The 57,671-nt window shown below is 32.5% G+C and carries 60 protein-coding genes and 2 tRNA genes (2 of these 62 running past the window's edge); 48 read left to right on the top strand and 14 right to left on the bottom strand.

All coding sequences use genetic code 11. The annotated features are described in order from the left end of the window. The 12 genes from DESAMIL20_RS00635 to DESAMIL20_RS00690 form a co-directional block, all read left to right on the top strand. Window positions 1-721: the 3' portion of a glutaredoxin domain-containing protein gene (locus DESAMIL20_RS00635; RefSeq protein WP_143340209.1), read on the top strand. Its footprint begins 23 nt before the window's first position; 721 of the gene's 744 nt are visible here — the last part of the coding sequence; its start codon lies off the left edge, out of view; it ends in the stop codon at window positions 719-721. Beyond that, window positions 718-1,743 carry a lipopolysaccharide heptosyltransferase II gene (gene waaF / locus DESAMIL20_RS00640; RefSeq protein WP_086032949.1) on the top strand — a complete coding sequence of 342 codons (1,026 nt, stop codon included), beginning with the start codon at window positions 718-720 and terminating at the stop codon, window positions 1,741-1,743. Before DESAMIL20_RS00635 ends, waaF begins: the two co-directional genes overlap by 4 nt. After that, window positions 1,743-2,693 (top strand): glycosyltransferase family 9 protein, encoded by a 951-nt coding sequence (locus tag DESAMIL20_RS00645; protein ID WP_086032950.1) that lies wholly within the window; start codon window positions 1,743-1,745, stop codon window positions 2,691-2,693. Before waaF ends, DESAMIL20_RS00645 begins: the two co-directional genes overlap by 1 nt. Next, complete coding sequence (locus DESAMIL20_RS00650) at window positions 2,686-3,783, top strand: polysaccharide deacetylase family protein (RefSeq protein ID WP_086032951.1); 1,098 nt, start codon at window positions 2,686-2,688, stop codon at window positions 3,781-3,783. Before DESAMIL20_RS00645 ends, DESAMIL20_RS00650 begins: the two co-directional genes overlap by 8 nt. 72 nt (window positions 3,784-3,855) lie before the next feature. Next, window positions 3,856-5,610, top strand: a complete 1,755-nt coding sequence (locus DESAMIL20_RS00655) for an acetate--CoA ligase (RefSeq protein ID WP_086032952.1) — start codon at window positions 3,856-3,858, stop codon at window positions 5,608-5,610. A gap of 74 nt (window positions 5,611-5,684) precedes the next feature. Next, window positions 5,685-6,701: a recombinase RecA gene (gene recA / locus DESAMIL20_RS00660; protein WP_086032953.1), complete on the top strand. Its 1,017-nt coding sequence runs from the start codon at window positions 5,685-5,687 to the stop codon at window positions 6,699-6,701. Beyond that, window positions 6,688-7,758, top strand: a complete 1,071-nt coding sequence (locus DESAMIL20_RS00665; RefSeq protein WP_086032954.1) for a type IV pilus twitching motility protein PilT — start codon at window positions 6,688-6,690, stop codon at window positions 7,756-7,758. The genes recA and DESAMIL20_RS00665 overlap by 14 nt, the downstream gene beginning before the upstream one ends. Next, the gene (locus tag DESAMIL20_RS00670; protein WP_086032955.1) at window positions 7,759-8,172 is read left to right on the top strand and encodes a regulatory protein RecX; all 414 of its coding nucleotides are present in this window, start codon (window positions 7,759-7,761) and stop codon (window positions 8,170-8,172) included. Then, window positions 8,169-10,748, top strand: coding sequence for an alanine--tRNA ligase (alaS, locus tag DESAMIL20_RS00675; RefSeq protein ID WP_086032956.1), 2,580 nt, complete (start codon window positions 8,169-8,171; stop codon window positions 10,746-10,748). Before DESAMIL20_RS00670 ends, alaS begins: the two co-directional genes overlap by 4 nt. Window positions 10,749-10,762: 14 nt before the next feature. Next, window positions 10,763-11,026 carry a hypothetical protein gene (locus DESAMIL20_RS00680; RefSeq protein WP_086032957.1) on the top strand — a complete coding sequence of 88 codons (264 nt, stop codon included), beginning with the start codon at window positions 10,763-10,765 and terminating at the stop codon, window positions 11,024-11,026. Beyond that, a complete protein-coding gene (gene amrB / locus DESAMIL20_RS00685) occupies window positions 11,019-11,810 on the top strand; it encodes an AmmeMemoRadiSam system protein B (protein ID WP_086032958.1) in 792 nt (263 codons plus the stop codon). Before DESAMIL20_RS00680 ends, amrB begins: the two co-directional genes overlap by 8 nt. Further along, a complete protein-coding gene (locus tag DESAMIL20_RS00690) occupies window positions 11,807-13,240 on the top strand; it encodes a ComEC/Rec2 family competence protein (RefSeq protein WP_086032959.1) in 1,434 nt (477 codons plus the stop codon). Before amrB ends, DESAMIL20_RS00690 begins: the two co-directional genes overlap by 4 nt. Here the strand turns inward: DESAMIL20_RS00690 and DESAMIL20_RS00695 are convergent. Further along, window positions 13,200-13,973, bottom strand: a complete 774-nt coding sequence (locus DESAMIL20_RS00695) for a tetratricopeptide repeat protein (RefSeq protein ID WP_143340210.1) — start codon at window positions 13,971-13,973, stop codon at window positions 13,200-13,202. The genes DESAMIL20_RS00690 and DESAMIL20_RS00695 overlap by 41 nt on opposite strands. Before the next feature lie 71 nt (window positions 13,974-14,044). Here DESAMIL20_RS00695 and DESAMIL20_RS00700 point away from each other — a divergent pair, with 71 nt between their 5' ends. From DESAMIL20_RS00700 to ftsY, 6 genes are read left to right on the top strand one after another with little or no spacing between them, the layout of a single operon-like run. After that, the gene (locus DESAMIL20_RS00700) at window positions 14,045-14,899 is read left to right on the top strand and encodes an HDOD domain-containing protein (RefSeq protein ID WP_086032961.1); all 855 of its coding nucleotides are present in this window, start codon (window positions 14,045-14,047) and stop codon (window positions 14,897-14,899) included. A 12-nt stretch (window positions 14,900-14,911) separates the two neighbouring features. Further along, a complete protein-coding gene (locus DESAMIL20_RS00705; protein ID WP_086032962.1) occupies window positions 14,912-15,379 on the top strand; it encodes a BCAM0308 family protein in 468 nt (155 codons plus the stop codon). Further along, complete coding sequence (locus DESAMIL20_RS00710; RefSeq protein WP_086032963.1) at window positions 15,376-16,269, top strand: NAD-dependent epimerase/dehydratase family protein; 894 nt, start codon at window positions 15,376-15,378, stop codon at window positions 16,267-16,269. Before DESAMIL20_RS00705 ends, DESAMIL20_RS00710 begins: the two co-directional genes overlap by 4 nt. Then, window positions 16,256-17,269, top strand: coding sequence for an S-methyl-5-thioribose-1-phosphate isomerase (gene mtnA / locus DESAMIL20_RS00715; RefSeq protein ID WP_239393339.1), 1,014 nt, complete (start codon window positions 16,256-16,258; stop codon window positions 17,267-17,269). The genes DESAMIL20_RS00710 and mtnA overlap by 14 nt, the downstream gene beginning before the upstream one ends. Then, on the top strand, window positions 17,266-18,021 hold the full coding sequence (locus DESAMIL20_RS00720; protein ID WP_086032965.1) for an enoyl-CoA hydratase/isomerase family protein: 756 nt from the start codon (window positions 17,266-17,268) through the stop codon (window positions 18,019-18,021). The genes mtnA and DESAMIL20_RS00720 overlap by 4 nt, the downstream gene beginning before the upstream one ends. Further along, window positions 18,018-18,911, top strand: coding sequence for a signal recognition particle-docking protein FtsY (gene ftsY, locus DESAMIL20_RS00725; protein ID WP_086032966.1), 894 nt, complete (start codon window positions 18,018-18,020; stop codon window positions 18,909-18,911). The genes DESAMIL20_RS00720 and ftsY overlap by 4 nt, the downstream gene beginning before the upstream one ends. Here the strand turns inward: ftsY and murJ are convergent. The 6 genes from murJ to DESAMIL20_RS00755 are packed head-to-tail and all read right to left on the bottom strand — an operon-like array spanning window position 18,891 to window position 25,713. Next, on the bottom strand, window positions 18,891-20,366 hold the full coding sequence (gene murJ / locus DESAMIL20_RS00730; RefSeq protein WP_086032967.1) for a murein biosynthesis integral membrane protein MurJ: 1,476 nt from the start codon (window positions 20,364-20,366) through the stop codon (window positions 18,891-18,893). The genes ftsY and murJ overlap by 21 nt on opposite strands. Then, window positions 20,359-21,033 carry a 16S rRNA (cytidine(1402)-2'-O)-methyltransferase gene (gene rsmI, locus DESAMIL20_RS00735; RefSeq protein ID WP_086032968.1) on the bottom strand — a complete coding sequence of 225 codons (675 nt, stop codon included), beginning with the start codon at window positions 21,031-21,033 and terminating at the stop codon, window positions 20,359-20,361. Before rsmI ends, murJ begins: the two co-directional genes overlap by 8 nt. After that, window positions 21,030-21,677 carry an FAD-dependent thymidylate synthase gene (gene thyX / locus DESAMIL20_RS00740; RefSeq protein ID WP_086032969.1) on the bottom strand — a complete coding sequence of 216 codons (648 nt, stop codon included), beginning with the start codon at window positions 21,675-21,677 and terminating at the stop codon, window positions 21,030-21,032. Before thyX ends, rsmI begins: the two co-directional genes overlap by 4 nt. 3 nt (window positions 21,678-21,680) lie before the next feature. Next, window positions 21,681-21,962 carry a septum formation initiator family protein gene (locus DESAMIL20_RS00745; RefSeq protein WP_086032970.1) on the bottom strand — a complete coding sequence of 94 codons (282 nt, stop codon included), beginning with the start codon at window positions 21,960-21,962 and terminating at the stop codon, window positions 21,681-21,683. Beyond that, entirely contained in the window at window positions 21,940-23,196 is a 1,257-nt protein-coding gene (gene eno / locus DESAMIL20_RS00750) for a phosphopyruvate hydratase (RefSeq protein ID WP_086032971.1), read from the bottom strand. Before eno ends, DESAMIL20_RS00745 begins: the two co-directional genes overlap by 23 nt. A 15-nt stretch (window positions 23,197-23,211) precedes the next feature. Next, window positions 23,212-25,713, bottom strand: coding sequence for a sugar phosphate nucleotidyltransferase (locus DESAMIL20_RS00755; protein WP_086032972.1), 2,502 nt, complete (start codon window positions 25,711-25,713; stop codon window positions 23,212-23,214). Window positions 25,714-25,948: 235 nt separating this feature from the next. On the opposite strand from DESAMIL20_RS00755, the gene rpsB reads away from it, so the two are divergent. The 27 genes from rpsB to radA all read left to right on the top strand — a co-directional run bounded on the left by rpsB (window position 25,949) and on the right by radA (window position 49,702). Beyond that, the gene (rpsB, locus tag DESAMIL20_RS00760) at window positions 25,949-26,734 is read left to right on the top strand and encodes a 30S ribosomal protein S2 (RefSeq protein WP_086032973.1); all 786 of its coding nucleotides are present in this window, start codon (window positions 25,949-25,951) and stop codon (window positions 26,732-26,734) included. Between the two features lie 3 nt (window positions 26,735-26,737). Further along, complete coding sequence (gene tsf, locus DESAMIL20_RS00765; RefSeq protein WP_086032974.1) at window positions 26,738-27,334, top strand: translation elongation factor Ts; 597 nt, start codon at window positions 26,738-26,740, stop codon at window positions 27,332-27,334. A gap of 3 nt (window positions 27,335-27,337) precedes the next feature. Beyond that, window positions 27,338-28,051 carry a UMP kinase gene (gene pyrH, locus DESAMIL20_RS00770; protein ID WP_086032975.1) on the top strand — a complete coding sequence of 238 codons (714 nt, stop codon included), beginning with the start codon at window positions 27,338-27,340 and terminating at the stop codon, window positions 28,049-28,051. Window positions 28,052-28,065: 14 nt separating this feature from the next. Then, the gene (frr, locus tag DESAMIL20_RS00775) at window positions 28,066-28,620 is read left to right on the top strand and encodes a ribosome recycling factor (RefSeq protein WP_086032976.1); all 555 of its coding nucleotides are present in this window, start codon (window positions 28,066-28,068) and stop codon (window positions 28,618-28,620) included. A gap of 4 nt (window positions 28,621-28,624) precedes the next feature. Next, window positions 28,625-29,329: an isoprenyl transferase gene (locus DESAMIL20_RS00780; RefSeq protein ID WP_086032977.1), complete on the top strand. Its 705-nt coding sequence runs from the start codon at window positions 28,625-28,627 to the stop codon at window positions 29,327-29,329. Continuing rightward, window positions 29,322-30,089 (top strand): phosphatidate cytidylyltransferase, encoded by a 768-nt coding sequence (locus DESAMIL20_RS00785; protein ID WP_086032978.1) that lies wholly within the window; start codon window positions 29,322-29,324, stop codon window positions 30,087-30,089. Before DESAMIL20_RS00780 ends, DESAMIL20_RS00785 begins: the two co-directional genes overlap by 8 nt. Then, window positions 30,074-31,222: a 1-deoxy-D-xylulose-5-phosphate reductoisomerase gene (gene dxr / locus DESAMIL20_RS00790; RefSeq protein ID WP_086032979.1), complete on the top strand. Its 1,149-nt coding sequence runs from the start codon at window positions 30,074-30,076 to the stop codon at window positions 31,220-31,222. The genes DESAMIL20_RS00785 and dxr overlap by 16 nt, the downstream gene beginning before the upstream one ends. Then, a complete protein-coding gene (gene rseP / locus DESAMIL20_RS00795; RefSeq protein WP_086032980.1) occupies window positions 31,222-32,304 on the top strand; it encodes an RIP metalloprotease RseP in 1,083 nt (360 codons plus the stop codon). Before dxr ends, rseP begins: the two co-directional genes overlap by 1 nt. Then, window positions 32,301-33,377, top strand: a complete 1,077-nt coding sequence (ispG, locus tag DESAMIL20_RS00800; RefSeq protein ID WP_204218540.1) for a flavodoxin-dependent (E)-4-hydroxy-3-methylbut-2-enyl-diphosphate synthase — start codon at window positions 32,301-32,303, stop codon at window positions 33,375-33,377. The genes rseP and ispG overlap by 4 nt, the downstream gene beginning before the upstream one ends. Beyond that, complete coding sequence (locus tag DESAMIL20_RS00805; RefSeq protein WP_086032981.1) at window positions 33,358-35,052, top strand: tetratricopeptide repeat protein; 1,695 nt, start codon at window positions 33,358-33,360, stop codon at window positions 35,050-35,052. Before ispG ends, DESAMIL20_RS00805 begins: the two co-directional genes overlap by 20 nt. Beyond that, the gene (locus tag DESAMIL20_RS00810) at window positions 35,049-35,681 is read left to right on the top strand and encodes a lytic transglycosylase domain-containing protein (protein ID WP_086032982.1); all 633 of its coding nucleotides are present in this window, start codon (window positions 35,049-35,051) and stop codon (window positions 35,679-35,681) included. Before DESAMIL20_RS00805 ends, DESAMIL20_RS00810 begins: the two co-directional genes overlap by 4 nt. Then, on the top strand, window positions 35,675-36,208 hold the full coding sequence (gene pgsA / locus DESAMIL20_RS00815; protein WP_086032983.1) for a CDP-diacylglycerol--glycerol-3-phosphate 3-phosphatidyltransferase: 534 nt from the start codon (window positions 35,675-35,677) through the stop codon (window positions 36,206-36,208). Before DESAMIL20_RS00810 ends, pgsA begins: the two co-directional genes overlap by 7 nt. After that, window positions 36,201-37,049, top strand: coding sequence for a 4-hydroxybenzoate octaprenyltransferase (locus DESAMIL20_RS00820; RefSeq protein WP_086032984.1), 849 nt, complete (start codon window positions 36,201-36,203; stop codon window positions 37,047-37,049). The genes pgsA and DESAMIL20_RS00820 overlap by 8 nt, the downstream gene beginning before the upstream one ends. Continuing rightward, complete coding sequence (locus DESAMIL20_RS00825; RefSeq protein WP_086032985.1) at window positions 37,042-37,599, top strand: hypothetical protein; 558 nt, start codon at window positions 37,042-37,044, stop codon at window positions 37,597-37,599. Before DESAMIL20_RS00820 ends, DESAMIL20_RS00825 begins: the two co-directional genes overlap by 8 nt. Beyond that, window positions 37,596-38,006 carry a DUF6115 domain-containing protein gene (locus DESAMIL20_RS00830; protein WP_086032986.1) on the top strand — a complete coding sequence of 137 codons (411 nt, stop codon included), beginning with the start codon at window positions 37,596-37,598 and terminating at the stop codon, window positions 38,004-38,006. The genes DESAMIL20_RS00825 and DESAMIL20_RS00830 overlap by 4 nt, the downstream gene beginning before the upstream one ends. Next, entirely contained in the window at window positions 38,003-38,341 is a 339-nt protein-coding gene (locus tag DESAMIL20_RS00835; RefSeq protein ID WP_086032987.1) for a P-II family nitrogen regulator, read from the top strand. Before DESAMIL20_RS00830 ends, DESAMIL20_RS00835 begins: the two co-directional genes overlap by 4 nt. A gap of 79 nt (window positions 38,342-38,420) precedes the next feature. Next, complete coding sequence (locus DESAMIL20_RS00840; protein ID WP_086032988.1) at window positions 38,421-38,759, top strand: hypothetical protein; 339 nt, start codon at window positions 38,421-38,423, stop codon at window positions 38,757-38,759. 45 nt (window positions 38,760-38,804) lie between these two features. After that, the gene (locus DESAMIL20_RS00845) at window positions 38,805-40,169 is read left to right on the top strand and encodes a MurT ligase domain-containing protein (RefSeq protein ID WP_143340211.1); all 1,365 of its coding nucleotides are present in this window, start codon (window positions 38,805-38,807) and stop codon (window positions 40,167-40,169) included. Then, entirely contained in the window at window positions 40,159-40,908 is a 750-nt protein-coding gene (locus DESAMIL20_RS00850; protein WP_086032990.1) for a type 1 glutamine amidotransferase, read from the top strand. Before DESAMIL20_RS00845 ends, DESAMIL20_RS00850 begins: the two co-directional genes overlap by 11 nt. 202 nt (window positions 40,909-41,110) lie before the next feature. Then, entirely contained in the window at window positions 41,111-43,345 is a 2,235-nt protein-coding gene (locus DESAMIL20_RS00855; RefSeq protein WP_086032991.1) for an NADP-dependent isocitrate dehydrogenase, read from the top strand. Between the two features lie 22 nt (window positions 43,346-43,367). Beyond that, window positions 43,368-43,640 carry a 4Fe-4S binding protein gene (locus DESAMIL20_RS00860; protein ID WP_086032992.1) on the top strand — a complete coding sequence of 91 codons (273 nt, stop codon included), beginning with the start codon at window positions 43,368-43,370 and terminating at the stop codon, window positions 43,638-43,640. Window positions 43,641-43,649: 9 nt separating this feature from the next. Next, complete coding sequence (locus tag DESAMIL20_RS00865; RefSeq protein ID WP_086032993.1) at window positions 43,650-44,792, top strand: 2-oxoacid:acceptor oxidoreductase subunit alpha; 1,143 nt, start codon at window positions 43,650-43,652, stop codon at window positions 44,790-44,792. Continuing rightward, window positions 44,789-45,610: a thiamine pyrophosphate-dependent enzyme gene (locus DESAMIL20_RS00870; RefSeq protein ID WP_086032994.1), complete on the top strand. Its 822-nt coding sequence runs from the start codon at window positions 44,789-44,791 to the stop codon at window positions 45,608-45,610. The genes DESAMIL20_RS00865 and DESAMIL20_RS00870 overlap by 4 nt, the downstream gene beginning before the upstream one ends. Before the next feature lie 11 nt (window positions 45,611-45,621). Next, window positions 45,622-46,188 (top strand): 2-oxoacid:acceptor oxidoreductase family protein, encoded by a 567-nt coding sequence (locus DESAMIL20_RS00875; protein WP_086032995.1) that lies wholly within the window; start codon window positions 45,622-45,624, stop codon window positions 46,186-46,188. Between the two features lie 72 nt (window positions 46,189-46,260). Further along, a complete protein-coding gene (gene speE, locus DESAMIL20_RS00880; RefSeq protein WP_086032996.1) occupies window positions 46,261-47,103 on the top strand; it encodes a polyamine aminopropyltransferase in 843 nt (280 codons plus the stop codon). Window positions 47,104-47,132: 29 nt separating this feature from the next. Next, window positions 47,133-48,434, top strand: coding sequence for a UDP-glucose dehydrogenase family protein (locus DESAMIL20_RS00885; protein WP_086032997.1), 1,302 nt, complete (start codon window positions 47,133-47,135; stop codon window positions 48,432-48,434). After that, window positions 48,431-49,702, top strand: a complete 1,272-nt coding sequence (radA, locus tag DESAMIL20_RS00890; protein WP_086032998.1) for a DNA repair protein RadA — start codon at window positions 48,431-48,433, stop codon at window positions 49,700-49,702. Before DESAMIL20_RS00885 ends, radA begins: the two co-directional genes overlap by 4 nt. Here the strand turns inward: radA and DESAMIL20_RS00895 are convergent. From DESAMIL20_RS00895 to DESAMIL20_RS00915, 5 genes are read right to left on the bottom strand one after another with little or no spacing between them, the layout of a single operon-like run. Next, entirely contained in the window at window positions 49,692-50,045 is a 354-nt protein-coding gene (locus DESAMIL20_RS00895) for a carboxymuconolactone decarboxylase family protein (protein WP_086032999.1), read from the bottom strand. The two genes, radA and DESAMIL20_RS00895, sit on opposite strands and share 11 nt — an antisense overlap. A gap of 9 nt (window positions 50,046-50,054) precedes the next feature. Continuing rightward, window positions 50,055-51,494 carry a menaquinone biosynthesis decarboxylase gene (locus DESAMIL20_RS00900; protein WP_086033000.1) on the bottom strand — a complete coding sequence of 480 codons (1,440 nt, stop codon included), beginning with the start codon at window positions 51,492-51,494 and terminating at the stop codon, window positions 50,055-50,057. 17 nt (window positions 51,495-51,511) lie between these two features. Further along, window positions 51,512-52,459, bottom strand: a complete 948-nt coding sequence (locus tag DESAMIL20_RS00905; RefSeq protein WP_086033001.1) for a bifunctional riboflavin kinase/FAD synthetase — start codon at window positions 52,457-52,459, stop codon at window positions 51,512-51,514. Next, entirely contained in the window at window positions 52,456-53,520 is a 1,065-nt protein-coding gene (gene ychF, locus DESAMIL20_RS00910; RefSeq protein ID WP_086033002.1) for a redox-regulated ATPase YchF, read from the bottom strand. Before ychF ends, DESAMIL20_RS00905 begins: the two co-directional genes overlap by 4 nt. A 3-nt stretch (window positions 53,521-53,523) precedes the next feature. Beyond that, entirely contained in the window at window positions 53,524-55,071 is a 1,548-nt protein-coding gene (locus DESAMIL20_RS00915) for a DUF445 family protein (RefSeq protein WP_086033003.1), read from the bottom strand. Between the two features lie 90 nt (window positions 55,072-55,161). Here DESAMIL20_RS00915 and DESAMIL20_RS00920 point away from each other — a divergent pair. Beyond that, window positions 55,162-55,237: transfer RNA gene (locus tag DESAMIL20_RS00920), tRNA-Gly, on the top strand. Window positions 55,238-55,244: 7 nt separating this feature from the next. On the opposite strand, the gene DESAMIL20_RS00925 is transcribed toward DESAMIL20_RS00920, so the two are convergent. Beyond that, window positions 55,245-55,958 carry an enoyl-CoA hydratase/isomerase family protein gene (locus tag DESAMIL20_RS00925; protein ID WP_086033004.1) on the bottom strand — a complete coding sequence of 238 codons (714 nt, stop codon included), beginning with the start codon at window positions 55,956-55,958 and terminating at the stop codon, window positions 55,245-55,247. Then, a complete protein-coding gene (locus DESAMIL20_RS00930) occupies window positions 55,959-56,744 on the bottom strand; it encodes an enoyl-CoA hydratase-related protein (protein ID WP_086033005.1) in 786 nt (261 codons plus the stop codon). A gap of 198 nt (window positions 56,745-56,942) precedes the next feature. Here DESAMIL20_RS00930 and DESAMIL20_RS00935 point away from each other — a divergent pair. Both DESAMIL20_RS00935 and DESAMIL20_RS00940 read left to right on the top strand, forming a co-directional pair. After that, window positions 56,943-57,018: transfer RNA gene (locus DESAMIL20_RS00935), tRNA-Ile, on the top strand. Window positions 57,019-57,027: 9 nt separating this feature from the next. Beyond that, window positions 57,028-57,671, top strand: partial view of a Nif3-like dinuclear metal center hexameric protein gene (locus DESAMIL20_RS00940; protein WP_143340212.1) — the 5' portion only. Its footprint extends 118 nt past the window's final position; the window shows 644 of its 762 coding nt (coding positions 1-644); it begins with the start codon at window positions 57,028-57,030; the stop codon falls past the right edge of the window.

A 57,671-nucleotide genomic window follows, 5' to 3' on the forward strand; every position in this document is an offset into this window, starting at 1 on the left:
ACTGGGTTTTGTACTTTCTTTTATAGAGCTGGTTTTAGCTTTTTTCCATAAAAGTTTATGCGAGGCATACGCGTGCAAGCTTGTTGCAAGTTATGTAAAATATGGCGAGTTTGTATTAATATTAACTGGTGTTATTGTTTTTTTTATTCTGACATTGCTTGAATTGTCGAGATTTAATTTTAAAGATTATTTGATTGATGCGATTTTGATAGCTGCATTGTCAACTGAAGGCTTGCTTTTGTCTTTTCAAATTTTTTCGCTTAAAGTTATTTGTTATTTTTGTTTTTCAATATTTTTGATTTTTTTAATTATTGTGGTTTGGCGATTATTAGAAAAACATTATTCAATGTTTTTTGCAATTTTAGGTTTTTTGAGCGTGTTTTGTATAGGTTTCTTTATTATGCCAAACTTATCGCCTCTAAGGCAAGGTTATGATTTGTTTTACTCGAAAACCTGCCCCCATTGTGAAAAGACTATTTCCTTTTTAAGGAATTCACATATAAATGTTAATTTATACGATGCGCAAGATTATAAAAACTTTTTAAACAATATTGGTATTGATGAAGTGCCTGTACTTTTTGTAAACCTAAAAGATCAAAAAAGGTTTGTTATAGGTGAAGAAAATATTCAAAAATATTTTTCGCAAAGCTCCCAAAATAGCAATTACAATTTCTTTAATAAAAACCAGACATGCATAATAGGGGATAATTGTACAAAATGAAAAAATTTCTGTTTATTCAGACAGCATTTTTAGGTGATGCCATTTTGAGTGTACCAATTATTGATTCTTTAAAAAATAAATATAAAGATGCGAGTATTACAGTTCTTACTACTCCACAAAATAAAGAAGTTTATACGCTAAACTCAAACATAGGTGAAATCATTCTTTATGATAAACATGGTTTGGAAAACAATGTATTTAGCATGATAAAGAAAATTAAGCTTCTAAAAGGTTTTGGCTTTGATTGTGTAATTACAAACCATCCTAGTGCAAGGACTGCGCTTATTAGCTATTTTAGCGCAGCTAAGTTACGCATAGCGCCTTCTAGCGTTTCACTAAGATTTTTATATACAAATACGATAAATGTAGAAGTAGAAAGCTGTCCACATCAGATAGACAAAAACCTTGCATTACTCAAGCTTTTGGATTTTGAAGATAGAGATTTTATTAGAAAGATTAATTTGTTTTTTTTAAAAGAAGATGAAAAACTAATAAATGGTGTATTAGAAGCTTGCTCTGTAAATGATAATAAAAAAATTGTTGTTATAAATCCACTTTCTGCTTGGTCTACAAAAAGATGGCCAAAAGAGTACTATAAAGAGTTGGCTTTAATGCTTGAGCAAAATGGTTATTTGGTGTTATTAATTGGAACTCAAAAAGACATTAATATTGGCGAATACATAAAAAGCAACAAAAAAAACATTGTAAATCTCATGGGTCAAACAAACATCAAAGAATTATTTGCTGTAATTTCAAAAGCAAATTTATTGATATCAAACGATTCTGCGCCTGTTCATATTGCATCTGCATACAATATACCAACAATTGAGATTTATGGTCCCACTTCGCCAGAATTTGGTTTTTATCCGCTCAGTGAAAAAAATGCAATTTTTGAGATAAAAGATTTAGATTGTAGGCCTTGTGGTTCGCATGGCAGCAATTCTTGCAAAAAGTCTCACTTTGAGTGTATGATGCGCATAAGACCACAAGAAGTTTTTAAAACAGCTATTGAGTTTTTATAATGAATTTTTGCATAATTCGCTTAAGCTCTTTAGGCGATATTGTTATAACCACTGCTTTTATTGTTGAACTAAAAAAAATTTACCCTCGAAGTAAGATTTTTTATGTTACAAAAGGGAGTTTTGTTGATTTATTTTATAATATGCCTTTTGTTGATAAAGTGGTAGAGTATAGCCAAGTAAGCAGTATAAAACATATAAAGTTTGATGCAATATACGATTTGCAAGTTAATTGGCGCAGTTTAATTTTAGCGCTAAAGCTCAAGGGCAAAATCTACAAAGCTCCAAAACATAGACTCTATAGATTAAAAGTATTGTATAAATCACGTTTTCCTTTTAGTTTTGTAAAAAATAAAAAACAAAAAGATATCATTGAAGATTATTTAGGTTTAATAGGTAAAAAGGATGGCTTACCAAAACTTATTTGCAAAAAGGAAAAACATGAGGGTTTAACAATCGGAATAGCTCCATTTGCTGCGTGGAAAAACAAAATGTGGGAGACGCAAAACTTTACCAAATTAATGGTACTGTTAGATAAAGAGTTTATTCACCCATCTTTTTTTATTTTTGGCTCAAAGGATGAAAAAGCGCTTGCAAAAGATTTTGATGAACTAACATATAGGATAACCAATTATGTTGGTAATTTAAGACTGAGCCAGCTTGTCGAAAAAATAGGTTCATGTGATATTTTTATTACAAACGATTCGGGTTTGATGCACATTGCAAGTGCCTGTAATGTACCGATAGTGGCAATTTTTGGTCCAACGGTAAAAGAATTTGGTTTTTATCCAAGAACAAAATCTGTTATAATAGAAAAACAGCTTGAATGTAGACCATGCCATTTGCACGGAGGCAATGTTTGCAGGCTAGGTCACTTTAGGTGCATGAGGGATATTAACCCTGAAGATGTATTTTTGGCAGTAAAAAGCTTGTTGGAGGAAAAAGATGGTTAGTGTGCCAGTTTTATTATACCACCACATAAACTACGATAACGATGTATTGTCTATTAGTCCTGAAGTTTTTGAGGCTCAGCTTAAGTATTTAAAGCAAGAAGGCTATACAAGCATTGACGACGAAGAGTTAGCTCAATACATGATGGATGGCAAAAAAGATTGGCAAAAGGCTGTAGTTATAACTTTTGATGATGGCTATTTAGATACATGGGTGTGGGCCTATCCTTTGCTTAAAAAATATGGATTTAAAGCACTGCTTTTTTTGGTCACATGGAATGTTGAAGAAGAAGAGTCATTAGGTTTTAATTTAGATGATGTTTACTCTAGTAATATTCCATTAGAAAAGCTGGCAAAATGCGAAGCGCAATTTGCTCTAGTTGATGGTTTTAGGCATAAACAAGAAAGCAAACTATGCTGGAGTGAGGTGCGCTTTATGGACAAAAGCGGCATAATTAAGGTTTTGCCACATTCTAAAATGCACCAAAAAGTATATGTAAGCGATAAGATAATAGGTTTTAATAGACCAAAAGAAAAGCTTTCTTTTTTTGGCGATGTAGCAGGTGATAAACGCTATGGGACGCTTGATTTTGATAAAAAGTCTGAGTATGCCTACAATCAATTTATTCCAGACAAAGACCTCAATGATATGTTACATAAGCATGTTTTAGATAATGGCTACTTAGAATTTTTTAAAAAAGAAAACTATATGAAAAAATTGACTCAGATTGTGGATAGTTATAAAAAAGAAAATGGCAAAATCGGTGTTTTTGAAACTGACAACGAGAGATACTTAAGAGTTTTGGGAGAGTTAAAGCTTGCAAAGGGTGAGCTTGAAACAGAAATTAGAAGAAAAACCTACTCATTTGCATGGCCTTGGGGCGCATACGACAATATTAGTATTAAAGTAGCTCAAAATGTTGGGTTTAAGTATCTATTTACAACGAAAATTGGTGCAAATGTCATTGGTGGAAATGTTCTTGAAATTAAACGATTTAGAGTTTGGAAATCCGATTTAAATTGGTTCAAAACGCGCTTGCAGATGTACTCAAGCCCTATTGTAGCTAAAATTTACTCTTATTTAAAAAAGTAGTTTTTTATTGACATATTTTACTTTTTATATATACTACCACTAAATATACGCTAATTAACTAGGGGGGTTTTTATGAAAGAAGAGTTATCTGAGTTTTTAAGGTTAAGAGATTTTGTCCTTAGCGGGCCAGACTATCAAACCTGTAAAAAGGAATTTAAGTGGCCTCATTTGGTTAAATTTAACTGGGCTTTAGATTATTTTGATCATATAGCAAAGGATAATAATGATTTGGCTTTAATTTGTGCAGACGAGAATGGATTAGAAAAAAAAGTAACATTTGATGAAATGCGAAGAAGGTCAAATCAGGCTGCGAACTTTTTTAAAGATTTGGGTTTACAAAAAGGCGATAGAGTTATGATAATGATGGAAAACTCTGTGTATTTATATGAAATTTTGCTTGGATTGATGAAAGCTGGTGGCGTCATAATTCCAGCTGCGACGATGTTACCACCAGAAGATGTAGCAGATCGTATAAAATCAGCAAATATTAAATTCCTGTTTGTTAATAGCGAGTACGTAGATAAGGTAATGAAAGCAAAAGAAGCATTGTTTGATTTAGTAGCACGCGTGAATGTTGGAGATTCCCTAGATACTATATTAGGAGAAGAGGAAGAAAAGGTGCCTCTTTGGATTAACTACAAAGAGGTAGATAAGTACAAAGATGAATATGTGCCTACATTTATAACGTACTCTACAGACGAAATGTATTCTTTTTTTACTTCAGGCACCACTGCAAAACCAAAGTTAGTTATGCATCCGCATCAGTATCCAGTTGGCCATCTTACTACGACCTATTGGATTGGATGCAAAAAAGGTGATGTGCATTATAACATCAGTGCGCCTGGTTGGGCAAAACATGCATGGAGTAGCCTTTATGCGCCATGGAATGCACAAGCCACAATTTTTACCTATCGATACAAGCAGTTTAATGCTAAAAAAGTTTTATCAGTAATAGAAAAATACAAAGTTACAACGCTTTGTGCACCTTTGAGCGTGTGGAAGTTGTTTTTAATTGAAGACTTGAGTCAGTACAAGTTTTCATTGACTCAGCTTGTAAGTGCAGGGGAGCCATTAAACCCAGAAATTGTAAAAAAAGTAAAAGAAAAATTAAACCTCGATTTGAGGGAAGGTTATGGTCAAACAGAAAGTCCAGCTATGATAGGAAATTTCATAGGTGAGCCGACCAAGGAAGGTTCGATGGGTAAAGCTGTGCCTGGATATGAGCTTTTGCCTCTAAATGAGTTGCTTGATCCGGCAAAACCTAGAGAAGATGGGCAGTTGGCAGTTAAAATTTATCCTATAAAGCCTCTTGGATTGCTAACAGCACTTGGGGATCACGAAAGAAATGCAATGATTTTCAAAGGTGGTTATTACCTTACAGGTGATGTTGCATCAGTTGATGAGGATGGCTATTTTTATTTTGTTGGCAGAGCCGATGATGTATTTAAAAGCCTTGATTATAGAATTAGCCCGTTTGAAGTAGAAAGTGAGATTATGGTGCACCATGCTGTATTGGAGGTAGGTGTTATTCCAACAGTAGATGAAAAGGATAGAATTATTCCAAAAGCTTTTATAGTGCTAAAACCAGATTACATAGTATCAAAAGAGATGGCTTTGGATATTTTTAGATTTATAAGAGACCATATGGCGCCATATAAAAGACCAAGGGTTATAGAGTTTATGAGTGCTTTCCCTAAAACAATTAGTGCAAAAGTAATAAGAAAGGATCTGAAAGCCTATGATCAAGAGTTGAAAACAAAAGGTACAAGAGGTGAATTTGAGTTTAGAGAAGCTGATTTTGCAGATGAGTTGAATATCAGAAGATAAACTCTATTAGCTTTGATTTTTAGATAAATTGAAAATTGTTTATAAATTTAGTAAAATAAAAAAAGGGAGATTTTATGGATGAAAAAAAACTAGAATCACTAAAAGTTGCCATATCAAGCATTGAAAAACGGTTTGGAAAAGGCTCATTAATGAAATTAGGTGAGCATGAAACTATTAAGATAGATGTTATACCAACCGGCTCGTTATCTATAGATTATGCAATTGGTGTGTGTGGTATTCCAAGAGGCAGGGTTACAGAAATTTACGGCCCAGAGTCAAGCGGTAAAACCACTCTTGCTTTGCACTGTGTTGCCAATGCTCAAAAAGAGGGTGGTATTGCAGCGTTTGTCGACGCAGAGCATGCGCTGGATGTTGAATATGCAAAAAATTTGGGTGTAGATGTAGATAATTTGCTCATTAGTCAGCCAGATTCAGGTGAGCAGGCACTTGAAATTATAGACACGCTTGTTAGAAGTAATGCGGTGGATATTATTGTGCTTGACTCAGTTGCAGCTTTAGTCCCTCAAGCTGAAATAGAAGGAGACATGGGTGATGCTCATATGGGTTTACAGGCTAGGCTAATGAGTCAGGCCTTAAGAAAGCTAACGGGTGCAATTAGCAAGACTAACACTGCTATAATTTTTTTAAATCAAATTAGAAGCAAAATTGGCGTTATGTTTGGCAACCCAGAAACCACAACAGGTGGTAATGCACTGAAATTTTATGCTTCCGTTAGAATTGATATCAGAAAAATCAATAATATAAAACAAGGTCAAGACATTGTGGGTAATCGCACAAAAGTTAAGATTGTTAAAAATAAAGTCGCACCGCCATTTAAAGAAGCTGAAGTAGATATAATATATGGTAAAGGTATAGATTATATTGGTGATGCGCTTGATTTAGCCGTAAACCACGATATTATAGAAAAAAGCGGATCTTGGTTTGCCTACCAGAATCAACGCTTAGGCCAAGGCAGAGATAATGCAAGGGATTTTTTAAAAGATAATCCTGAGTTACTAAAGGCACTTATTGATGAGATCAAAACTAAATTGAATTGTTATACACAAAAGAAAGAAGATGGCACAGATTAAAGAAATCTTAAAAGATGCAATAGAACACAAAGCGTCAGATATTCACTTAAAGGTGGGTACCAAACCGAAGTATAGAATAGCTGGTGGTATCCAGGAAAGCAATTTTGATGTGATTTCTGCAAATGATTTCGAAACTACTTTGGGCACTCTTGATTTAACGAGCTACCAAATGGACAAACTTATAAAAAACAGGCAGATTGATTTAGGTTTTGGTGTAGAAGGTATTGGTAGATTTAGGGTTAATATTTTTTTTCAGCGTAGCGTTTTCGCTGCTGTATTTAGGTTTTTGCCTTATAAAATACCTACACTTGAAGAATTGGGTTTACCAGAAATTGTAAGAGAAATTGCACTAAAACCCAGAGGTTTGGTTTTAATAACCGGTGTAACTGGCAGTGGAAAATCTACTACACTTGCCTCTATGATTGATTTAATCAACGAACAAAAAGCAAAAAATATTATTACTATAGAAGACCCAATCGAGTATATTTTCCATGATAAGAAGAGTATAGTTATTCAAAGACAGGTTGAGTTTGATTGTATTAATTTTGCATGGGGGCTAAGAGGTGCTTTAAGAGAAGATCCAGATGTCATTATGGTTGGAGAAATGCGAGATCAAGAAACCATTAAAATAGCACTTGAAGCAGCAGAAACCGGGCATTTAGTTTTATCAACGCTTCATACGTTAAATGCTGTAGAAACTGTAAATAGAATTGTGTCAACATTTGATTACAAAGACCAAAAACAAATTAGAAGCCAATTGTCAAATATACTTCAAGCTGTTATCTCACAAAGATTAATAAAAAGCATATCAAAAGATAAAGACAGAGTTGTAGCTACAGAGATACTTTTAGGTACCGATTTTGTAAGAGATGCGATTTTAGATCCTCAAAAGAGTTCTGATTTATCAAAAGCATTAATTTTAGGCACACAAGGTATGCGCACATTTGATTATTCGTTAATTGAGCTTTACAATAATGGGTTAATTAGTCTTGAGAGTGCACTTGAGTTTGCAAATAATCCAAACGACTTATCTTTAAAATTTAAAGGCATTTATTAAGTGGATGGGCTAGATTACGCATTTAGTCTAATAGCAAAAAAACGATACACTGCCAAAGAGCTACAGGATAAGCTAGAAAAAAAAGGCTTTAATTTAAAACCAATAATTAACCGATTAAAAGAGCTTAATTATATAAATGACTTAGAATATGCAATGGACTATAAAAATAAAAAGCAAAACGAAGGCTATGGAAAGTACAAAATTTTGTTCCAGCTAAAGAATAAAGGCATAGGTGAAGAGGTATTGAATAGTTTAGAATTTTCAAACGATAAGATAGAAGAGATTTTCTTAAAAAAAATTCAAAAAATAAAAGGCGATAATAAGAAACAAAAAATATATATGTTTTTAGTTAACAGAGGATTTGATAGCAATGACGTAAAAAATTTAATTTATAAATACGAGGATAAGCTATGAACTCAAAAATTGTAAGAGAAACGTTTTTAGAGTATTATGAAAAAAATTACCACAAAAGGGTAAAAAGCTCTTCTTTGGTACCACAAGATGATTCTACATTGCTATTTACTAACGCAGGCATGGTGCAATTTAAAAATGTTTTTTTAGGTAATGAAAAAAGAGAATATAAACGTGCATGTTCTTCGCAAAAATGCGTAAGGGCAGGTGGTAAGCACAATGATTTAGAAAATGTTGGCTACACTGCAAGACACCATACATTTTTTGAGATGCTGGGAAACTTTTCTTTTGGAGATTATTTTAAAAAAGAAGCTATACATTATGCATGGGACTTGGTAACGGATGTGTATGGTTTACCAAAAGAAAAACTATGGATAACAATATTTAAAGAAGATGATGAGGCGTTTGATATATGGCACAAACAAGAAGGGATAGATACTTCTCGCATAATAAGGATGGGTGAGAAAGATAATTTTTGGTCAATGGGCGATACTGGTCCTTGCGGGCCATGTTCTGAAATTCACATAGATCAAGGTAAAGACGTAGGTTGTAAAAGGCCTGAGTGCTCAATTGAATGTGATTGTGATAGATTTTTAGAGATCTGGAATTTAGTTTTTATGCAATTTAATAGATCTACTGATGGTAAATTGACGCCTCTTCCTAAACCAAGTATAGATACAGGTATGGGCCTTGAGAGAGTAAGTGCAATTTTAGAAAGTGTTTACAGTAACTTTGACACAGACCTTTTTGTGCCTATTATAAACGATATATGCAATTATTTTTCTGTGGAATACAAACATAATGAAAGCGCAGATGTTTCGCTTAGAGTAATTGCAGATCATTTGAGAGCTATGGATTTTTTGATATCAGATGGGGTGTTGCCAGATAAAGAAGGTAGGGGCTATGTATTAAGGAAAATAATAAGAAGGGCTATGAGGTATGGAGCAAAATTAGGTACAAAAGATCCGTTTTTATATAAGCTTGTAGATAGTGTTAATAGATCGCTAGGTGATATTTATCCAGAGATTATTCAAAATGAAATTTTTGTTAAAAACACTATAAAGCAAGAAGAGGAACAATTTTTAACGACATTAGAAGAGGGTCTTGCTTTATTTGATAAACTTGTTGATAAAGCAGACAACATTTTAGATGGACAAAAAGCTTTTAAACTTTATGACACATACGGCTTTCCTATTGATTTGACGCTTGATATTGCCAAAGAGCAAAATATTTTTGTTGATCTTGAAGGTTTTAACAAACATTTAGAAATGCAAAGACAACGATCAAAATCCACTCTAAGCATTGGCGTTGATTTAAAAGACACTCTAGGCTTAGCATTGAAAGATTTGAAACAAACTGAATTTGTAGGCTACGATAAATTTGAAGAACAAGGATCGCTGCTATCTATTTTAGATATGGATTTAAAAAATGTCAATGTTGTTAAAGAAGGTGATAGTGCATATTTTGTCTTTGATAAAACACCATTTTATGCGAATAGTGGCGGACAGGTAGCCGACAGCGGGTATATACACTCAGATAATTTAAAAGCTTTTGTTGAAGATGTGTTTAAACATTTAAATAAGTATTTTGTTCACAAAGTTAAAATCCTAGAAGGCGAGTTCAAAAAAGACAACAAATATACACTAAGTATTAATACCGCGCGCAGGAAAGATACGGCACGCCATCATAGCGCAGTACATTTGCTTGATTCTGCGCTCATTAAAAAACTGGGAAACAATATAAAGCAAGCAGGTTCTCTAGTTGAACCAGATAGACTCAGGTTTGATTTTACACACAATTCAAAACTTACAGATGAAGAGATTAGAGATATAGAAATCATGGTAAACGTATGGATACAGGAAGCTTATCCAGTTAAAACTAATATTATGAAAATAAAAGATGCTATTGAGTCTGGTGCCATCGCAATATTCACCGAAAAGTACGATGAGCTTGTGCGCGTAGTTGAGATTGAGGGTGTAAGCAAAGAGCTGTGCGGTGGCACGCATGTGAAAAACACAGGTGAAATAGGCTTTTTTAAAATTATCTCTGAAGAAGCGCTATCTAAAGGTGTAAGAAGAATAGAAGCAAAAGTAGGCATGGCAGCATACGATTATGTTATAAAGCTTGAAAAAACACTAAATTTAGTTTTAAAAGAATTATCAACCAACATCGATGAGTTGCCAAAAAGAATTGTCGATCTAAAGCAACCTGCAAAAGAAACTCTAAAATTGTTTAGGTTTGAATTTAATCAATCAAAGTTAAAAAAAATTGGTGAATGTAATTTTTACATTGATTTTTTGGATGGAGACATTGAAACACTAAAAAAATATGGTGATACAATAAAAAATACTGTTAAAGATGCAGTTGTGGTTTTGTATGGAAAATTTGAAGAAAAGGTTTATATTGTATGTATGATAAGTGGTAATTGTAAAAATTATTTTAAAGCAAATGACATTGTTAAAAAGATTTGTAATAAATTTGGAGCAAAAGGTGGTGGAAAAGAGCTTTATGCTCAAGCAGGAGTAAATTCTGATAAATTCAATGCAAATGCGATTTTTGATGAATCTCTCTATATCTAAAGAAGGAGGTTGATATGTTTAAAGATTTATTTTATGCAGGCGTAGGTTTGGTTTATAATATCAATCAAAAGGTATCAAAAACAATTGAAGATGGTAAAAATATTTTGAAAGAAAAAAATGTAGGTGAATATATAAACTCTGAGGTTACAAAAAAGAAAGAAGATATTGATAAAATTGTTTCTGAATCGTTGAATGAGTTTTTTTCTAAAGTTGGGATTGCTACAAAAGATGATATTGAAAAATTAAAGCAAGAACTTAAAAATTTTAAAAATGAATAGAAAGCCTGTAGCCGCTGGATATTTTTATCCGGCAGACAAAAAAGAACTCAATGAGTATTTAGACAGCGTAGTTAACTATATACCAACAGTAAAACCAAAATGCATTATTGTGCCTCATGCTGGGTATGTTTACAGTGGTTATATAGCAGCAAAAGTCTATAGCATAATTGAGCAATACGATATTTACGTGATTTTAGGACCAAACCATACAGGCTTAGGTGGGTATGTATCTGTATTTGATGGTATATATGAAACACCACTTGGCAAGGTTGAGCCATGTGAGTCAATTATAAACGAGATTACAAGAAATCCTGTAGCAAAAAAAGATTATCTTGCTCACTTAAAAGAACACAGCATTGAAGTACAATTACCATTTATACAGTTTACAAACCAATCAAGCTTTTGTATTGTGCCCATTATTGTTGGAACATTTGATTTAGACTACTTAAACAACCTAGGCAATGCATTAGCTAAAGCTTTAGATGATAAAAATGCTTTAATTATAGTTAGTAGTGATTTTAATCATTATGAAGACCAGGATACTACATTACATAAAGATAATTTGGCTATAGAAAAAATACTTTCGCTTAATCCGGAAGAATTCATTGGCACTATTAATAAAAACGATATTTCAATGTGTGGTGCCAATATAGCTTATGTTGCTTTAATAGCGAGTCTTAAATTAGGTGCTAAAAAAGCAAAATTGATAGAACACAAGACCAGTTTTGATGTTAATGGAGCAAGAGAGCAAACTGTAGGTTATGCAAGCATCATTATTCAATGAAGTCAATAATTTTAAAAGTTTTACATGAATATCCATTTGCTTTTGTACTCAGCGGGATTTTAAGCGTCTATTTTTTTAGCGAAAAAAGTCCATTATTGTTTTTTAGTTTTACAGTTTTTGCATTAGCTATCTTTAGAATAAAACTTGTTTTATTATCTGTAATTCTAGTATTTTTAGTTTTGCTATTATACAAAAGCGAAAAAATTCCACAAAATTTTGAACAAGATAGCGAGTTTAAAGCCCATATAATATCAGTAAAAGAACAAAGTAGATTCTTAGGTGTTATTGCAAAAAGTGATAGCTCAAAAAAAGTTTTTTTGTATGTGCCTAAAAAATACACAATAAATGATAGCGGGTATTATCTATTTTTTGCTAAGTTAAAAAGCATTGATGGTCTAAAAGATGATGGTTTTAGGGATTATTTAAAAAGCAAAAATGTTTATTATTATGGTTTTGCTTATTATGCTAAATGCTTATCAACAGGCACCATATTGGACAACTTTAGAAGAAAAATTATTAGAGAAAACTATTATTTTCTAAAAGACCCACACGATAGGTTAATAGAGGCTGCTGTTTTTGGTGATACTAAACGCATATCACCGATCATAGATTATTTTAAAAAGACGCAGACCGTACATATTTTAAGTGTTTCTGGTGTTCATATGAGTTTTGCTTTTGCTATATTTTACCTTTTGTTTTTTAAATTTTTTTCAAACCTAAAGTTATTTTATAATAAGTATAATCTTAAAATACTAGCTTCACTTGGAGGTATAGTATTTACCCTACTATATTTTAATATTAGCGGCCTTGAAATACCAGCTGTAAGATCTTTTATTATGATGCTTTTGTTTGTTTTTTCAATTATATTTGGGTGGCAGAAAAATGCCTATAATATCCTTTTTTTTGTGGCTTGCGCATTTTTTATTTTTTTTGGCTTTGAAGTTTTTAGTGATATTTCCTTTGTTTTGTCTTTTGTTATGACTTTCTTTGCTATATACTTTGCAAATGTAGTTTCTCGTTTAAGGTTAAAAAAATTTTACGCTTTTCTCTTTTTTAGTATATTTATGAGCATATTTTCAATTCCGCTTTCTTTGCACTACTTCGGGTATATCTCAACCACCAGTTTTGTTTCAAATTTGATACTGGATCCATACTTTGGTTTTTTAATTATGCCTTTATCATTTTTGAGCGTATTTTTTACGTTTTTGCCGTATTATATTAAATGGCCATTTTTTTTGTTATTTGATTTTGCAATAAAAATTTATTTTCAAATATTAATTTTTTTAAGTGATGCAGCAAGAATAATACATACAACTCAAATTGGTAGTATATTTGTAGTAACATTGTATCTTGCTGGCATAGCAGTGTTGGAATTTTTAATCTATAAATTCAATGCTGCATTTTCTTTAAAAGCAGATCTTTCTCGATAGTATAATAATTATCTGTATTTGCAATTTTGGATAGAGAATCTTTTGCTTGATCAAATAATCCTAAATGATAGTAACACAATGCTTTTGTGTAATTAATGTAATCTGATGGACCTAAGTGGCTTTCCATATCCTGAATAACTAGAAGCGCTTTTTGGTAATCTTTTTCATAAAAATAAACTTCTATTAATTTGTGCCAATATAGAGGATTTTTATAATCTGAGTACATTATTGCGCTTTGCAAGTCGTTTATAGCTTTGGGACTCTCATTTAGCTTTATATACAGTATAGCTCTATTATAATAAGCAACGTCTACATTAGAATAAGTCAATGTATTAATTAGTTTATCAAATAATTCTTTAGCTTTTGAGTATTCTTTTTCATCATAGTATATTACGCCCAATTCATTGTATGCATCATAATAATTTTTGTCTAAGCTGGTAGTTTTATCCAAGTATTGTTTTGCAGTATTGTCATCCTTTTTTAGCCTATAGGCAAGTGCATAAATAAAGTAAATATTTGGGTTCGAAGGTTCGATTTGTCTTGCTTTATCAAGATAAGAGAAAGCTTCTGGCAATCTTGAATAATCCTTATTGGTAATAATATTTTTTGCCATTTCGTAGTATATCTGGGCTGTTTTGCTTATATTGCTTTGGTTAGCACCTGTTTGCATACTTTGGCACGATACTATGGAAAAACTCAATAGCAAAATTAGAACAATTACAAATCTTTTCATATTCTGATTGTAAATTATAGTTGAATTGTGTATAATTTGCAAGTATAAGTTTTAGATGCGGAGAGAAAGATTTGATTTTAGAAGAAGAAAAAAAGTTTTTTATACAAGATATGATTGAAGAAGTTCATTTAGAAGCATTCCCTCAAGCTGCAAATCAGATTTTATCACTTTTAAACGATGAAAATGTAAGTATATATAATTTATCAAAAATAGTTTCGCACGATTCATATATTGCAGCAACCCTAATAAGACTAGCTAATTCTCCATTCTATGGTGTAAAAAATAAAGTTACAGACCTTATGCACGCAATATCAATTATCGGTTTAGATAGCGTAAAAAGATTGGTTTTAACAATTAGCGCAAGGTCTATGTTTAAAGACTACGATTTTATTGATAAGTTTTTATGGGAGCACATGATTAGTGTTGCCATTGTTTCTCAAACGATTAGTTTTAAGTTTAATTTGTTTAATGAGAATATCAGCTATGTGGCAGGCTTACTGCACGATATTGGAAAAACGGTTATGCATAAGAGCAAGAAAATAAATTACGAATCAATCATTGAAAAATTAAACTCAAACGATAATTTGTTGAGTATAGGATTAGAAGAGGAATTTTTTGGTTTTAATCATTGCGATGTTGCAAAAGAGTTATTAAATTCATGGAATTTTGATAATTTGGTTGTAGAAGCTATTTATTCACATCATAGTAAAAATTTTTCAGATAGTGACGCAAGAAAACTCTCAGCTGTTATAAATTTTTCCGATTATGCAGTTAATTGGTTATCCATTGGTCGGATAAAGCCTTATCGAGCAATCCCTTTGCAGGATTTAGAATCTTTTAATATTTTAAAAATTCACATTGATGATATGGATAGTTTTTTACAAGAATTATTAAAAAGAATAAATTTTTCAAAAGAAATGTTTTAATGGAGGTTTTCTATGAAAACGAACCTTTATGCGCAAAGGAATGAAAGGCTTTATCTGAAGAACAAAAAATACAAAGAGCCTACTGTTTGCAAGATTTGTGGGCTTGTTTTTATCGATGGTATATGGAAGAAAACTGAAAAACCAAAAGGCGAATACTTTGAAGATGTATGTCCAGCGTGCAGAAGAATTAAAGATAATTACTATGGGGGCATCTTGAATTTAAAAAGCGATATACTTAAATCAAAAAAGGACGAAATAGTAAATTTAATGAAAAATAAAGAAAAAGAAAGCGAAAATATCAATCCACTAAGAAGGATAGGAAAAATTGAAGTAGTAAATGATAGCGAAATGAATGTTTATACTACTTTTGAACACTTAGCCGTAGCTATTGGCAAAGCTATCTTAAGGGCTTTTAAGGGTGACTTAGAGATTAAATACAAAGAAGATGACAAAGTAGCAAGGGTTTACTGGATTAAATGAAAATATTAGTTACAGGTGCAAGCGGTTTTGTTGGTAAAAATTTAATTAGCAGGCTATCTTGTAAGTATCGTCTATATGGTTTCTCTAGAAAAAAGAGAGAAGGTATAAATTATTTTAAAGGTGATATTGCCAATATAGAAGATTTAGAAAAAGCAATAGTTAATGTAGATACAGTAGTGCACCTAGCGGGTCTAATTAGAGGATCAAAAAAAGCTTTTTATACAACGAATGTTTTAGGTGCAAGAAACTTAAGTATCTTAGCAGCAAAGCATAACATTAAAAAGATAATATATGTAAGCTCACTTGCAGCTAAAGGCCCATTGGAGAAAAATGAGCCTGTTTCATATTATGGCTATACAAAAAGACTTGGCGAGTTAGAGTTGTTAAAAAACTCCCATAGGTATGATCTTATAGTTTTAAGACCACCTGTAATTTACGGACCAAATGAACAAGAAGTGTATAAATTGATTAAATTTACTAAGAAGACTGGTATCTTTTTTGCTATTGATGATATTAGATTAAGCTTTGTTTATGTTGATGATTTGATTGATGCTATAGATATAGCACTTCAGCATAAATGGGATGGGCCAAAGATATACACAATATGTGAAAATACGTATTATGATTTTTTTGAAATTGCTAATATTATTGCGTATCATTTGGGTCAAAACATAAAAACCGTAGCATTTCCTAGGATAATTTTAGATGCAGTGTTTTTTGGTTTAAAAGAAAGTGGTATTTTTTTTGATAAAATAAACGAAATTAAGGCCCATTTGTGGGTTTGCAAAAGTAATGAGTTTATGCGCGATTTTGGTTTTAAAGTAAACCATAATTTGTTTAGCGGTATGTATAAAACTATAAGGTGGTATAGAGAAAATGGATGGCTATAGACCATTTATATTTAATGATGATGATGAATTTTTTATTATTGACCAAAGATTTTTGCCGAACATAAAAGAAGTTAAGTTAAACAATCTTGAAGATGTATATAAAGCCATAAAGGATATGGCAGTAAGGGGTGCCCCACTCATTGGCATTGTAGCAGCGTTTGGATATTATCTTGCGGTAAAAAATGCTAAAGACTTCGACGAATTAAACCAAACATCAAATGTTGCTTATGCAAGCCTTATTGCAACAAGGCCAACGGCTATAAACTTAAAATGGGCTCTTGAAAGCCAAAAAGAAGTTATTAAAGAAAACGCATTTTTACCTGTTGAGAAAATAATTAAAAAGGTTAGGGCGAACGCATTTTCAATTTACGAAAGTCAAAAGAGAGCTGACTATCAAATGGCTCAAAACGCCATTGCTTTGTTCGATAAACCTATGCGTATTTTGACACATTGTAATACAGGCAGTTTTGCAACAGGAGGTATTGGTACAGCACTTGGGATTATAAAATATTCAGCAAACAAGAATCTTGTAAAAGAAATTTATGTTGATGAGACAAGGCCATATTTTCAGGGCAGTCGGATTACAGCTTTTGAGCTTTCTGACGAAAAAATTGATTATAAGATTGTAACAGATAGTGCGTGCGGGATTCTAATGCAAAAAAATTTAGTTGACTGCGTAATAGTTGGTGCTGATAGAATTGCAAGAAATGGCGATGTGGCTAATAAAATAGGTACGTACTGCTTAGCTTGCCTTGCAAAAGCTCATAATGTAAAGTTTTTTGTTGCAGCACCAGAATCGACAATTGATAGGAGTTTTAACGACTTAAGCAGCATCGAAATAGAAATTAGAGATGATAGTGAAATACTACATTTTAATGGTATTTCTCTGGCACCAGAGGGAGCAAAAGCGCTTTACTTTGCTTTTGATGTTACACCACATCATCTAATAGACGCTATAATTACAGAAAAAACTGTTTATAAGCCAGAATTCAATCTATGAGTTATACTGTATTTGAAAATATCGAAAATATTGGTATTTTGACGCTGAGTCGCTATCAAAAAAGAAATGCTATTAATTTGGAATTTATGAATGAACTATACCAAATTATCTTAAATATTAAAAACATGGATATTAAAGCATTACTTGTTAAATCCACGGGTAATGTTTTTTGCTCTGGCGGTGATATTGACTATTTTGCTACATTAGATTCTAAAGAAAAAGCTATAAGTATGTCCTATGCCATGCATTGTCTATTAAATGAAATAGAAAATTTAGAAGTGCCTACAATTGCTTGTATAAACGGCAGTGCAGTTGGTGGTGGTGCTGAGTTTATTATGGCCTTTGATATAAGATTTTTAGAAAGCGATAGTTTTATACAGTTTAAAGAAATACAAATGGGTGTGACAACTGGGTGGGGTGGCACATATAGGCTTGTAAATATTGTTGGCAAAAGTAAAGCCTTGGAGCTTTTGCTTAGTGCAAAACCCATATACGCTCAGGAGGCATTAAAAATTGGACTTATTAACAATTATTTTGATAAAGAAGTTATTTTTGAGGAAACTTTTAAATTTTGTAAAACTTTCGCACAAGAAGATTTGAATCTTATTAAACCTATAAAGACACTTGTTAAACACTCTGTTGAAAAAACAAATAACGAAGCTATGGCACAGGAGCGGGATGTTTTTTCGCAGACATGGATGCTTGGTAAGAGACAATCCATAATGGAAAAATTTGTAAAGAGGAAAAAATGAGTATTTTTGATATTTTCAAAAAAATAAAATCGGGTTTTGGCGATGAAAAAGAGACGCCAAAGGATAAACCTATAACGGATAGTTACCTTGAACAGCTTGAAGAATTGCTTATTACTTCGGATTTTGGTGTAAGTGTTACGCAAAGAATTATTGAAGAGATAAACAGCAACATGGGTGGTTCGGTTAAAACAATTAGGGATGCTGAGTTTGTTATAAGGAAAATACTCTTAAGCGTGCTTGAAAGTGTAGAAAAACCGCTTTATATAAAGGGCTCTCCTTTTGTTATTTTGGTTGTTGGGATCAATGGCTCTGGGAAAACTACTACAATAGGAAAACTCGCAAGTCTTTATCAAGAGCGCGGCAAAAGTGTGTTGCTTGTAGCAGCTGATACATTCAGAGCAGCTGCAATTGAGCAACTACAGGAGTGGGCCATAAGAAACTCCTGTGATATTCTTGCACCATCGCCAAAAACAGATCCAGCAGCGGTAGCCTACGACGGTGTTCATAAAGCTATTGCAAAAAATTACGATATAGTTTTGGTTGATACAGCTGGTAGGCTTCATACACAAAAACATTTAATGGAAGAAGTAAAAAAAATAAAACGCGTTATTGGGAAATTAGGTAATTATCCAAATGAAGTGTTGCTTGTACTTGATTCTACAATTGGGCAAAATGCGCTTATTCAAGCAAAAGAATTCAACAATGCCTTAGATGTAAGTGGTGTAGTTTTAACTAAGCTTGATAGCACATCAAAAGGTGGTATTATCTTTGCAATAAGTCAGGATTTAAAAATTCCTATCAGATACATAGGCATGGGTGAAAAAATAGATGATTTGAAGGCATTTGTTGCACGAGACTTTATAGAATCGTTACTTAATCCTATAGCTTAAAAGCTCTTTTTTAATTATATACAAACCAATAGGGGCATAGATTAATGTTGAAAAGGCAAGTCTAAAAATGGCGTCTATTGTATAGGTTTTACTAAAGTCTATATATTTTAGGATTATTGAAATAGTTAATAAAACAAAAAAAAGTACTATGCTTTCTTTTGGCACTTTATATACGATTTTTCCTATTTTCTTTTTAAAATAATAGCTTAGTATAATCAGATTAATAAGCCCCACAAAACTTAAAGCTAAAGCCAGTCCCCAAAAACCAAATATTATTGCAAATAATGGAGAAATGACCAATTTTGACAAAACCGCTAATATAGCTGCTCTAAGCGGTGTTTTAACATCTTTGATTGCGTAAAATGCATTATTGACTATCCTTAACTGTGAAAAAAACAAAAAACCAAGCATAAACATTGTAAGAGCAATATCAGTGTGAGCTGTATCCTGTGGCGTAAATTTACCATGCTGAAAAATGATGGTAATTAAATCTTTACCAAAAAAAATAAAATACAGTGTGATAGGTATTGATAAATTAAATATAATTTTTAGCAAACTGTTTGTGTTTTCGACAAGTTGAGTTTTTTCCAGTTTGCTTAACTGAGGCAGTGTAGCTTGCGAGATAGCAAGCACCACTATAGCAAAAGGTAGCTGAAACAAAATATTAGCATAATATAGGTATGATATACTGCCAACCTTCATAAAGCTTGCTATAAATGTATCTATCATATCGCCAATTTGCAGCACAGATCCACTGACTGCTGTTACAGACATTAGTTTTAAGATTTGTTTTGTTGAATCTTCTATTTTAAATGTATATTTTATGGGTATTTTTCCTAATTTTAAACCGTAATAAGAAAAAACCATTTGAAGTATTCCACCTATCACCACTCCAAAACATAAAGTATAAATATGCGGATGAAAAAAATTATACAAAATAAGCATTGAGGCAATCATACTAATATTCAACAAAGATGGAGAAAATGCACCAACACCAAATTGATTGTAGCTGTTCATAATACCCATAAAGCATATTGCCATGCCAATAAAAAAGATATAACTAAAATTAATTTTTACTAGTAAATCAAGAATTTTAATATGGGCAGAATTAAGTAAACCTGGGGCTGATATCAAAATTAACCCTTTGGAAAAAATGATTCCTAATATTGTGAAAATCAATAGAATGCTACCAAAAACCAATATTAAATTACCTACAGCTATTTTGGCTTTTTCTGGGTCATTTTGATCTATTTTTGATAATATAGGTACAACAGAGGAATTAACGGCACCCTCGCCAAATATTCTTCTAAAATGATTGGGTATTTTAAAAGCTACAAAGAACATATCTGTATAGATGTCTGCACCAAAATATCGCGTAATCAAAAAATCCCTTACAAACCCTAGTATTCTTGATAATATGGTAAAAAAAGCTATTATTTTAATATTTTTAAACATTCTTTTTTTCGATTAGAATTACGTACTCCCCAACAATTTTTTTTTCTTCAAGGGTTTTGATTATATCTTCAATGTGTCCCCTAATAAACTCTTCGTAAATTTTTGTTAACTCTTTAGCTATCACAACATATCTATTGCCTAATGTCTGTTTGATATTTTCAAGAGTTTTTTTTAGTCTATTTGGGGATTCATATATAATTATTGTGGCTTCAAGATCGTACTTTAAAAGCAATTTTGACTGTTTTGATAAAGATTTTGGCAAAAAACCTAAAAATACAAATTTATCTGTGGTAAGACCGCTTGCTTGCAGCGCACATACAAAAGCACTTGGACCTGGTATGGGCTCAACATTAAGCCCACTTTCCACAAAAGCTTTAACAATTCTATATCCTGGATCCTGTATAGTAGGTGTGCCCGCATCAGTAATTAACGCTATTGTTTTGCCTTGTTTTGCAAGATTAAGTGCTATCGGTATTTTTTTTTGGTAATTGTAATCGTTATAGGAAACAACGTTTTTTTTGATGTTGTATGTAGATAGCAATATCTTTGAGTGTTTTGGGTTTTCTGCCAAAACTATGTCTACGGAGTTTAAAATCTCAACGGCCCTGTATGTTATATCTTTTAAATTACCAATAGGAGTGGCAACAACATAAAGGTTTGTGTTCATAAGTTGACAAAGAATTGTCTTATTTGATTAATGTCTTTGCAGGGTTTTGATTCATAGCATCCGCCACGTACGCAAAATGGACCTGCATTTTTAAATATCAAAGGCGCGGTCTGTTTGCAGAGCTTTAGCATTTCAATAGCAATGTCTCGAATTTCTTTTTGAGCTTTCTGACAGGTTCTTAATGTAAAAAAATGGAGCAATTCTCTGGCATTCATAGTAACTATTATATCAGATACAATTGCGCAAGGCAAAGCATAGCGCGCATCTTCTTTTGGTAAACCTAATTTTATTAATTCTTCATATGCTAATTGTGCTTTTTTTATTAGTTCATCAAAAGTCTTTTTGGCTTTCGGATTTTGTTGTATGTTTTCTGGCGTAAAAAAACCAGATGCCTTGGTGTATCGATGTGATTGTTGAGTAAAGCTTGCAATTCTATGTCGCACAAGTTGGTGAGAGGCTACGCGGCTTATACCTTTTATTAAAAAAGTAAAACTTGCATGTTCTAAAATGGACAAATGTCCAGCTTTGATTATTTTGTTTAGCAGTCCTTCTTTGTCATTTGATTTTGACTGATAACAAATTTTTGCTGTTTCAAAACAAATATCGTCAGGGTTTGGTGTATAATTTAATAATTTTACTTCCATGATTCACTTCTTAAATATTATAACTGTTTCGTTATCTTTTTGCATATAGTATTGACTCCTTGCTTTATCTTCAATGGTTGAATTTGTAACATTAACACTTTTTTTTAAGTGATTTATCTCTTTTTTTTCTTTCACTACTTCTTTGTCCATTTTTCCTTTAGTTTGGTGAAGATTATTTAAATTGGAGTAATTGTCATAGAAGCTTTTTATCAAAACCCCTATGACAATAATAAAAATAACTATTAGTAAATTTTCTAAAATTTTACCAAGTCGGGTAAATCGCATTAGATTTCAGCTCTTGCTCAATTTCAAGCAATCTATTGTATTTTGCGATACGCTCCCCTCTGTCGACTGAGCCACTTTTAATAAATCCGGAATTTGTGGCAACAGCTAAATCAGCTATAAAAGTATCTTTTGTCTCGCCAGATCTGTGAGAAATTACATAATTATAACCATTTTCTTGTGCCAGATTAATAACATTGAGCGTTTCAGTTAGTGTACCAATTTGGTTTAGCTTTATTAGTATTGCATTGGCTATGCCTTTTTCGATACCTTCTGAAAAGATTTTTTCGTTTGTGACAAATACATCGTCTCCAACAATCATTATATGTTCGCCAAGTTCTTCTGTTATTTTCGACCATCCTTCCAAATCATCTTCTGCTATTGGATCTTCAATGGAAAAAATTGGGTATTTTTCTATGAATTCGCCCAGCAAATCAATTAATTCAGTATTTGATATTTTATTATTTGAAACATAATAATAACCGTCTTTGTAAAATTCACTTGCTGCTAAATCCAATGCAATATCAATGTCTTCACCTGGAGTGTATCCTGCTTTTTCAATTGCATCTACTAAGTATTGCAATGGTTCTTCGTTTGATTTTAAGTTTGGCGCAAAACCGCCTTCATCACCTACACCTGTTGAATGTCCATCAGCTTTCAAGAGTTTTTTAAGCATTTGAAATGTCTCTGAAGCCATTTGCATGGCACTTGCAAAATTTTGAGCTCCGACTGGCACGATCATGTATTCTTGAAAATCGATGTTGTTATCTGCATGAACTCCACCATTTATTACATTAAGCATAGGTATAGGCAAAGTTTTTGCATTAAGACCCCCAATGTATCTATAAAGTGGGATATTTAGCTCTCTTGCGGCAGCTTTTGCGCAAGCCATTGATACAGAAAGAATAGCATTTGCACCTAAGTTTGATTTGTTTTCTGTGCCGTCTAGTTCGATAAGCAAATTATCAATTTCTGCCTGCTCTAAAACATCCATACCAATGATTTCATCTGCAATTCTATCATTAACATTGGATACAGCTTGCAAAACACCTTTTCCGTTATACCTTTGTGGATCGTTATCCCTTAACTCTAATGCTTCTTTTGAGCCCGTTGAAGCACCAGATGGAATCTCTGCTTTTCCAATAGCCCCATCTTCTGTTTTGATTATAGTTTTGATGGTGGGGTTTCCCCTTGAGTCTAAAATTTCAATTGCACTAACTTCAATGATTGCACTCATGTTACCTCCTAAAATTTAAATGTATTCTTTTACCATTTCTGCGTATGCGTGAATTAGCGTATCTACATCGCTTTGGGATTTTGCATTCGCTTCTATTGTAAAGTAAGACTTATCTTCTTCAGGATAGAGCAACACCCATCCTTCTATATCCCTATGATAAACTTTAATACCAAATGTAGTGAGTCTATCTACAGTTTGCGTTTTTTCAAACAGCTTCCTCATTGCTATGCCTTTTTTATCAAATGGACATGGTAACAAGAGTTTAGCTTTAGGTGTAGACTCGTACATATTGGCAAAATAAGAGATATTTTTATTTTGCAAACTCAACAGCTCTAATATTTTCAGTGTTGAGTATATACCATCAAAAAAGTATTGATAATCGCTAAACAAAAAACCGCCGTTTGCATCAGCACTGAAGTCTGCTTTTAGGTTATAAGCATTATACATCAATTCCTTCATTGTAAAAGGAGACTCATAAAAGTCTATATTCAAATCGTTGCAAAGTTTTTCGCACATAAAAGAAGCATTTATTGGTAAAATAACTTTCTTACCCTTTAATTGTTGAGCTTGGAGTAAGATTAACGCTCTTACAGCCTGTTCATTATCTATTATTTCGCCATGGTTGTCAACCAAAAAAACTTTTTCACATCCCGAATCCAACATTATCCCCAAATCAGCATTTGTGCTTTTTGTAATAATTGATAATGTATTTTGGGCTTGATCAAATTCTTCTTTTGTTCGTGTGGTCTTGTTTGGCTCTATAAAGGCATTTAAGCTAATTACCTCAATGCCAATTTTTCCTAATATATTTGGCAGAATTTTTGATGCGCTGCCAAATGAGTAGTCTATGACTACTCTTAGACCTTTTTGTTTAATACTTTCGATATTTATTTTGTTTAAAATGGAGTTGTTATAGCTTTCTATGACATGGTATGGAAAATTTAAGTTGCCTACTTTATTGATGGGTGATTTTCTAAAGTCTTCTCTAAAAAAAAGTCTTTCTATAGTTTTCTCTTTTGAACTAACTATGTCCATGCCATTGTTGTCAAAAAACTTAATATCCACAAATTCTGTATCAAACGGAGAGCGTCTCAAATAAAAACCGCCAGATTTACCAGTTGTTTTTATGATGTATCTTATAATGGGTATAGGCGTATCGCTTAGATCTTCTACGCTGACACCGCACGATAAGACTCCAGACATTAAAGCTCTATTTAAAAGCCTTGATACGGGATGCGTATCTCTGCCACACACTACAGTAGATTTTTCTTTTAAACTAGTTGCATAAGCAGAACCAAGCTTTGTACAAAATTCTGGTGTAATTTCTAAATTTGCCAGCCCCGTTACCCCATATTTTGCAAAGAGCATATAAGACCACTTTTCTGCCCATATTAAAGATGATGACAAAATTGCTCCAGATTCCACTTCTTTGTTTGGCCAGATTTTAACATTGGGCTTTATGACTACGTTGTTTCCTATTTTTACTGAACTTGATATAACGCAGTTATCGTCAATTGTAGTTTGGCTGCCTATTGTAACATTATCTAAAATTATTGAATTTCTTATTTCACAGTCTTGGAAAATTTGCGCATTGTCCCAAATAATTGTATTTTCTATATTGCAATTTTTTCCAATGCGGACATTTTTGCCAATAATAGAATTTTTTATTTTTGCTTTGGGTTCAATAATAGAGTTTTCACCAATAATGAGATTGTCAGAAAGCATAGATGTAAAGTTAATATTAGCATTCTTACCTACAAAAAAATTTGTGTTTTCGATTTTTTCTTCATCTAATTCTGCATATACTTTTGATTCTAGGCAATCCATGTTTGCTGCAAAGTACTCTGAGATATTACCAATATCTTTCCAGTAGCCATTGTCTACGAATGCGTTAATTTTTATGCCTTTTTCTAATAAAAGCGGGAATAAATCTTTACTGAAATCAAACTCTGCATTTTTTGGTATAAAATCGTAGGCTTCTTTTTCTAATATATAAATACCTGTATTTATCAAATCGGAAAATACTTCCCCCCATGATGGTTTTTCTAAAAATTTTTCAATATCCGAGTTACTATCTGTAATTACTATGCCATATGATGTAGGATCTTTTGTGTGAGTCAAGACAATTGTTGCTTTTGCATTTTTTTCCTTATGAGATTCAATTGCTTTTGTAAGGTTAAAATCACACAGTATATCAGAGCTTATAATCAGTATTGGTTCGTTTGTATTTTCCTCTATAATTGCATATTTAACTGCTCCAGCTGTGCCATAGTCTTCGTCAGGCAAGATGTAGCTCAAATCGACCCCTAATTCTTGGCCATCTTGAAAAAAGTTCTTTATGATATCATGTTGGAAGAACAATAGCACGCTTATATCTTTTAGAAGATGGCGCTTTAGCAAATTAATTACACGAAGCATTATAGGTTTATTAGCGATTGGTACCATTGGTTTAGGTATTTTTATAGTAAGTGGTCTAAGTCTTGTTCCAAAGCCACCTGCCATTAATATTGTTTTCACTTTTTCACCTCAATGTAGGCTTATTTTTTAAATTATACTTCAGTTGAAATTGTTTGTAAACAAAAAAATTATATACATTAGTGGCAAAGAATTTTATTATTGTAATATAAAAGACTTTATGATAAAATGCCTCTTTGAAAAACGCACACTTGCTTATTTGTGTGCACAGGGAGTCTATATTTTAGATCTGTGCATATTAAGAAGTGGTGGAAAATCCAATTTTTAAGGAGTTTGTATGTCTCACATTACAATGAAAGAGCTTTTGGAAGCTGGGGTTCACTTTGGCCATCAAACTAAACGCTGGAACCCAAAAATGAAACCTTACATTTTTGCTGCGAGAAAGGGTATTCATATTATTGATTTGCAGCAGACACTGTATTATTTTGAAAAAGCCTACGAGTTTGTGGAAGATCAAGCTGCCGCTAACAAGGCGATCCTTTTTGTTTGCACAAAAAAACAGGGTCAGGACGAAATTAGAGAGGCAGCGATTGCGTGTGGTATGCCTTATGTTACTTACAAATGGTTAGGTGGGTTGCTGACGAACTTTTCTACAGTAAGAAAAGGCGTAGAAAACTTTAAAAAACTTGCAGAGCTTGAAGAAACTGGAGAAATCAACAAGTACACAAAAAAAGAAGCAAAAATTTTAATGAAAAAGAAAGAAAAGCTAGAAAAATACTTATCTGGTATCAAAAATATGACTAAATTACCAGATGTTATTATCGCAGTTGATACGAAACGCGAAGAGCTTGCCATTGAAGAGGCAAATAAACTAAAAATTCCGTTAGTTGCACTTGTTGATACAAATTGCGATCCAGATTCGATCGATTATATTATTCCTGGCAACGACGATGCAATTAGATCTATAAGTTTGTTAGCACAAAAGATGCAGGAAGCTGTGTCAAGAGGCAGGGAGCGTTACAATAAGGAAGCTGCCGAAAAGATAGAATCAGATAAGTTTGAAGCCGCAGTATCTGAAAAAATAGAAGGCGAAGAAGAGCTTATTGAAGAGGAGGATATATAGAATATGGAAATAAATGCACAGTTAGTTAAAGAACTAAGAGAGCGCACAGGCGCAGGAATGATGGATTGTAAAAAAGCGCTAGAGCAAACAAATGGTGATATGGATAAAGCAATAGAAAAACTTAGAGAAATGGGTCTTGCAAGTGCTAGAAAAAAATCGATTAGGGTTGCCAACGAAGGTAAAATTGTAAGCTATATTCACGCTGGTGGTAAAATAGGCGTGATGGTTGAATTGAATTGCGAAACTGACTTTGTTGCGAATACAGATGAATTTATTCAACTTGCAAAAGACATAGCCATGCATATTGCTGCCACAAATCCACTTTACGTTGACAAAGAAAGTGTTCCTCAAGAAATAATCGAAAAAGAAAAATCTTTTCAAAAAGAACAGCTATTAAAAAGCGGTAAGCCTGAGAATGTTTTAGATAAAATATTAGACGGTAAAATTAACAAATATCTGGAAGACATTTGCGTATTGGACCAGCCTTTTGTAAAAAATGAGATGGTAAAAGTAAAAGATTTAATTAATAATGCTATAGCAAAATTTGGCGAAAATATAATACTTAGAAGATTTGTAAGATTTAAGTTAGGGGAAGAGTAAATCGTGGGTAATTATGTATATAATAATGTTTTATTAAAATTAAGTGGGGAAGCTTTGCTTGGCGAGCTTCCTTTTGGTATAGATGACAGGATGATTAAAAAAATATCAATCGAGGTTAAACAGATTTGGGAAATGGGCGTGAGTGTCTCGATTGTTATCGGCGGAGGAAATATTTTTAGAGGCATTAAAGGTGCATCGCATGGTATGGATAGGGCAAGTGCAGATTACATGGGCATGCTTGCCACTGTTATAAACGGGTTGGCGCTACAGGATAGCTTGGAAAAACTTGATGTGCCAACACGCGTCATAAGTGCCATAGAAATGAGGCAGATATCTGAGCCATATATAAGACGAAGGGCGCTTAGACATCTTGAAAAAGGTAGAGTTGTAATATTTGTTGCGGGAACCGGAAACCCATATTTTACCACCGATACTGCAGCAGCCCTAAGGGCCATGGAAATGGGCGCTCAAGTGTTGTTGAAGGCTACGAAAGTAGATGGCATTTACGATCAAGATCCAATGGTTTACAAAAATGCAAAATTAATAGAGAAAATTACTTACATACAGGTTCTTGATCAAAATTTGAAAGTCATGGATTCAACTGCTATATCTATGTGTATGGAGTATAAATTGCCCATTATTGTTTTAAATATAAATAAAGAAGGTATCTTAAAAAGTACAATAGAAGGTAAACAGGTAGGCACATTGGTTAGCTAAGGAGAGGAGGGCGTATGATTGAGGAAGTTAAACCCATTGTTTTGGAAATGGAAAAGGCTCTTTTAGCTTATAAACATTATGTAACCTCGCTAAAAACAGGTAAAGCGCATAGTTTGTTTGTAGAAAATATTCTGGTAGAAAGCTACGACAAGAAAATGCCGCTAAAGCAAATTGCCTCAATATCTGTCCCAGATGCGACGACTATCATCATAAAACCTTGGGATTTAAGCTTATTAAAAGCAATAGAAAAGGCTATTTTAAAATCAAATATTGGTTTGACACCAAATAACGACGGCAAAAGCATAAAAATTAATATGCCTCCTATGACAGAAGAAGATAGGAAAAATATTGTTAAACAGCTTAAGCAAGAAAGTGAAAAATACAAAGTAAATATAAGAAACATAAGAAAAAAAGCCAATGCAGTTCTAAAAGATTTAGAGAAAGACAAAGCCATATCTAAAGATGATTTAAAAAAAGAAGAAGATGAGATGCAAAAATTAACGGATAAATACATTAAAGAAATAGATGATTTATTTAGTCTAAAACAAAAAGAGATTTTATCTGTTTAATAAAATGAATATTCCCAAACATATAGCTATTATAATGGATGGAAATGGCCGTTGGGCTAGCCTTCAAGGTAAAAAAAGGATTTATGGTCATTTTATTGGCTCATCAGTTATTGATAAGATAGCTATTAAAGCAAAGGAACTTAAAGTTGAATATTTGACTTTGTATGCATTTTCAACAGAAAATTGGAAAAGGCCTAAATCTGAAGTTAATTTTTTAATGAGATTGCTGGGTATACAGATACGAAAAAAAATAGATTTTATGATGAAAGAAAACATAAAATTTAATTGTATTGGCGATATTACAAAATTACCTCAAAAACAACAAGAAACTATATTAAACTTGCAAGAAAAAACCCAAAAAAATAGCGATTTAACAATAAATTTTGCAATCAATTACGGTTCTTATATGGAAATTTTGCGAGCATGTAAAAATATATGCCTTGATTTTAATTCAAAAAAAATTGATTGCACTAATCTTAATGAAAAAAGCTTCGAACAGTATTTATACACTAAAGACATACCCAGCGTTGATTTGCTTATAAGAACTGGTGGCGAAAAAAGAATCAGCAATTTTTTATTATGGCAGATAGCTTATGCAGAATTAATTTTTTTAGATAAATATTGGCCTGAGTTTAACGAAGAAGATTTTGTGTATTGTATTAAGGAATTTGGCGAGCGAAAAAGACGATTTGGCGGAATTGATGACTAAAAGGATTATTAGCGCTTCAATACTCATCCCCGTTGCGCTAATTTGTATATTTTATGCGCCTTTTTGGTTACTAAAGCTTATAATATTAGCTTTAAGCTTGATATCGTACCATGAGTGGTTAAGTTTTAACCCTCCAAAAGAAAGGTTTTTATATTTTATTTTAGCATTAGCTTTTTTATCAAATATTTTATTTGGTTTTGAGCATGTATTAATTGTTTTGATGTTAATTTTTTTGATCCACATGATTATTGGCTTTAACAGTATTGACAAAGATAGAGTGTTGGCTCAATATTACCTACTTGGCGGTATATTTTATGTATCACTTTACACTTTTTTTATCAATATTATTCAATTCAATAACGGTAGGTGGCTGTTTTTAATACTTTGTGTGGGTATTTGGGTTGGAGATTCTTTTGCATACTTTTGCGGTAAATCTTTCGGTAGAATTAAATTGGCAAGAACTATAAGCCCTAAAAAGACTTACGAAGGCGCTATTTGCGGTGTTGTTTTTGGCACAGTTTCAGCTCTGATTTTGGGATATTTTGCGAATATAGATTTGAAAGTAGCTTTTGGAATAGGTTTTGTGGCCAACATAGCAGGTATATTTGGAGATTTGTCCGAATCTGTAATAAAGCGTATATATAACAGAAAAGATTCATCCAATATTATACCTGGACATGGTGGCATGCTTGATAGACTTGATAGTCTTGCTTTTTCGGCGTTTTTAGTATATTTAATGTTTTTATGGAAAATATTTTAATTTTAGGCTCGACTGGCTCTATTGGCCAAAATGCGATTGAGATTATAAAAAAAGGCTCAAAGTATAATATAATAGGTATTGCGTTTAATAAAAATATAAGCAAAGCTATTGAGCAAATAAAATTGTTAAAGCCAAAGTATGTTTATGTGGCAAAAGCAGATTATATTGAACAGCTAAAGCAACTATTCCCGACCATCAAATATTTTACGCAAGATGCACTTGTTGATTTGATTGCCAAAAGTGATGTGGATTTTGTTATCAATGCATTTGTTGGAAGCGCTGGTATTTTGCCTTCCTATTACGCGATTTATTATAAGAAAAAATTTGCTTTAGCAAACAAAGAAAGTCTTGTTGTAGCAGGGAAAATACTAACAGATTTAGCCAAAAAAAATAATATTGAAATTATACCCATAGACAGTGAACATTCTGCTATATATCAGTGTTTGGACGGTAAAAGACAATATTTAAATAAAATTATACTTACAGCATCTGGTGGTCCTTTTAGACAAACAGACAAAGAACAATTTGCAAATATAACAAAAGAGATGGCTCTGCATCATCCAAAGTGGAATATGGGCGCAAAAATAACAATTGATTCTGCTACAATGATGAATAAAGGTTTTGAAGTAATTGAAGCTGGATGGCTTTTTGATTTAGAAAGTCATCAGATAGAGGTAGTTGTGCATAAAGAGTGTGTAATGCACTCAGCTGTGGAGTTTATAGATGGAAGCATAATTGCCCAAATGGCACTGCCCGATATGAAACTTCCCATCGCTTATGCATTGTACAAACCGCATAGGATTGAGTTTAAAAATAAACTTTCATTTGTTGATATTGGAAGTTTAACTTTTGAAAAACCAGATTTGGAGAAATTTGAGCTTTTGGCGTTAGCTCAAGAGGCATTTAGAAAAAAAGATAAAAATTTAGGGCTTTTGCTTAACGCGGCTGATGAAGTGTGTGTTGAGCATTTTTTGGAAAATAAAATTAAATTTACGGACATACCAAAAATAATCAAACAAATTATTGTAGATTTTGAGGATAATTTGTCAAATAATATTTTTGAGTTACAAGCTCAAACGCAAATGATTAAAACACAGACTATTAAATTGATTGAAAAAACAAGGGGGTTTTAATGTATATATTATACGGTATTTTAGCTTTGGTTGTAATGATTATAATTCACGAGTTTGGACATTTTATCGTAGCTGTTTTAAGTGGAGTTAAAGTAGAGCGTTTTTCTATAGGTTTTGGACCAGTTTTGCTTAAAAAACAAACTAAAATTACAGAATTTGTGATATCAGCTGTGCCGCTTGGCGGTTATGTTAAAATGAAAGGCGAAGATCCAAACAGTATAGATGAAAATGATAGAGAAGGCGCATTTTATGCTCAAAGTGTGTATAAAAGAATGCTTATAGTATTTGCTGGGCCTTTTTTTAACATATTGTCAGCGGTTTTATTTTTTGCTATTGCTTATTTTATAGGAATACAAACATTATCACCTCAAATTGGTAAAGTCTTGAAAGATTCGCCGGCCTATTTTGCGCATTTGCAGCCAAAAGATACTGTCAGAAAAATAAATAATATCGATGTTACTACATGGGAAGATATGTCAAAAATAATAAAAACACATGATAATTTAAATCTAATTGTAAAAAGGGATGGGAAATTAATAAGTGTTTATATAAAACCAAAGGCCGAAGTAGTAAAAAACCCATTGGGATATAGTGAAAAAATCCATGTCATTGGTATTTTACCATCTGGAGAAACAACGATTGTTAAATATCCGATATGGAAATCTTTATACTTAGGTGTTGAAAAAACAATTTACATTACGAAATTAACAATTGAAGGTATAATAAGGCTTATTGGCGGCTTTATCCCATCTTCTGAAGTGGGTGGGCCCATAATGATTGTTGATATTGCAAGCAAAGCCGCACAAGCGGGTTTTGGGGCTTTTCTGATATTTGCAAGCATTATTAGTATTAATTTGGGGCTTTTGAATCTATTTCCTATACCTGTTTTAGATGGCGGACACTTAATGTTTTTTACTATAGAAGCGATCAGGAAAAAACCTGTAAGCGAAAAATTTCAGATTGCTGCGCAAAAGGTAGGAATTGGGCTTTTGATTGCATTAATGGTTTTTGCATTTTACAATGATATAAAAAGATTTTTCATACCAAAATCGCAAACAACACACAGTATAATAAAAAAATGAGTTTTATTGAACGAAAAAGAACAAAAAAAATATACGTAGGTAATATTGGCATTGGTGGTTTTGAACCAATAAGTGTTCAATCAATGACCAATACTGATACAAGAAGCATTGATGCTACACTTGCACAAATTAATTCTTTATATGCTAAGGGGTGTGAGATTGTTCGATGCGCTGTGGTTGATGAACAAGCGTGTAAGGCAATTTCTATCTTGAAGCAAAAAAGTCCTATACCTATCATAGTTGATATTCATTTTGACCACAAATTGGCAATTTGCTCAATTGAACACAATGCAGACTGTATAAGAATAAACCCTGGCAATATTGGTAGCTTTGATAAAGTAAAAACTATTGTTAATGCAGCGCAACAGCGCAATGTGCCACTTAGAATTGGTGTAAATAGCGGATCTTTGGAAAAGAATTTGCTAGCAAAATATAGTGGAGTATGTGTTGACGCTTTGGTTGAAAGCGCTTATAACTGGGTTATGAGATTAGAGGATATTGGGTTTAGAAACTTTAAATTATCAATAAAATCTTCAAGCGTGGAAGAGACAATTTTGGCTTATGAAAAAATTTCTTCTATGGTTGAGTATCCTTTGCATATTGGTCTTACAGAAGCTGGAGGTGATTTTGAAGGTATAATAAAATCTACTTGTGCTGTAAGTGTACTTCTAAGACAAGGGATTGGTGATACAATAAGGGTATCATTGACAGATGCACCAGAAAAAGAGATTGATGTTGCTTTTGAAATTCTAAATGCTTTGGGTTTGAGAAAAAAACAATCAATAGAGTTTATTTCTTGTCCAACTTGTGGTAGAATAGAAATAGATTTAATTGAGTTGACAAAACAGGTGAAGGCAAGACTTTCGCACATTAAAAAACCAATAAAGGTGGCAATTATGGGCTGCGTTGTAAATGCATTGGGCGAGGCAAGACAGGCTGATTTAGCCATTGCAGGCGGTAGGCATTTTGGTTTAATTATAGAAAAAGGTAAAGTCGTAAAAAAAGTAAAGGAAGATAAACTACTTGATAGTTTTGTCGAGCAGGTTGAGGAATATGTTAAAAAACAATCTTAAAATTTTTTGTTATTCTACTGCTGTGATTTTAATGCTTTCATCTTGTGCTAGTAACCTTTCTGTTAACACATCTTATAATGTTAAAGAACTAAATTTAAACCAATACTCAAACAGTAATAATTATCACTACTTAATGGCTTTTACATATTTTTATAACAATAATATTAAAGATGGCATAAAAGAATACGAATTGTTTTTAAAAGATAACCCACAAAAACAGTCTTATGTAGAGTTTGTAAATTTGCTTATAAGATTTCAAGATTTTAATAAGGCTCAAGAAGTTTTGCAGACCGCTATAGAAAAATATCCAAAAGATAAGCAGCTTTACTTATTGCTTTCGGATATTTATGTTATTCAAAACCAATATAAAAAAGCTATTGATGTACTTATTAAATCAGGTATAAAAACATTTGATGTTTATAAAAATATTGCTTTACTATACGCCCAAATAGGTGATGTTAACAACGCTATAAATTATTTAATGCAAGCAAGGCAGTTTAGTACTCTTGGTGAAGTATATTTTTATATATCTCAGATTTACTATAAGTTTAATTTTAATGATAATGCTCTTATATATCTACAGATGTCTGCAAGCCATAAATACCCAAAAGCCTATATTGCGTTGGGTGATATGTATGCAAAACAAAATAATTATACAAAAGCTATAAAGTATTATGAAGATTTTCTCAAACTACCAGATAAAAATAAAGAAGAAATGGTTTATGTTTATACTACATTGGCAAGTATTTATTATTCAGTTGACAAAGACTTAAAAAAAGCTATTGAGTATTACAAAAGAGCTTATGAGTTAGATAAATCTCAACTAAACCTCGAAAGATTATCATATTTGCTTTTGCAAAATCAAAATTATAAAGAAGTAGTAAACTTGTTGAGTAATAATGAAAATATAGATCATTCTTCTACGTTAAGGTACTTTCTTGGTGTTGCTTATTTTAGCTCAAAAAATTACAAGCAAGCTTTACTAGAATTCTCAAATGTTGATTTTGCAAGTGATTTATATACAGATGCACAAGCCAAAAAGGCGTTGTGTTACTTAGAAACAAAAGAATCTAAAAAAGCCATTGAAACAATTCAAAAGGTTATTGAAACAAACCCAAATGAAGAACTGTATAAAACATACTTTTATATCTTAAACCAGCAAAAAGATTGGGATGGACTGATTATTGCACTTAAACAATCGATAAAGGTAGTCAAAGATAAAGAGAAGATATATTTTTATTTAGGCGATGTTTATTATGATAAAAAACACGATAAGCAAAAAGCCATACATTATTTAGACGAAGCTTTAAGAATTAACCCAAATGATCCAGAAGTGCTAAATTATTTAGGTTACCTTTACATAGACGAAAATATTGACGTGAAAGCTGGCATAGAAATGGTTCAAAAAGCATTAAAACTACAGCCAAACAGCCCATATTATTTGGATAGTTTAGGTTGGGGCTATTATAAAGAAAAAAGACTTAGATTAGCTTTATATTATTTGGAAAAAGCTAATAGGTTGTTGAAAAAACCAGAGAATACAATAGCTTTGCATCTTGCAAAAGTTTACAATGCTTTGGGTTATAAAATTAAAGCAAAAAAAATTGCACTTGAAGTATTAAAAAATGAGCCGAAAAATAAAGAAGCAAGGCAATTATTAGAAACATTAAAATGAAATATTTAATTATTATTTGCATGTTTTTTGCTTATAAATTATGCTATGCATCAAATATTTACGCTACAATAGAAGATGGTCAAATAGTATATAAAAATCGTCCTACTTTTTTTAGAAATATTATAAATAACTCTAATTATAACAAATCTTTTATTAAAGAGCTTATAGAAAAAGCTGCAATAAAATACGACGTTAATGAAAAATTTGTTTTAGCTATTGCTATGTCAGAATCTGGTCTGAACCACAATGCAGTCTCAAACAAAGGTGCTATTGGAGTAATGCAAATTATTCCTTCTACTGCATCTTTGCTAAATATTAACCCTAACAATTTAGAGCAAAATATTGACGGTGGCGTAAAATATTTGAGGTTTCTGCTAAATAAATACTCTGGTAACTATGCATTAGCTGCGGCTGCCTACAATTGTGGGCCAAATAATGTAAACAAGTATAATGGTATACCTCCTTTTCCTGAGACAGTTAACTATGTGAGAACTGTAATGGCTTATTTTGATGGTTCTGTTCCAGTTTTGGCTTCTAACTACTCAAGAAGCGTTAAAATTACTAATAAACCTATGAATATAGTAGAAAAAGATGGGGTTTACACAAACATACCCAATATGTCATGGTAATTCATAAAAGTGTACCGAATGTTTTATCTATAACCCGAATTGTTATTACAATTCCTGTAATATTATTACTTGAGGCACACCATAACTATAGTGCTTTGTTGTTGTTTTTGGTTGGTGCATTAAGCGACTACATGGATGGCTATCTGGCAAGAAAAAAGCAGCTTGTGAGCAATATTGGCAAGCTATTGGATCCACTTGCGGATAAAATCTTTGTTATAAGTTTGTTTGTTGCAATGATAAAGATAATGAGTATATCTTATTGGTTAGTACTAATTATTATTTTTAGAGAGTTTGCAGTCACAGGGCTAAGAGCTCAACTTGCAGCAAAAAATTTTATATTGCCTGCTTTAATTCAAGGTAAAATTAAAACATTCAGCCAGTTTGTTGCGCTTGGGTTTTTAATAGTAGGTTCACAGAATAAGTTTTTCTTTGACATAGGCATGATTTTTCTATACATTACAGTCATTACCACTCTAACTTCAGGTATTGAATATTATATTAAATATTGGAAAGCAATAAGTGACTAGACTAAAACATCTTTTGTCTATGATAAAATTTGAACATAGTATTTTTGCACTGCCATTTGCATATATTGGCGTGTTATTATCAAATAACTACAATCTAAAAATATTTGTTTTGGTAACTATTGCAATGATCAGCGCACGGAGTGTTGCAATGGCATTAAATCGTATTATTGATTACAAAACTGATAAGCTAAATCCTCGAACACAAGGCAGAGAATTGCCAATTGGTAAAGTGCAGTTAAAAGAAGCATGGGTTTTTACCATTTTTTCTTTTATCGTGTTCGAAATAAGTGCATATTTGCTAAATCCATTGGCTTTTAAATTATCTTTTGTTGCATTGTTTTTTTTAATTACTTATTCTTATACTAAAAGATTTACTTGGCTTTGTCATATTTATTTAGGCGCAACTGATGCTATTGCACCGCTTGGTGGTTTTGTGGGCGCTGTTGGCTATTTGGACATAAACATTTTTTACCTGGCTTTATTTGTAGCTTTTTGGATTGGCGGATTTGATATTTTGTATGCTTTGCAAGACTTGACATTTGATTTAAAAAATGGCGTTCACTCAATACCTGTAAAGTTTGGTCCCAATCTTGCAAGAGTTTTTGCTGCTTTGTTTCATTTAGTTGCATTTATTTTTTTACTTTTAACGATATATATGTATAAATTAAATTATTTTGCATATATTGGGGCATTTTTGGTTTTGTGTTTGCTAATCATTGAACATCTTTTGGTAGATCCCAAAGATTTAAAGAAAATTAATATTGCTTTTTTCAATATAAATAGCTATATTAGTATTGTATTAGTTATTGTATTTTTATTAGGTAGGTTTATAAATGACTGATGAAGGTTATCGCTTAATTGAAGCAAGCTTTATTTTGTACTATACAAAGATCACTCAAGAACAGTTGCAAAAAGAAAAAGATGAAATTTATAAAATCGATAGTCATGATGATAGTTTTAATTTTTTAATGGCTCAAAATAATATAGACTCGTCTTTTGATAACTTGAATAAAGCTTTTGTTGTAATGATGAAAGAAATTGATGCAAAATTGAACTATTTAATTGCACTTCTGCGCGATGGTAAAGAAAAAGAAAGGTTTTTAAATTACAACAAAGCTTATTCATGCACTGTGAGTGCTAGTGAGATTAATTTTATAAATGATAATTTTTTGCAAAAAGGGGATCTTTTGTCAATTTCTTTTTTCTTACCTATTTCTTCTCATAACGAAATTAAGGCAACAGCACAAATTGTAGATATTTTCCAAAAAGACAAAAATGTTTGCGCAAAAGCTAAATTCTTGGATATCAATAAAAAAAGTCAAGAACTAATCATATACTATGGGCTTGTTTTAGATAGGGAAAGGCTTAGATCAAGACAATTAGAAATATGAAAGAAAATATTTTTGTCGTTGCTCAAATAATTTTTGACATTGTTTTGTTGGCATATTTATTGTGGCAAAAATATATTAATTCGAAACTTAATAATTCGTACTCATCCTTGATTATGTCTATCAAAGATTTACTAAACACGCAAAAAGATATGATAGAGCTGGCAAATAAAAAAATTGAATCCCAGCAAGAAAGTCTTGCAAAAGTATTAGACGATGTACGTCAAAAAAATTCTGTACTTACAGAGTTAATAAAAAGTGTAAAAATAAAAACATTTGAGAACGATACTAAAGAAAAAATTATACAAATGTTTAACCAAAATTTATCGATTGAAGAAATTGCAAATCAATTAAATATCTCTAAAGGTGAAGTTGATCTAATTCTTAAACTATACAAGGAGGCTGAATGAAAAAAATTGAAGCTATAATAAAGCCTTTCAAGCTTGACAATGTGAAAGAGGGTTTGAATGAAATTGGTATAAAAGGTATTACAATAAGTGAAGTTAAAGGCTATGGAAGACAAAAAGGTCATACAGAAATCTACAGAGGTGCAGAATATATTGTTGATTTTTTACCAAAGATAAAAATCGAGGTGGTAGTAAGCGATAATCAAGTTGATGCCGTAATTGAGAAAATAATAGAAAATGCAAAAACTGGCAAGGTTGGTGATGGAAAAATTTTTGTAATACCTATAGGAGAAGCTATAAGGATCAGAACAGGCGAAAAAGGTGAAGATGCTGTCTAACTTTAAACAGAATATACTTGACATTAGAATATTAAGGGCTAGAATATTAATAAAATATTTTTTAGGAGGTATTTAGAACATGAATTCAAAAGGTATTAAGATTGCATTGATGGCAGCATTTTTAGCAAGCAGTTTAACGTTGGCATCTTGTCAAAAAAAAGAGGCAACTAACGCAACAAACACTACGAACACCACAAATGTAACTAACGCTACAAATGCTACAAATGCTACAAATGCTACAGCTCCAGCTCCAGCTAATGAAACAAGTAATGCTACGTCTACGCAAAACGCTACAAATGCAACGACTTCTACAAATGCTACAAAATCAAGCAGCAAAGAAATGAAAAAAGAAGCTGTACCTAGTACAACTAAATCATCTGCATCAAAATCAGCTAAACCAAAAATAGAGGGTTGCTAATTGGTTTGATGGGTGAGTTTTTCTCACCCGGATTTAACTTTTTTAATGTTGTTTGATAGTGATATAAACTACGTGCTGTCCCTTATAGGGGCTAAAGCAATAGCCAAATTTGCTGGGTTACTAAATAAAGGAGCTACTGCTCTGCCTGGTCATTTTATTGAAAAGCTAAACCCTAGTTTTTTAAAGGTAATTAGTGATGAAGTAAAAAATTGTATTTTAGTTACTGGTACAAATGGTAAAACTACCACATCTAGTTTGATTGTCCACTTGCTAACAAAAGAAAATAAAAATATTGGAAATAACCATGCTGGTTCTAATTTAAAAAGAGGGATTATCAGTTCAATTATACCTTATTTAACGTGGGATAAAAAATTTTCAAAAAACTTTGATTATTTTGTTTTTGAGTGTGATGAATTTGCTTTGGAAAAGATAGTACAAGATTTAGCTGCAAGTTACATTGTTATGTTGAATCTATTCAGAGATCAATTAGATAGATATGGTGAGATAGATACAATTAGAAAAAAATGGAGTTATTTGATTAGTAACAATAAACATGTACATTATATAGTAAATGCTGATGATCCATCTATTGCTTCTTTATTTCATAATCAGAATTTAAAGGTTTCATATTTTGGCGTATCAGATTATAGTGCCACACAAGATAATCTTAAAGATGTTCTGTTTTGTCCTATTTGCGGCGGGGAACTTGAGTATAATAAACGTTATTTTTCTCATATTGGAGACTATTTTTGCACAAATTGCGATTTTAAAAGACCAAAGCCAAATTTAACAGCGAAAATTACGCAAGATTCCGAAGAGGTAGAATTAGAGTATTTAGGTAATATTTACCATGCCAAAATGCCAATTAAAGGCACCTATAATGTTTATAATATTGCAGCTTCATATTTAGCCTGCGTAGAGCTTGGCTATAAAATAAATAATTTTGCTAACAATATATTGGACTTTAAATCTACTTTTGGTAGATATGAGCTTATTAATTACAATGACAAAAAAATTTTTTTGATTTTAGTAAAAAATCCTGTTGGTTTTACGCAAGCTTTAGAGTCTAGCATAGATAACAACAAGAAAAATTTTGTTTTTATACTGAACGATAATATAGCTGATGGTAGAGATGTTTCATGGATTTGGGATGTAAATTTTGGTTCATTAAAGGACAATATAAACGAGTTAATATTTGGCGGAAGTCGTATGTTTGATATGGCACTTAGAATAAAGTATGAAGATATTGGCATAAATAAATTTGTTTTTTTTGATACCTACAGAGAACTTTTTAATAAAATCCACCAATCTGAAAACGATACTTTCCATATCTTTTTAACATATACGGCTTTATTAGAATTAAAAAATTATTTAAGCAAGCAAGGCTTTAAGAACTTTTATGAACGATAAAAAAATTTCTTTGGATATTACCTTTCTTTTTCCTAATACTATGAGTACATACGGTGACAGTGGTAATGTTTTGGCTTTGCAAAAGCGATGCGAGTGGAGAGATATTGAAGTTAAAATCCACTATAGTGATATTTACGACAGTATTTATCCGTCAAATATTTATTTTTGGGGCGGCGGTCAGGATAAAGCCCAAGAGGTAGTTTCAAATAATTTTAGTCAAAAAAAGTTAGACTTTTTGATCAAAGAAGTGGAGAATAATAAAGTATTTTTGCTTATTTGTGGGTCTTATCAATTAATGGGTAAGTATTATATAGACTCGAATAACAATAAAATCGAAGGTCTTGGTATTTTAGATGTCTACACTCAAAGCTCAAAAAAGCGTATGATTGGCAATACAGTAATTGAAACGAATACTAAACTAAACCTTGAAATAAAAAAAATTGTGGGATTTGAAAACCATAGTGGACAAACTTTTTTAGGGAAAAGCATTGAGCCTTTTGGTTATGTAAAGCTTGGTTTTGGCAATAACGGTCTTGATAAAACCGAAGGTGCACTCTATAAAAATATTATAGCATGCTATCAACATGGACCGCTGTTGCCTAAAAATCCCCAACTAACAGATTACATTATTACAAAATCCATAGAAAATAGATATGGATCAGGCATAAATATTAATAAGCTCGATGATACATTAGAATATGCTGCCTATAATGCAATACTGAATAGACTAAAAATATAACTTAGAGCATACACAAAAATGGAGATTTTCGTATAAGTTAATATAAGTTAATAATTGCTGATTAACTTGGGAAAAAGCACACTGGCTGTGCTTGACATTGTATAATATTTCATATAAAATGCGTTAAAATTTTAAGGGAGGTGGGAGGAAAAATTAAAGAAATTTGTAAATCTAGAATAAAAAAATTATTTTGGGAGGGTCTATGTCAGACAAAGCTAAGATTTATTGGACAAAGGTCGATGAAGCGCCTTATTTGGCCACGTTTTCGCTATTACCAGCAGTAGAAAAATTTTTTAAATCAGCAGGTGTTAGTGTAGAGGTTAAAGATATTTCAGTCGCAGGCAGGATACTCGCAAGTTTTCCAGAGTATCTAAAGGAAAACCAGAGAGTACCAGATGATTTGGCTAAACTTGCTGAGTTGGTTAAGCTACCAGGTACTAATGTGATAAAATTGCCCAACATTAGTGCTTCTGTTCCGCAGTTGGTTGCTACAATTAAAGAGTTGCAAAATAAAGGCTATAATGTGCCAGATTACCCAGAAGAGCCAAAAACAGAAGAGGAGAAAAAAATCAAAGATACTTACTCAAAAGTATTGGGCAGTGCCGTTAATCCTGTGTTAAGGGAAGGCAACAACATAAGAGCTATATCTAAGTCTGTAAAAGAGAGTGCAAAGAAATTTCCAGATGCAATGGGTTTGCCATTAAAGCCTTGGAGTAAAGATTCTAAAACGCATGTTGCACACATGAGTGGTGGTGACTTTTATGAGCACGAAAGGTCAATTACCGCTGAAAAACCAACAAAAATAAAAATCGAATTTATCGACGATGCTGGCAAACCTCAAGTACTAAAAGAACTTGCATTGCAAGAAAAGGAAGTTTTTGACGGAACGTTTATGGATGTTGTAGCTTTGCAAAAATTCTTTGGTGAAGAAATAAATAAGGCAAAGGAAGAAGGCATACTTTGGTCACTACATCTAAAAGCAACAATGATGAAGGTATCAGATCCTGTTATGTTCGGTTTTGCAGTAAAAGAATACTATAAAGATGTTTTTGCAAAACACGAACAAACATTTAAAGAAATTGGTGTAAATACGAACAATGGTCTTGCAGATGTATACCTTAAGATCAAAAAATTACCCGAAAATAAACAAAAAGAAATCGAGGCAGATATACAGGCAGTTTATGATAAAAATCCCCCGTTATTTATGGTAGACTCAGACAAAGGCACAACTAACCTTCATATGCCAAATCTTGTTATTATAGATGCCTCACTGCCTACAATAGTAAGAGATGGCGGTAAAGCTTGGGGGCCAGACGGCAAACCAAGTGATGTCAAAGTAGTTATACCAGATCGATGCTATGCGACAATTTACAAAGAAATTATAGAAGATTGCAAGGTAAATGGCCAGTTTGATAGGACTACTATGGGCTCAGTTACAAATATTGGCTTAATGGCTATGAAAGCGGAAGAGTATGGTTCACACGATAAAACATTTATTGCTCCATCAAACGGTACTTTTAGGGTTGTTGATGAAAACAATAAGGCCTTTATTGAACACAAAGTTAAAAAAGGAGATATTTGGAGAGGCTGCCAAGTAAAAGATGCAGCTGTAAAAAATTGGGTACAAATAGCAGTAGAAAGGTCAAAACAGACAAAAAATTCTACTGTATTTTGGCTTGATGAAAATAGAGCTCATGATGCCCAGTTAATCAAAAAAGTTAACGAGTATCTGAAAGCGTATGATACAACTGGTCTGGATATTCGTATATTAAAACCTCAAGAAGCAATGAGGTTTACGGTAGAAAAAGTACGAAAAGGCAAAGATGTGATAGCAGTGACAGGAAATGCGTTAAGGGACTATTTAACGGATCTTTTCCCAATCCTAGAAGTTGGCACCAGTGCAAAAGTGCTATCTATTATACCATTGCTTGCAGGTGGTAGAGTATCCGAAGCCGGAGCTGGTGGATCTGCACCAAAGCATGTTGAGCAATTTATTGAGCAAGGTCACTTAAGGTGGGATTCTACGGCAGAATTCACAGCCATTACTACTGCTTTAAGATTCTTTGAGGAAAAATACGGCGATAAAAAAGCAAAGGTTTTGGCAGATGCATCTGAGATTGCACTTACAAAACTTTTAGCAAACAAGCAGTGGCCAGGAAGAAAACCCGGAGAACTGGATAATAGAGGTCAGCATTATTATTTTATAAAATATTGGGCTGAGGGTTTGGCAGGACAAAGTGAGGACAAAGATTTGCAAGCTAAATTTTTGAAACCAGCAAAAGGATTAAGCGAAAACGAATCTAAAATTATAGAAGAATTTAAGGCAGCTGCCGGAAAGCCTGCTAACATAAATGGGTATTACTTCCCAGATGAAGATAAACTTGCTCTTGCTATGAGACCGAGCAAAACATTAAACAATATAATAGATTCAATTTAATTTAAAAAGAAGGAGAATAAAGATGGCAGAAGAGCGATTACCTGTTGTAGTAAACGAAGCTTTATGCACCGCTTGCGGTATATGCATTAAAGTATGCCCAAAAAATGTGCTTGAGCTTGTAGAAGATTTACATGTTTGGACTGGTGCTATGTGCAAAGTAGCAAGATCTGAGGATTGCATTAGGTGTAAATTTTGCGAAAATTCCTGTCCTCACTTCGCAATTGAGGTAGTAGATATTGGTTTAGAGTTAACATTTAAAGATAGCAAAGGAAACTTGATAACAAAATCCAAATAAGGGGGAAAGATGTCTAACGTAGAAATAGCAAATGGTAATGAGTTAGTGGTGGAAGCTGCCATAGCCGCTGGCTGCAGGTTTTATGCAGGATACCCTATAACACCTTCAAGTGAAATACCAGAGCATTTCTCTAAAAGAATGCCTGAAGTTAGTGGCGTGTTTATGCAATTTGAAGATGAGATTGCAAGTGTAATAGCAGCCGTTGGAGCCAGTTATGCTGGGTATAAATCAATGACTGCTACAAGTGGTCCAGGTTTATCTTTAAAGCAAGAAGGTTTAGGACTTGCCTGCATGATGGAACTGCCACTTGTTATCGTTGATGTCATGAGAGGTGGCCCATCTACGGGTTTACCAACCCGTGTGTCTCAATCTGATTATATGCAAGCGCGTTGGGGTACACATGGCGATCATATGATAATTGCGCTTGCACCATCAACCTTGATTGAAACATACACAGAAACAATCAGAGCCTTTAATTTAGCAGAAAAATACAGAACACCCGTTTTGCTATTAACAGATGCAGTACTTGCCCACTTGCATGGTAGGGTTGAGATCCCAGATATTTCAAATTTTGAAATCATTGAAAGAACGCAACCAACAGTGTCACCAGAAGAATATTATCCGTACGACGTAGAGCGCTTTGGTATGGTACCGCCTTTACCAAATAAAGAAAACTGGAGAAAGTACAAGTTCCATATGACTGGCTTAAATAAAGACAAGACTGGTTTTCCAACGGTTGATCCCAAAAAAGTTGAAGAAGACGAAGAAAGAATGATAAACAAGATAATGAATAATACAAAAGATATTGAAAGCTTTGAATATTATATGGTGGATGACGCTGATTTGCTTGTTGTAGCGTATGGAACAAATGCAACAGCAGCAAGAGTAGCCATTGATGAGGCTAGAGCAAAAGGTATTAAGGTAGGTATGTTTAGACCAATTACAGTATGGCCATTCCCAGAGACACAAATATTTGATTTAAGCAAGAAATTCAAAAAGATAATTGTTAGCGAGATTAATTTAGGTCAAATGTTGTACGAAGTACAAAGAGCCGTAAGAGGAAACTCAGAAGTTTTTACTGTTTTGCTAGCCGCTGGAGTTCCTATTAGGCCTCAGCAGATACTCGAAAAAATTGAGGAGGTATCTAAATGAGTGTTGATTACTCAAAATATTTAAGAATGGACAAATTGCCACTATACTGGTGTCCTGGTTGTGGCAATGGTACTGTTTTGAAAGCTTTATTGACGGCAATAGATGAGCTTGGATGGGAAAATAATGATGTTGCTATGGTATCTGGCATTGGGTGTTCTGCTAGAGGGTCTGGCTATGTAAACTTTCACACACTACACACACTGCATGGAAGGGCAGTACCTGCAGCTACTGCTATAAAGATGTGTCATCCAGATATGCATGTTGTAGTGTTTTCTGGTGATGGTGATATGACAGCAATTGGTGGCAATCACTTTATTCATGCTTGTAGAAGAAATATCGATATTACATTAATAATTGTGGATAACTGGATTTATGGTATGACTGGGGGACAGTATTCTCCACTTACGCCTACTGGCACAAAAGCTTCAACTATGCCAAGAGGAAATATTGATCCAACATTTGACGCAGTAGAGCTTGCAAAAGGTGCTGGCGCAACGTTTGTAGCAAGGGGCTCTGTGGCGGAACCTGTAATATTAAAAAACTACATAAAAAAAGCACTTGAACATAAAGGCACAAGTGTTGTTGACGCGTTATCCAATTGTCATATACAATGGGGTAGAAGAAACAAATTTGGAGATCCAGTAAAATTAGTAGATTATATCAAGAGTGTTACAATTAGCCAGGCAAAATCAGCAAAACTTGCCAAAGAAGAGCTTGAGGGTAAATATATAACGGGTATTTTTGTAGATGATTCTACGAAAAAAGAATACACGCAAAGCTACAAAGAGCTTATTGAAAAAGCTCAAGCTAAGGCTTAAAGGAGATTAATATGGGGTTGCATTATGAATTAAGATTCGTTGGTATAGGCGGACAAGGCAATATGCTTGCCGGCACGATTATAGCAGAAACAGCAGTTTACTATGAAAATAAATATGCCACACAAGTTCCCACTTATACATCGCAGGTTCGTGGCGGTCCAACAAAAGCTGATGTAATAATTTCAGATGAGCCAATCCAATTTGCAGAAGCAACGCATATTGATTTTTTGCTTGCGCTTGACCAAAGAACCTACGATATGTACAAAAAAGATTTAAAGGGCGGAGCAATAGTTTTAGTAGATAGCGGTCTTGTCAATGTTCCAGAAGAAGATCATAAAAAATGGGATGTATATGGTTATCCTATTGTTAAAACAGCTAAATACGACATAGGCAATGTTGTTACGGCTAATATTTTGGCTGTAGGCATGACAATTGAATTAACGGGTATTTTTGATAGGGAGAATGTAAAGAAAGCGATAGCAGATAGAGTACCTGCTGCATTTTTAGATCTCAACATGAAAGCCTACGAAACTGGTATTGAAATAGCTAAAAGATTAAAAGTTGAAAAAGGTAAATAAAAGCTTTTACTTCAATTTAATTTTAAAAGAAGGGTTTATCCCTTCTTTTTTATTTATTAAGAAGGAGGTGATATGAATCCAGAAATGTGGTTTACGGAAAAGTATGGAAATGATGCAGGTTTAACATTTAAAGTAAAAAATGTTCTGACTACGCAACAAAGCACTTATCAAAGGCTTGATATAATAGAAACATATCAATATGGTAGGGTAATGTTACTTGATGGTCTTGTTATGCTAACGGAGAAAGATGAATTTGTTTACCATGAAATGATTACTGCACCTGCTGTAATGTCGTTAAAAAGTAGAAAAAGAGCGCTAATAATTGGCGGGGGTGACGGCGGCACTGTACGAGAATTAATAAAGTATGATTTTGAAAAAATAATAGAAGTTGAAATAGACAACGTAGTTATTGAGAATTCTAAAAAATTTTTAGATTTTACTGCATGTGGTTATAATGATGAGCGTGTTGAAATAATTATTGGCGATGGCGTAGAATTTGTTAAAAATACAAATGAAAAATTCGATTTAGTTATCATTGACTCAACAGATCCATTTGGAGCAGCAGAAGGATTATTTAGCGGTCAGTTTTACACTAATGTGTACAAAATTTTAAATGACGATGGTATAGTTGTAGCGCAAGCAGAAAACCCATACTATAGCCCAGATTGGTTTTTAAAATCAAGAAAAAATATGCAGAAAGCTTTTGGCTCAAATACATTGAATTACTGTGCATTTATCCCTACATACCCCTCCGGTATGTGGCTTTTTTCTATAGGGTATAAAAATATAAACCTACATAATTATTTCAATGAAAAATTATACAGTATTAATTCTCATACATATAAATACTATAACCGTCAAATTCACGAGGCTTGTTTTGCTTTACCTCAGTTTGTTTTAGAATTAATAAAATAATTTCATTTTACATATAGAAGGTGATTTTTATGGAAAAAATATCTATTTTGGGAACAGGCTATGTAGGCTTAGTAACGGGTAGTTGTTTTGCATATCTTGGACATAAAGTTATTTGTCTTGATATAAATAAAGAAAAAATTGAGAAACTAAAAAAGGGTGAAATTCCTATTTATGAGCCACAATTGGACGAAATTTTTGCTTTAGATAAGGAATCTGAAAATATAGAATTTACAATAGACTATACATACGCAATTAAAAATTCAGATTTTATATTTATTGCTGTGGGCACACCGTCTTGCCCAGATGGTTCTGCGAATTTGAGCTATGTAAGTGATGCGCTTAAGACTATTGCATCGTGTATAACAGAAAATGATTTTAAAGTCATAGTTAACAAATCAACCGTGCCAGTTGGAACAGGCAGATGGGCAGCTAAATTGCTTGCGGATGAATTGTTAAAAAAAGGCATAAAAGAGCCAGAAAAACACTTTTGTATAGTATCAAACCCGGAGTTTTTAAGAGAAGGCAAAGCTGTAGAAGACTTTATGAACCCAGATAGAATAATAATAGGCAGCGATGACAAAGATATAGCTTTAAAAACAGCTTCTCTTTACTCTACGCTAAACCCGCCAATGATTATCACAAATTTGCCAACAGCCGAGATGATAAAATACGCATCTAATGCTTTTTTGGCAACAAAAATTTCTTTTATCAACGAAATGGCTAATCTGAGTGAAAAAATCGGTGCAGATATTGAAATTGTATCAAAAGGTATGGGTTTGGATAAACGTATAGGTCCTTATTTTTTAAAAGCAGGTTTAGGCTTTGGCGGCTCATGCTTTCCTAAAGATGTTAAGGCTTTAATACATACATCTAAAGCATACAATGTTGACCCCTCCATTTTAAATGCAGTTATGAAAGTTAATGAAAAGCAGAAAATAAAACCTATCGAAATATTAAAAGGCGCTGGTATAGATTTAAATGGTGTAAAAATCGCAATATGGGGGCTTGCCTTTAAGCCCGATACGGATGACACAAGAGAAGCAGCCTCGCTTAACATTATAAATGAATTATTAAAACATAACGCAGTAATTTTCGCCTATGATCCAATAGTAAAGAATTTACCCATTCAAGATAAAAATTTAAATATCGTAAACGATAAGTATGAGGCTTTGGAAAAATGCGATGTGTTAATTTTGGTAACTGAATGGAATGAATTTAAAAACATAGAGTTTAAAAGATTTAAAGATAAAATTGTTGTTGATGGTAGAAATATATGGGAAAAAAATATTTTGAAAAAATATACAAAAGCATGCTTTAGCATTGGTCGATGAAAGAAAAAACTTACTATGTATGCTCAAATTGTGGCTTTAAGACGACAAAGTGGGCAGGCAAGTGTCCAAATTGTGGCCAGTGGAATACGCTAAAACAAGAAAATCAAAATAAAGAAAAAAGTAGTAATCTTAAAATTATAAAATTAGACGAAATAGAATCAACAGAAGTTTTTAGTTACAAAACGAACCAAAAACAAATTGACGAATTTTTAGGTGGAGGCTTTGTAGTAGGTGGTGTGTATTTAATTGCTGGTTCTCCAGGTATTGGCAAATCCACATTGTTATTACAATTATCAAAATATTTAGTTGAAAATAGCTCTAAAGTTTTATATATAAGTGCAGAAGAATCAGCGATCCAGCTAAGTTTAAAAGCAAAAAGGCTAAATAGTAAAATACCAGTTTTAGAATCAAACGATTTAGATGATATTATTTTTGCTATAAAACAGAAGTATGATTTATTTGTAATAGACTCAATTCATACGATTTATTCTAATGATGTTGATTCTTTTATCGGCAGCATTAACCAGGTTAGACTATGCGCTCAAAAACTTATTGAGGTAGCTAAAGAATACAACAAAACAATAATTATCGTAAGCCACATAACAAAAGAAGGCCTCATTGCTGGTCCAAAAGCCTTAGAGCATTTAGTAGATGCTGTATTTTACTTAGAAAGCGATGATAAGTATAACTATAGGTTGCTTAGAGCAACTAAAAATCGTTTTGCAAGTACAGAATCTGTTGTAATTTTTAAAATGACAGAAAGTGGGTTAAACATTATCGAAGATGATTTTTTGACTTATATAGAAGACACAAAAGAATTAGAAGGTAAAGCTATTGGTGCTATTTTAGAAGGTTCATACTTAATGTTTATAGAAATTCAAGCGTTATGCGTTAAAAGTCCGTTTGGCATGCCAAGGAGGACAAGCGTAGGTTTTGATTTGAATCGTCTCAATATGCTTTTGGCTGTTATAGAAAAACGGCTAGGGTTGCCTATGTTTGAATACGATGTTTATCTCAATGTTATCGGTGGTTTTAAAGTAAACAACACGCTTGTTGATATGGCTGTTGTTGCAAGCATTATTTCGTCTTTAAAGAAGATCACTATGAGCAATAACTATGTATTTTTAGGTGAAATTGATCTTTTAGGCAATGTAAGAAAAACCAAACTCCCAGACATTCTCCAACAAAAGTTAAAAAACTCAAATGTTAAATTATTATTGCACGAAAACACGCCAAATGTCGAGAAGCTTTTAAAAGCTATTTTGTAAGGTCATTTAAGCTCTTTGCTAAAATTTGCATGTAGGTATATGCACTAAAGCCACCCAGCGCTACAGCAACCCAACCTGCCTCATGTATTTCTTCTTTTGTAGCACCATTTTTTAAAGCTAAATTTACGCTGTATGTAATGCACCATTTGCATTGTTTCTGAACTGATAAAGCTACTCCAATCAAAGCTTTAGTTTTTGCATCAAGGTGACTATCTTTAAATACTTCATCCAAAAAGTCTTGAAACACTTTACCTTTATTTTCTGACTTGTTGTTGATGTCGCTAAAATTTTTTTCCATATCCAAAATAAGATCATGTGCATTTTTGATCATATTGGGTCTCATAAACACCTCTTATTTAAAATATTTGCACCAATTTTTGTCTACTAAATCTTTAATTTCTTTTGGCATTTGGATATCATCCGGCCAATCACGCAAAAAACCCTCTGATTTTAGTTTTTTTGTGGCATCTATACCCACTTTTGAGCCCATTTGAGCTATATTTGATGCATGATCTAGCACATCTACAGGGCCTTTTGTAAATATTATATCCCTTTGAGGATCAATGTTGTTTCCAAGTCTCCATATAACTTCTGATATATTTTGTACATTTACATTTTCATCAAATACCACAATAATCTTTGTCAGACTCATCATCCCAAGACCCCACAGTGCGTTTATTACTCTAAATGCGTGGCCCGGAAATTGTTTTTTGATAGAAACAAATGCAAAATTATGAAAAATTCCCTCAATGGGCAAATTGATGTCTATAATCTCTGGCAAAATCTTTTGAATAATCGGCAGAAATAAGCGCTCTGTGGCTTTACCTAAATATGCATCTTCCATTGGTGGTTTGCCTACAATTGTTGCTGGATAAATTGGGTGTTTTTTTCTGGTTATGCGCTGTATGTGAAAAACTGGATAATAATCGGCAAGAGAATAGTAACCTGTATGATCACCAAATGGACCTTCTAAGGCAAGCTCATTTGGATCAACAAAGCCTTCTAGTACAATTTCAGCATTAGCTGGCACATATATATCATATAGAGTTGATTTTACAAGTTCTACGCCATCTTTTCTCAAAAAGGAAGCAAAGAGCATCTCGTCAATGTCTTCTGGAAGTGGCGCTGTAGCAGAATATATCGTTAAAGGGTCAGCTCCAATTGCTACGCAAACAGGCATTTTTTGATTATTCTCTTTATAATATCTACAATGATATGCACCATCTTTGTGTATGTGCCAATGCATGCCTGTAGTATTTTTGCTAAAAACCTGCATTCTATACATGCCGCAGTTTTGTTTTCCAGTAATGGGATTTTTTGTAAACACAAGTGGGAGCGTAATAAAGCGTCCACCATCTTGAGGCCATGTTTTTAGTATAGGATATTTAAACAAATCTACATTATCTTCTATAACTTCTTGACAAGGTGCTTTTTTTACTATTTTTGGCAAATAGTGCGATAATTCTTTAAATTTCATAATATTCCTTAATTTATCCCAAAAATTTGTTGGAATTTCGATGTTTATCAGTTCTTTTACTCTATCACCAAGCTCATTTAAGTTATCAACGCCAAATGCAAATTGTGTGCGTTGTATTGTACCAAAAAGGTTCATAGCAACAGGAAAGTTAGAGCCTTTTGGTTTTTCAAATAATACAGCTTTTCCATTTTGTTTTACAAGTCTATCTGCAATTTCTGCCATCTCATACACCGGATCTGTTTCTGTTTTTACTCTAAGCAACTCTTTCTTTTTTTCTAAGGTATTTATATAATCTTGTAGATCTTTAAAAACCATTTTTTTTCCTCCTACTTTTAAAAAGCGCAAGAAAGTGTATCTTTATTGCAACTTAAATCTATAGTTTCTACATCGCTTTTTATTTGCTCCAAAAGTGTTTCTTTTGAATCAAATTTTATTTCTTCTCTTATGTATTTTACGAAGTATAAATTTATGCGTTTATTGTATAAATTACCGTTAAAATCAATCAGATAGGCTTCAATGTGCACTATTTGATCTCCAAATGTTGGGTTTGAACCTACATTTATAGCCGCTTTATAAAAAATATCGTTTATTTTAGCAAACCCCGCATAAACGCCTTCTTGTAATAAAAGTGGACGGTTAAAATAGATATTTGCCGTTGGAAAGCCTAGGGATTTTCCTCTTTGTTTGCCTTTTTTTACAATGCCGTTTATAGAGTAGAGCCTGCCTAAAAATTGGTTTGCAAGCTCAACTTCTCCAGATTTAAGGAATTTCCTGATTTTTGAACTACTTACTGTAATATTATCAATTTTATAAGCTGGTATTATATGCAGTTTAAAGCCGAACTCCTTTGAATACTCTTTTAAAGTTAGGGTGTTCCCTAAAGCTAGTTTCCCAAATGTGTAGTTGTAGCCTACACACACTTCTTTTGCTTTTAGTCCATCTACCATGTATTTTTTTACAAAGCTTTGTGGGTGCATCATCGCAAATTCTTTGGTAAAACGTGCGCAAAAAATATAATCAACATTAAATTTACACAAAATTTCATATTTTTCTCTAAATGATTGCATGATGAATGCCTGATTGTGTTGCTTTATAATCTTTAGCGGGTGAGGGTAGAAAGTAAAAACAACTGTTTTGCCATTAGTTTTTTGTTTAATTTCAACAATTTTTTTGAGAAGTTGCTGGTGGCCTAAATGAATACCGTCAAAATTACCAAGTGCTACAATTGTATAGTCTATCTCTGGTAAATCATTTATATTTCTAATTACTATTGGTTTCATACATTGAACCTAAAATAGACTATATCGCCATCTTGTATCATGTAATCTTTGCCTTCAAGCCTAACCAGCCCCATTTCTTTTGCTCGTTTTTCGCCACCGCTTTTTACATAATCATCAAAGCTTATTACTTCTGCTCTTATAAAACCACGCTCAATATCTGAGTGTATCTCTTTGGCCGCTTTTTTTGCTACTGTACCTTTTTCTATAGGCCAACCTCTAACTTCTTTTGGCCCTGCTGTAAAAAAACTGATTAGATCAAGCAATTCATAGGCTAATTTTGATAATTTTTCAAGACCAGATTCATTTAAACCAAGCATCTCTAAATATTCTTTTTTTTCTGCGTCCTCCATCTGGACTAAGTCTTCTTCAATTTTGCTTGATATAATCATAAAAGGTGCTTTTTCCTGACTTGCTATTTGGGCAACTATTTTTGTATATTTGTTGCCATTTATACTTTTTTCATCAACATTTGACACATAAATCATTTTTTTTGCACTAATGAGCTTTAGCTCTTTTATGAGCGATTCTTGGTCTTTTGTTAGATCGTATAGCTTTTCACCTTTTTCTAGTTTTGACTTTATCTCTTCCAAAATGACAGCTTCTTGTTTATTGGCTTTTTTTGCTTTAGATAGCTTGTTTTCTACAATTTGTAAGTCTGATAAAATAATTTCTGTATTTATTATATCTATGTCTCTTTTGGGGTCAATAGAACCTTCAACGTGAATTATATCTTCGTTTTCAAAGCATCTAACAAGATGAACGATTACATTTACATCTCTTATATGTGACAAAAATTGATTTCCAAGCCCTTCACCTTTGCTTGCACCTTTTACAAGACCAGCAATATCCACAAATTTTACGGTTGGATAGACTATGTTTGCAGGTTTAACAATATTTGCCAAAATGTCAATGCGTTTGTCTTTAACTAAGGCTATGCCAACATTTGGTTCTATTGTGCAAAATGGGAAATTTGAGCTTTTTGCGTTTGCTTTTGATAGTGCATTAAATGTGGTTGATTTTCCGACATTTGGTAAGCCAATTATTCCGCATTCTAAACTCATTTCTCACCTCAAAAAATTTTTTATAATCAAACTTACTATTGCTATGATAAAGCCAACAATTGATCCTACAATTGAGCCATTTATCCTTATATATTGCAAATCATTACCCACTTTTGATTCTATTTGGTATATCAATTGTTCGTGTTTTAAATCGTTTAAATAATTTTTAACGGTTTTTCCTATCAAATGGTGGTTTTGACGCATTATATAGGTCAATTTTTGCTTTACAAAGCTGTCAAATTCGTATTTGTGCTGCAAGAGTTGATTTATAATGTAGTTGTGAATGTAGCTAAAGTACTTTTCAAAATTTGCTTTTTTTGTAATTATTGTTTTGTTTTTTGTTACAAAGCTTTTTATGCTGTTTTGTATATTTGCAGAAATAAACATTTTTATTTTAAATTCATTTTGCTTATAAAAGTCTAGTGCTAGATTGCTATTTATGGCTAAATTCAGCCAGTAGGCTATCTTTTGGGATGTATTTGGATCATCAATTTGTTTCAAAAAAAAGTTTTTTATTTTAGTTACGTTTTGTTCTAGCTCATACTGAATTAATTCTAATACATAAGTGTAGAGCTTTGGTTCGTAGGTATATATTTGGCTTATGGCATAATTTTTTATATTCAACCTTATACTGTGCGTTTGATTTTGCTTTATTTCAAGGATTAGTCGTTTTAATTGTTCAATCAGTTCTTGCGATAGCGCCTCTTTATCAATGATATTAAAGCCCTCAAGTAATGTGATTACTATATCTTTTGAAATGGCTTTATTTTTGTAGCTTTCTATAAATTCTTCTATGTATATAGATATTGTGTCTTTGTTGCGATTTATTAATAAAACAACATAATCACATAAATCTTCTATTAATTTATCAAAGTTATTCTCTAAAGCATTTTTGAGTATTGGTGAGAGTTTTGTCTTTATATCACTATCCAAATATTTAATAGCAAACTGCACCAATTTTTCACTATTTAGATTTAAAATATAATGTTTTGCCTGCATTGATAAGGCTTTATAGGCTTCATCATAAAGAGAGCTTTTAAATAAATTTTGAGCATTATTTTTGAAAATATCGTAGAAATTTAATTTGTAGATGTAGTTATCTATATATTTTTGAAGCATGGAATCAAACTGTTTGGTGTATGCAAAGGCTATAATTTTTGTAGTATATTTCTTTGCAATTTTTTTAAGAGCTGCAATGTAGCGATGTTTTTTTGATAAGTTAAGTACAATTGCTGACGGGTCAATGTTGTTTATTTGAATAGCAAGGTATTTTTTTGACAACCACGTGTCACTTACAGTTTTTGCTATAGAATCAATAAGCTTTTGTCGGTTATTTTCAATTATGTTTGTATGCGGGATTTTTAAGCCAAGAGGGTGTTTAAATAAAGCACTTACAGCAAACCAATCAGCAAAACCGCCAACAACAGCAGCTTCTGAGGCTTTTTGTATAATATAGACTAATACATTTTGGCTGTTAAAAAGATGAAATGCTATAAAGACAATAATAGAGCCTAAAAGAAAAAGATTTGCAATCTTCTTTTTATCATTCATGGCAAAAAATTATACAACACTTAGCATCTAAAATCAAATTACTTGACAAATGCACGATGTTATATATATCATTAATTGTGAATTTTTTTTGCGGATGTAACTCAGCTGGTAGAGTGCAAGCTTCCCAAGCTTGAGGGCGCGGGTTCGAATCCCGTCATCCGCTCCATTCATTCTTAAGCAAAAATATCTAACGTTTCAATATAATGTTTATCTTTTTCAAATGCCTCCTTAATATTTGCAAAAATCCTATCTTTTAATTTTTGATAAATGACTCTGTTTTTATCTAATGTTTTGGCAAAATCAAATGTAATGCCCTCTAATTCTTCCACGTTAGCGCCAGATTTTACTATTACGCCTTGTTTTTCGAGTTCGTCTGCAGTACAACGCTTGCCCGTAAATACGATTTCTTGATAGTATTGGTAATTTATAGCTTTTTTAGAATATTCAATCATCGAAGGTAAAAATGGTATGCCTACATCAACCTCTGGAAAACAAAAAAAACCTCTATCCTGCCTTGCAAACCGAAAATCACACGCTAATCCCAACAGTGCGCCATTTCCAAATGCGTGGCCATTGATCTGTGCAATTGTTGGCACGCATGAAAATATGATTTTTTTGAAAACCTTGTTCATTTTGTACAAAAATTCTTTGATTATGTTGTAATTTTTTTCTTTTAGATTTGTTTTTATCCATTCGACATCTATGCCTTGAGAAAAATTTTTTTCATCATTTGATGTTATTATTATTGACTTAGTGGTTTGATCTGAAATACAGGCATCTAGAGTTTCCAAAAATTCATTTGCAAATACTATATCATGCCTGTTTTCTTTATTATTCATAATGATATAGGCTATATCGTCTTTTTTGTCTGTTAATATTCGAGTCATTTATTGCTCCTTTTTAAAAATTTTTGGTAGATTATTCTGCATATCACGGATATTTAAAAATTTAGCATTAAACTGCGCTATTGAGTCTAGCTGGGTATTTACTATTTCTTTGATAAGGTTGTTGATAAATTGCTTGGTTGCAAACAATGCACTTGTTGGGTTTTTTGTGAAACTTTGCACAATCTTTAAAACTTCACTAATTAGCTGTTCTTTACCATCAAATACATCGTTAACTAAATTTATTTGCTTTGCTGTTTTCGCGTCAATATTTTTACTGCTAAAAGCCAACATTCTTGTGTTGTTAAAACCAATTATAAAAGGCAGCCTCTGAAGTGAGCCTAAATCCGCAGCTATGCCAAGCTGCGTTTCTTTTAGAGAAAAAATTGCATCCTGGCTACAAAATCTTAGATCGCATGCACTGATAAAATCAAGTCCACTGCCTATACAGGAACCACTTACTGCTGCAATATAGATTTTTTTCCCACCAAACATTAAGTTCATACCTTTTTGCATAATTTTTATTGTTTCGTAAAGTTCTTTACTATCATTGCCTATTAAATGCCCAAAATGACTTAAAAAGTCATTAAAATCAAGACCAGCGCTAAAATGGTTACCTTTGCCTGCAAAAATAGTTGAATAAATTGTATCATCCTTTTCAATGTTCTCAATTAGTTCTATCAGTTCAGTAAAAAATTCCCACGTTTGTGCGCTTGCATGTTTCTCATTGAGAAAATAAATCAGCTCTATGTTACCTAAACGTTGAGTTTCAAAAAAGTTAAGACTCATACTTTCCTCCTTTATTCTTATTACTAAAAATTAGCTTTTTTGTCAACTTTTGCATAACATTTACGTTAAGAAAATCATTTTCAAGAATCCCCTTTGATTTAATATTTCATTCAAGCTATAAAATACATTTTCTTGAAATTAAAATTTATAAAATTTCTTGACAAAAAAATATTGCTCGTTATAATTATCAAAGTTTAAGGGCCCATAGCTCAGTTGGTAGAGCCACCGGCTCATAACCGGTTGGTCCTAGGTTCGAGTCCTAGTGGGCCCACCAAAAAATTTGATGTTTATTTTTGAAGCAATTGAAGCGTTAGAAAGTTATTTTCCTTTATCCTTCCAAGAAAGCTGGGACAATTCAGGATTTCAAGTTTTATTCAAGCACAATATATTAAGCGGGATTTTACTAACTTTGGATATAAGATTAGAAACTATAGAAGAGGCAAAACAAAACGATTGTAATTTAATTATTGCCCATCATCCGTTGTTTTTGCAAGCACTTAAAAATTTTGATTATAAGTTTTATCCAGAAAATGTGCTATATTGGGCTACTAAAGATGAAATAAGCATTTATGCAGCGCACACTAATTTAGATATTGCACCCTTTGGTTTAAATTACCACTTGTGCAAAAAATTTTCTTTGAAAAACTTTTTTATGTTAGAAAACTTAAAGCCAACTTTTATAGGTGAGCTTGAAAAAGAGCAAACGTTTGGTCAGTTTATTGAGTTTGTAAAAAAAACACTAAATGTGCCAATATTAAAGTACATTGCATCTCACAACAGATCTATTAAAAAAATAGCAATTTGCTCTGGCAGTTGTGCAGATTACATATACAAACTAAAAGGCTTTGATATTGATGTTTTTGTTACAGGTGACCTTAAACATCACAGCGCGATATTTGCTCAGCAAAATGGTATTAATGTTATCGA

Origin of the sequence: Desulfurella amilsii (assembly GCF_002119425.1) — a bacterium.
In the GTDB taxonomy this organism is placed as follows: Bacteria; Campylobacterota_A; Desulfurellia; order Desulfurellales; family Desulfurellaceae; genus Desulfurella; species Desulfurella amilsii.

Coding starts and splice junctions, on each gene's coding strand:
- waaF (WP_086032949.1), top strand. CDS start 718: ATGAAAAAATTTCTGTTTATTCAGACAGCATTTTTAGGTGATGCCATT.
- DESAMIL20_RS00645 (WP_086032950.1), top strand. CDS start 1,743: ATGAATTTTTGCATAATTCGCTTAAGCTCTTTAGGCGATATTGTTATA.
- DESAMIL20_RS00650 (WP_086032951.1), top strand. CDS start 2,686: ATGGTTAGTGTGCCAGTTTTATTATACCACCACATAAACTACGATAAC.
- DESAMIL20_RS00655 (WP_086032952.1), top strand. CDS start 3,856: ATGAAAGAAGAGTTATCTGAGTTTTTAAGGTTAAGAGATTTTGTCCTT.
- recA (WP_086032953.1), top strand. CDS start 5,685: ATGGATGAAAAAAAACTAGAATCACTAAAAGTTGCCATATCAAGCATT.
- DESAMIL20_RS00665 (WP_086032954.1), top strand. CDS start 6,688: ATGGCACAGATTAAAGAAATCTTAAAAGATGCAATAGAACACAAAGCG.
- alaS (WP_086032956.1), top strand. CDS start 8,169: ATGAACTCAAAAATTGTAAGAGAAACGTTTTTAGAGTATTATGAAAAA.
- DESAMIL20_RS00680 (WP_086032957.1), top strand. CDS start 10,763: ATGTTTAAAGATTTATTTTATGCAGGCGTAGGTTTGGTTTATAATATC.
- amrB (WP_086032958.1), top strand. CDS start 11,019: ATGAATAGAAAGCCTGTAGCCGCTGGATATTTTTATCCGGCAGACAAA.
- DESAMIL20_RS00690 (WP_086032959.1), top strand. CDS start 11,807: ATGAAGTCAATAATTTTAAAAGTTTTACATGAATATCCATTTGCTTTT.
- DESAMIL20_RS00695 (WP_143340210.1), bottom strand. CDS start 13,973: ATGAAAAGATTTGTAATTGTTCTAATTTTGCTATTGAGTTTTTCCATA.
- DESAMIL20_RS00705 (WP_086032962.1), top strand. CDS start 14,912: ATGAAAACGAACCTTTATGCGCAAAGGAATGAAAGGCTTTATCTGAAG.
- DESAMIL20_RS00710 (WP_086032963.1), top strand. CDS start 15,376: ATGAAAATATTAGTTACAGGTGCAAGCGGTTTTGTTGGTAAAAATTTA.
- mtnA (WP_239393339.1), top strand. CDS start 16,256: ATGGATGGCTATAGACCATTTATATTTAATGATGATGATGAATTTTTT.
- DESAMIL20_RS00720 (WP_086032965.1), top strand. CDS start 17,266: ATGAGTTATACTGTATTTGAAAATATCGAAAATATTGGTATTTTGACG.
- ftsY (WP_086032966.1), top strand. CDS start 18,018: ATGAGTATTTTTGATATTTTCAAAAAAATAAAATCGGGTTTTGGCGAT.
- murJ (WP_086032967.1), bottom strand. CDS start 20,366: ATGTTTAAAAATATTAAAATAATAGCTTTTTTTACCATATTATCAAGA.
- rsmI (WP_086032968.1), bottom strand. CDS start 21,033: ATGAACACAAACCTTTATGTTGTTGCCACTCCTATTGGTAATTTAAAA.
- thyX (WP_086032969.1), bottom strand. CDS start 21,677: ATGGAAGTAAAATTATTAAATTATACACCAAACCCTGACGATATTTGT.
- DESAMIL20_RS00745 (WP_086032970.1), bottom strand. CDS start 21,962: ATGCGATTTACCCGACTTGGTAAAATTTTAGAAAATTTACTAATAGTT.
- eno (WP_086032971.1), bottom strand. CDS start 23,196: ATGAGTGCAATCATTGAAGTTAGTGCAATTGAAATTTTAGACTCAAGG.
- rpsB (WP_086032973.1), top strand. CDS start 25,949: ATGTCTCACATTACAATGAAAGAGCTTTTGGAAGCTGGGGTTCACTTT.
- tsf (WP_086032974.1), top strand. CDS start 26,738: ATGGAAATAAATGCACAGTTAGTTAAAGAACTAAGAGAGCGCACAGGC.
- frr (WP_086032976.1), top strand. CDS start 28,066: ATGATTGAGGAAGTTAAACCCATTGTTTTGGAAATGGAAAAGGCTCTT.
- DESAMIL20_RS00780 (WP_086032977.1), top strand. CDS start 28,625: ATGAATATTCCCAAACATATAGCTATTATAATGGATGGAAATGGCCGT.
- DESAMIL20_RS00785 (WP_086032978.1), top strand. CDS start 29,322: ATGACTAAAAGGATTATTAGCGCTTCAATACTCATCCCCGTTGCGCTA.
- dxr (WP_086032979.1), top strand. CDS start 30,074: ATGGAAAATATTTTAATTTTAGGCTCGACTGGCTCTATTGGCCAAAAT.
- rseP (WP_086032980.1), top strand. CDS start 31,222: ATGTATATATTATACGGTATTTTAGCTTTGGTTGTAATGATTATAATT.
- ispG (WP_204218540.1), top strand. CDS start 32,301: ATGAGTTTTATTGAACGAAAAAGAACAAAAAAAATATACGTAGGTAAT.
- DESAMIL20_RS00805 (WP_086032981.1), top strand. CDS start 33,358: ATGTTAAAAAACAATCTTAAAATTTTTTGTTATTCTACTGCTGTGATT.
- DESAMIL20_RS00810 (WP_086032982.1), top strand. CDS start 35,049: ATGAAATATTTAATTATTATTTGCATGTTTTTTGCTTATAAATTATGC.
- pgsA (WP_086032983.1), top strand. CDS start 35,675: ATGGTAATTCATAAAAGTGTACCGAATGTTTTATCTATAACCCGAATT.
- DESAMIL20_RS00825 (WP_086032985.1), top strand. CDS start 37,042: ATGACTGATGAAGGTTATCGCTTAATTGAAGCAAGCTTTATTTTGTAC.
- DESAMIL20_RS00830 (WP_086032986.1), top strand. CDS start 37,596: ATGAAAGAAAATATTTTTGTCGTTGCTCAAATAATTTTTGACATTGTT.
- DESAMIL20_RS00835 (WP_086032987.1), top strand. CDS start 38,003: ATGAAAAAAATTGAAGCTATAATAAAGCCTTTCAAGCTTGACAATGTG.
- DESAMIL20_RS00840 (WP_086032988.1), top strand. CDS start 38,421: ATGAATTCAAAAGGTATTAAGATTGCATTGATGGCAGCATTTTTAGCA.
- DESAMIL20_RS00845 (WP_143340211.1), top strand. CDS start 38,805: ATGTTGTTTGATAGTGATATAAACTACGTGCTGTCCCTTATAGGGGCT.
- DESAMIL20_RS00850 (WP_086032990.1), top strand. CDS start 40,159: ATGAACGATAAAAAAATTTCTTTGGATATTACCTTTCTTTTTCCTAAT.
- DESAMIL20_RS00855 (WP_086032991.1), top strand. CDS start 41,111: ATGTCAGACAAAGCTAAGATTTATTGGACAAAGGTCGATGAAGCGCCT.
- DESAMIL20_RS00860 (WP_086032992.1), top strand. CDS start 43,368: ATGGCAGAAGAGCGATTACCTGTTGTAGTAAACGAAGCTTTATGCACC.
- DESAMIL20_RS00865 (WP_086032993.1), top strand. CDS start 43,650: ATGTCTAACGTAGAAATAGCAAATGGTAATGAGTTAGTGGTGGAAGCT.
- DESAMIL20_RS00870 (WP_086032994.1), top strand. CDS start 44,789: ATGAGTGTTGATTACTCAAAATATTTAAGAATGGACAAATTGCCACTA.
- DESAMIL20_RS00875 (WP_086032995.1), top strand. CDS start 45,622: ATGGGGTTGCATTATGAATTAAGATTCGTTGGTATAGGCGGACAAGGC.
- speE (WP_086032996.1), top strand. CDS start 46,261: ATGAATCCAGAAATGTGGTTTACGGAAAAGTATGGAAATGATGCAGGT.
- DESAMIL20_RS00885 (WP_086032997.1), top strand. CDS start 47,133: ATGGAAAAAATATCTATTTTGGGAACAGGCTATGTAGGCTTAGTAACG.
- radA (WP_086032998.1), top strand. CDS start 48,431: ATGAAAGAAAAAACTTACTATGTATGCTCAAATTGTGGCTTTAAGACG.
- DESAMIL20_RS00895 (WP_086032999.1), bottom strand. CDS start 50,045: ATGAGACCCAATATGATCAAAAATGCACATGATCTTATTTTGGATATG.
- DESAMIL20_RS00900 (WP_086033000.1), bottom strand. CDS start 51,494: ATGGTTTTTAAAGATCTACAAGATTATATAAATACCTTAGAAAAAAAG.
- DESAMIL20_RS00905 (WP_086033001.1), bottom strand. CDS start 52,459: ATGAAACCAATAGTAATTAGAAATATAAATGATTTACCAGAGATAGAC.
- ychF (WP_086033002.1), bottom strand. CDS start 53,520: ATGAGTTTAGAATGCGGAATAATTGGCTTACCAAATGTCGGAAAATCA.
- DESAMIL20_RS00915 (WP_086033003.1), bottom strand. CDS start 55,071: ATGAATGATAAAAAGAAGATTGCAAATCTTTTTCTTTTAGGCTCTATT.
- DESAMIL20_RS00925 (WP_086033004.1), bottom strand. CDS start 55,958: ATGACTCGAATATTAACAGACAAAAAAGACGATATAGCCTATATCATT.
- DESAMIL20_RS00930 (WP_086033005.1), bottom strand. CDS start 56,744: ATGAGTCTTAACTTTTTTGAAACTCAACGTTTAGGTAACATAGAGCTG.